Annotated in this window: 55 protein-coding genes and 1 pseudogene (2 of these 56 running past the window's edge); 30 read left to right on the top strand and 26 right to left on the bottom strand. The window is 70.4% G+C overall.

What is annotated here, in order from left to right; genetic code table 11:
- Window positions 1-1920, bottom strand: partial view of a DEAD/DEAH box helicase gene (locus ACFOYY_RS33015; RefSeq protein ID WP_386195018.1) — the 5' portion only. Its footprint begins 423 nt before the window's first position; 1920 of the gene's 2343 nt are visible here — the first part of the coding sequence; it begins with the start codon at window positions 1918-1920; its stop codon lies off the left edge, out of view.
- Between the two features lie 154 nt (window positions 1921-2074).
- Here ACFOYY_RS33015 and ACFOYY_RS33020 point away from each other — a divergent pair, with 154 nt between their 5' ends.
- From ACFOYY_RS33020 to ACFOYY_RS33040, 5 genes are all read left to right on the top strand, one after another.
- Window positions 2075-2425 carry an STAS domain-containing protein gene (locus ACFOYY_RS33020; RefSeq protein ID WP_184711921.1) on the top strand — a complete coding sequence of 117 codons (351 nt, stop codon included), beginning with the start codon at window positions 2075-2077 and terminating at the stop codon, window positions 2423-2425.
- Between the two features lie 2 nt (window positions 2426-2427).
- Window positions 2428-2874 carry an ATP-binding protein gene (locus ACFOYY_RS33025; protein ID WP_352010992.1) on the top strand — a complete coding sequence of 149 codons (447 nt, stop codon included), beginning with the start codon at window positions 2428-2430 and terminating at the stop codon, window positions 2872-2874.
- A gap of 514 nt (window positions 2875-3388) precedes the next feature.
- On the top strand, window positions 3389-5722 hold the full coding sequence (locus tag ACFOYY_RS33030; protein ID WP_352010991.1) for a sodium-translocating pyrophosphatase: 2334 nt from the start codon (window positions 3389-3391) through the stop codon (window positions 5720-5722).
- Window positions 5723-5928: 206 nt separating this feature from the next.
- Entirely contained in the window at window positions 5929-6423 is a 495-nt protein-coding gene (locus tag ACFOYY_RS33035) for a SixA phosphatase family protein (RefSeq protein ID WP_362777959.1), read from the top strand.
- Between the two features lie 16 nt (window positions 6424-6439).
- Window positions 6440-8527, top strand: a complete 2088-nt coding sequence (locus ACFOYY_RS33040; RefSeq protein WP_352010989.1) for an FUSC family protein — start codon at window positions 6440-6442, stop codon at window positions 8525-8527.
- A 9-nt stretch (window positions 8528-8536) separates the two neighbouring features.
- On the opposite strand, the gene serB is transcribed toward ACFOYY_RS33040, so the two are convergent.
- Window positions 8537-9754 (bottom strand): phosphoserine phosphatase SerB, encoded by a 1218-nt coding sequence (gene serB, locus ACFOYY_RS33045; RefSeq protein WP_352010988.1) that lies wholly within the window; start codon window positions 9752-9754, stop codon window positions 8537-8539.
- 115 nt (window positions 9755-9869) lie between these two features.
- Here serB and ACFOYY_RS33050 point away from each other — a divergent pair, with 115 nt between their 5' ends.
- Window positions 9870-10610: a GNAT family N-acetyltransferase gene (locus ACFOYY_RS33050; RefSeq protein WP_386195020.1), complete on the top strand. Its 741-nt coding sequence runs from the start codon at window positions 9870-9872 to the stop codon at window positions 10608-10610.
- Window positions 10607-11470: a lysophospholipid acyltransferase family protein gene (locus ACFOYY_RS33055; protein ID WP_362777966.1), complete on the top strand. Its 864-nt coding sequence runs from the start codon at window positions 10607-10609 to the stop codon at window positions 11468-11470. The genes ACFOYY_RS33050 and ACFOYY_RS33055 overlap by 4 nt, the downstream gene beginning before the upstream one ends.
- Here ACFOYY_RS33055 and ACFOYY_RS33060 read toward each other — a convergent pair.
- Window positions 11446-11757, bottom strand: coding sequence for a PASTA domain-containing protein (locus ACFOYY_RS33060; RefSeq protein WP_362777968.1), 312 nt, complete (start codon window positions 11755-11757; stop codon window positions 11446-11448). The two genes, ACFOYY_RS33055 and ACFOYY_RS33060, sit on opposite strands and share 25 nt — an antisense overlap.
- Window positions 11758-12143: 386 nt before the next feature.
- Here ACFOYY_RS33060 and ACFOYY_RS33065 point away from each other — a divergent pair, with 386 nt between their 5' ends.
- The 3 genes from ACFOYY_RS33065 to ACFOYY_RS33075 all read left to right on the top strand — a co-directional run bounded on the left by ACFOYY_RS33065 (window position 12144) and on the right by ACFOYY_RS33075 (window position 13824).
- Window positions 12144-12683 carry a hypothetical protein gene (locus ACFOYY_RS33065; RefSeq protein ID WP_362777970.1) on the top strand — a complete coding sequence of 180 codons (540 nt, stop codon included), beginning with the start codon at window positions 12144-12146 and terminating at the stop codon, window positions 12681-12683.
- Between the two features lie 86 nt (window positions 12684-12769).
- Window positions 12770-13201: a hypothetical protein gene (locus ACFOYY_RS33070; RefSeq protein WP_352010983.1), complete on the top strand. Its 432-nt coding sequence runs from the start codon at window positions 12770-12772 to the stop codon at window positions 13199-13201.
- On the top strand, window positions 13198-13824 hold the full coding sequence (locus tag ACFOYY_RS33075; RefSeq protein ID WP_352010982.1) for a TetR/AcrR family transcriptional regulator: 627 nt from the start codon (window positions 13198-13200) through the stop codon (window positions 13822-13824). The genes ACFOYY_RS33070 and ACFOYY_RS33075 overlap by 4 nt, the downstream gene beginning before the upstream one ends.
- Before the next feature lie 85 nt (window positions 13825-13909).
- Here the strand turns inward: ACFOYY_RS33075 and ACFOYY_RS33080 are convergent, their stop codons facing one another.
- The 4 genes from ACFOYY_RS33080 to ACFOYY_RS33095 all read right to left on the bottom strand — a co-directional run bounded on the left by ACFOYY_RS33080 (window position 13910) and on the right by ACFOYY_RS33095 (window position 17192).
- Window positions 13910-14590, bottom strand: coding sequence for a response regulator transcription factor (locus ACFOYY_RS33080; RefSeq protein ID WP_386195022.1), 681 nt, complete (start codon window positions 14588-14590; stop codon window positions 13910-13912).
- A gap of 178 nt (window positions 14591-14768) precedes the next feature.
- A complete protein-coding gene (locus tag ACFOYY_RS33085) occupies window positions 14769-15323 on the bottom strand; it encodes a hypothetical protein (RefSeq protein WP_352010980.1) in 555 nt (184 codons plus the stop codon).
- 91 nt (window positions 15324-15414) lie between these two features.
- Complete coding sequence (locus ACFOYY_RS33090) at window positions 15415-16530, bottom strand: S-adenosylmethionine:tRNA ribosyltransferase-isomerase (RefSeq protein ID WP_386195023.1); 1116 nt, start codon at window positions 16528-16530, stop codon at window positions 15415-15417.
- Complete coding sequence (locus ACFOYY_RS33095; RefSeq protein WP_386195024.1) at window positions 16527-17192, bottom strand: SDR family NAD(P)-dependent oxidoreductase; 666 nt, start codon at window positions 17190-17192, stop codon at window positions 16527-16529. Before ACFOYY_RS33095 ends, ACFOYY_RS33090 begins: the two co-directional genes overlap by 4 nt.
- A gap of 112 nt (window positions 17193-17304) precedes the next feature.
- Here ACFOYY_RS33095 and ACFOYY_RS33100 point away from each other — a divergent pair, with 112 nt between their 5' ends.
- The gene (locus ACFOYY_RS33100; protein WP_352010977.1) at window positions 17305-18435 is read left to right on the top strand and encodes a GAF domain-containing sensor histidine kinase; all 1131 of its coding nucleotides are present in this window, start codon (window positions 17305-17307) and stop codon (window positions 18433-18435) included.
- Window positions 18432-19070 (top strand): response regulator transcription factor, encoded by a 639-nt coding sequence (locus ACFOYY_RS33105; RefSeq protein ID WP_352010976.1) that lies wholly within the window; start codon window positions 18432-18434, stop codon window positions 19068-19070. Before ACFOYY_RS33100 ends, ACFOYY_RS33105 begins: the two co-directional genes overlap by 4 nt.
- A 19-nt stretch (window positions 19071-19089) precedes the next feature.
- Here the strand turns inward: ACFOYY_RS33105 and ACFOYY_RS33110 are convergent, their stop codons facing one another.
- Complete coding sequence (locus ACFOYY_RS33110; protein WP_352010975.1) at window positions 19090-19809, bottom strand: hypothetical protein; 720 nt, start codon at window positions 19807-19809, stop codon at window positions 19090-19092.
- Window positions 19810-19875: 66 nt separating this feature from the next.
- Here ACFOYY_RS33110 and ACFOYY_RS33115 point away from each other — a divergent pair, with 66 nt between their 5' ends.
- Window positions 19876-20670: an ABC transporter ATP-binding protein gene (locus ACFOYY_RS33115; protein ID WP_352010974.1), complete on the top strand. Its 795-nt coding sequence runs from the start codon at window positions 19876-19878 to the stop codon at window positions 20668-20670.
- A 94-nt stretch (window positions 20671-20764) separates the two neighbouring features.
- Window positions 20765-21685: an SPFH domain-containing protein gene (locus ACFOYY_RS33120; protein WP_362912461.1), complete on the top strand. Its 921-nt coding sequence runs from the start codon at window positions 20765-20767 to the stop codon at window positions 21683-21685.
- Window positions 21686-21700: 15 nt separating this feature from the next.
- Here the strand turns inward: ACFOYY_RS33120 and ACFOYY_RS33125 are convergent, their stop codons facing one another.
- A complete protein-coding gene (locus tag ACFOYY_RS33125; protein ID WP_386195028.1) occupies window positions 21701-23599 on the bottom strand; it encodes a serine hydrolase domain-containing protein in 1899 nt (632 codons plus the stop codon).
- A 95-nt stretch (window positions 23600-23694) separates the two neighbouring features.
- On the opposite strand from ACFOYY_RS33125, the gene ACFOYY_RS33130 reads away from it, so the two are divergent.
- Window positions 23695-25368 carry a sensor histidine kinase gene (locus ACFOYY_RS33130; protein WP_386195030.1) on the top strand — a complete coding sequence of 558 codons (1674 nt, stop codon included), beginning with the start codon at window positions 23695-23697 and terminating at the stop codon, window positions 25366-25368.
- Here ACFOYY_RS33130 and ACFOYY_RS33135 read toward each other — a convergent pair.
- Window positions 25309-25917, bottom strand: coding sequence for a response regulator transcription factor (locus tag ACFOYY_RS33135; protein WP_386195032.1), 609 nt, complete (start codon window positions 25915-25917; stop codon window positions 25309-25311). The two genes, ACFOYY_RS33130 and ACFOYY_RS33135, sit on opposite strands and share 60 nt — an antisense overlap.
- Before the next feature lie 154 nt (window positions 25918-26071).
- Here ACFOYY_RS33135 and ACFOYY_RS33140 point away from each other — a divergent pair, with 154 nt between their 5' ends.
- Both ACFOYY_RS33140 and ACFOYY_RS33145 read left to right on the top strand, forming a co-directional pair.
- Window positions 26072-26827 (top strand): sulfite exporter TauE/SafE family protein, encoded by a 756-nt coding sequence (locus ACFOYY_RS33140; protein WP_386195034.1) that lies wholly within the window; start codon window positions 26072-26074, stop codon window positions 26825-26827.
- 29 nt (window positions 26828-26856) lie between these two features.
- Complete coding sequence (locus ACFOYY_RS33145; RefSeq protein WP_352010968.1) at window positions 26857-27084, top strand: hypothetical protein; 228 nt, start codon at window positions 26857-26859, stop codon at window positions 27082-27084.
- A gap of 58 nt (window positions 27085-27142) precedes the next feature.
- On the opposite strand, the gene ACFOYY_RS33150 is transcribed toward ACFOYY_RS33145, so the two are convergent.
- The 4 genes from ACFOYY_RS33150 to ACFOYY_RS33165 all read right to left on the bottom strand — a co-directional run bounded on the left by ACFOYY_RS33150 (window position 27143) and on the right by ACFOYY_RS33165 (window position 30790).
- Window positions 27143-27964: a Rieske 2Fe-2S domain-containing protein gene (locus tag ACFOYY_RS33150; protein ID WP_386195036.1), complete on the bottom strand. Its 822-nt coding sequence runs from the start codon at window positions 27962-27964 to the stop codon at window positions 27143-27145.
- A 135-nt stretch (window positions 27965-28099) separates the two neighbouring features.
- Window positions 28100-28654: an HD domain-containing protein gene (locus ACFOYY_RS33155; RefSeq protein ID WP_352011281.1), complete on the bottom strand. Its 555-nt coding sequence runs from the start codon at window positions 28652-28654 to the stop codon at window positions 28100-28102.
- A 243-nt stretch (window positions 28655-28897) separates the two neighbouring features.
- A complete protein-coding gene (locus ACFOYY_RS33160) occupies window positions 28898-30349 on the bottom strand; it encodes a catalase (RefSeq protein ID WP_386195038.1) in 1452 nt (483 codons plus the stop codon).
- A 21-nt stretch (window positions 30350-30370) separates the two neighbouring features.
- Window positions 30371-30790: a Fur family transcriptional regulator gene (locus ACFOYY_RS33165; RefSeq protein WP_352010965.1), complete on the bottom strand. Its 420-nt coding sequence runs from the start codon at window positions 30788-30790 to the stop codon at window positions 30371-30373.
- Between the two features lie 147 nt (window positions 30791-30937).
- Between ACFOYY_RS33165 and ACFOYY_RS33170 the strand changes: the two genes are divergently transcribed.
- Window positions 30938-32047 (top strand): CapA family protein, encoded by a 1110-nt coding sequence (locus tag ACFOYY_RS33170; RefSeq protein ID WP_386195040.1) that lies wholly within the window; start codon window positions 30938-30940, stop codon window positions 32045-32047.
- A gap of 116 nt (window positions 32048-32163) precedes the next feature.
- Complete coding sequence (locus tag ACFOYY_RS33175) at window positions 32164-32802, top strand: TetR family transcriptional regulator (protein WP_352011280.1); 639 nt, start codon at window positions 32164-32166, stop codon at window positions 32800-32802.
- On the opposite strand, the gene ACFOYY_RS33180 is transcribed toward ACFOYY_RS33175, so the two are convergent.
- Window positions 32778-33377, bottom strand: a complete 600-nt coding sequence (locus ACFOYY_RS33180; RefSeq protein WP_386195042.1) for a hypothetical protein — start codon at window positions 33375-33377, stop codon at window positions 32778-32780. The genes ACFOYY_RS33175 and ACFOYY_RS33180 overlap by 25 nt on opposite strands.
- A 220-nt stretch (window positions 33378-33597) precedes the next feature.
- On the opposite strand from ACFOYY_RS33180, the gene ACFOYY_RS33185 reads away from it, so the two are divergent.
- Window positions 33598-34086 carry a hypothetical protein gene (locus ACFOYY_RS33185; RefSeq protein WP_352010962.1) on the top strand — a complete coding sequence of 163 codons (489 nt, stop codon included), beginning with the start codon at window positions 33598-33600 and terminating at the stop codon, window positions 34084-34086.
- 45 nt (window positions 34087-34131) lie between these two features.
- Here ACFOYY_RS33185 and ACFOYY_RS33190 read toward each other — a convergent pair whose 3' ends face one another.
- The 7 genes and pseudogenes from ACFOYY_RS33190 to ACFOYY_RS33220 all read right to left on the bottom strand — a co-directional run bounded on the left by ACFOYY_RS33190 (window position 34132) and on the right by ACFOYY_RS33220 (window position 42653).
- Entirely contained in the window at window positions 34132-34872 is a 741-nt protein-coding gene (locus tag ACFOYY_RS33190) for a hypothetical protein (protein WP_386195044.1), read from the bottom strand.
- Window positions 34873-34960: 88 nt separating this feature from the next.
- Window positions 34961-37546 (bottom strand): ATP-dependent chaperone ClpB, encoded by a 2586-nt coding sequence (gene clpB, locus ACFOYY_RS33195; RefSeq protein ID WP_386195046.1) that lies wholly within the window; start codon window positions 37544-37546, stop codon window positions 34961-34963.
- 178 nt (window positions 37547-37724) lie between these two features.
- Window positions 37725-37977: pseudogene (locus tag ACFOYY_RS33200) on the bottom strand (heat shock protein transcriptional repressor HspR); the annotation flags it as partial.
- 2 nt (window positions 37978-37979) lie between these two features.
- On the bottom strand, window positions 37980-39167 hold the full coding sequence (gene dnaJ, locus ACFOYY_RS33205; protein ID WP_352010959.1) for a molecular chaperone DnaJ: 1188 nt from the start codon (window positions 39165-39167) through the stop codon (window positions 37980-37982).
- 34 nt (window positions 39168-39201) lie between these two features.
- Window positions 39202-39798, bottom strand: coding sequence for a nucleotide exchange factor GrpE (gene grpE, locus ACFOYY_RS33210; RefSeq protein WP_352010958.1), 597 nt, complete (start codon window positions 39796-39798; stop codon window positions 39202-39204).
- 26 nt (window positions 39799-39824) lie between these two features.
- A complete protein-coding gene (gene dnaK, locus ACFOYY_RS33215) occupies window positions 39825-41696 on the bottom strand; it encodes a molecular chaperone DnaK (RefSeq protein ID WP_352010957.1) in 1872 nt (623 codons plus the stop codon).
- A gap of 459 nt (window positions 41697-42155) precedes the next feature.
- Window positions 42156-42653 carry a hypothetical protein gene (locus ACFOYY_RS33220; protein WP_352010954.1) on the bottom strand — a complete coding sequence of 166 codons (498 nt, stop codon included), beginning with the start codon at window positions 42651-42653 and terminating at the stop codon, window positions 42156-42158.
- 121 nt (window positions 42654-42774) lie between these two features.
- Here ACFOYY_RS33220 and proC point away from each other — a divergent pair, with 121 nt between their 5' ends.
- The 8 genes from proC to ACFOYY_RS33260 all read left to right on the top strand — a co-directional run bounded on the left by proC (window position 42775) and on the right by ACFOYY_RS33260 (window position 49879).
- Window positions 42775-43569, top strand: a complete 795-nt coding sequence (proC, locus tag ACFOYY_RS33225) for a pyrroline-5-carboxylate reductase (protein ID WP_352010953.1) — start codon at window positions 42775-42777, stop codon at window positions 43567-43569.
- A 79-nt stretch (window positions 43570-43648) separates the two neighbouring features.
- A complete protein-coding gene (locus tag ACFOYY_RS33230) occupies window positions 43649-44899 on the top strand; it encodes an MFS transporter (RefSeq protein ID WP_352010952.1) in 1251 nt (416 codons plus the stop codon).
- 166 nt (window positions 44900-45065) lie between these two features.
- On the top strand, window positions 45066-46229 hold the full coding sequence (locus ACFOYY_RS33235) for an acetoin utilization protein AcuC (protein WP_352010951.1): 1164 nt from the start codon (window positions 45066-45068) through the stop codon (window positions 46227-46229).
- A gap of 44 nt (window positions 46230-46273) precedes the next feature.
- On the top strand, window positions 46274-47071 hold the full coding sequence (locus ACFOYY_RS33240) for a phosphatase (protein WP_352010950.1): 798 nt from the start codon (window positions 46274-46276) through the stop codon (window positions 47069-47071).
- A 321-nt stretch (window positions 47072-47392) separates the two neighbouring features.
- The gene (locus ACFOYY_RS33245; RefSeq protein WP_012887307.1) at window positions 47393-47596 is read left to right on the top strand and encodes a helix-turn-helix domain-containing protein; all 204 of its coding nucleotides are present in this window, start codon (window positions 47393-47395) and stop codon (window positions 47594-47596) included.
- A gap of 296 nt (window positions 47597-47892) precedes the next feature.
- Window positions 47893-47991 (top strand): 30S ribosomal protein bS22, encoded by a 99-nt coding sequence (locus ACFOYY_RS33250; protein WP_018654693.1) that lies wholly within the window; start codon window positions 47893-47895, stop codon window positions 47989-47991.
- Window positions 47992-48014: 23 nt separating this feature from the next.
- A complete protein-coding gene (locus ACFOYY_RS33255) occupies window positions 48015-49031 on the top strand; it encodes an NAD-dependent epimerase/dehydratase family protein (protein WP_362912477.1) in 1017 nt (338 codons plus the stop codon).
- On the top strand, window positions 49028-49879 hold the full coding sequence (locus ACFOYY_RS33260) for a lysophospholipid acyltransferase family protein (RefSeq protein WP_352010948.1): 852 nt from the start codon (window positions 49028-49030) through the stop codon (window positions 49877-49879). Before ACFOYY_RS33255 ends, ACFOYY_RS33260 begins: the two co-directional genes overlap by 4 nt.
- A 38-nt stretch (window positions 49880-49917) precedes the next feature.
- On the opposite strand, the gene ACFOYY_RS33265 is transcribed toward ACFOYY_RS33260, so the two are convergent.
- The 3 genes from ACFOYY_RS33265 to ACFOYY_RS33275 form a co-directional block, all read right to left on the bottom strand.
- Window positions 49918-50784, bottom strand: a complete 867-nt coding sequence (locus ACFOYY_RS33265) for an HAD family hydrolase (protein WP_386195051.1) — start codon at window positions 50782-50784, stop codon at window positions 49918-49920.
- A gap of 97 nt (window positions 50785-50881) precedes the next feature.
- Window positions 50882-51577: a DUF5667 domain-containing protein gene (locus tag ACFOYY_RS33270; RefSeq protein ID WP_386195053.1), complete on the bottom strand. Its 696-nt coding sequence runs from the start codon at window positions 51575-51577 to the stop codon at window positions 50882-50884.
- Between the two features lie 97 nt (window positions 51578-51674).
- Entirely contained in the window at window positions 51675-52319 is a 645-nt protein-coding gene (locus ACFOYY_RS33275) for a sigma-70 family RNA polymerase sigma factor (RefSeq protein ID WP_362912481.1), read from the bottom strand.
- 203 nt (window positions 52320-52522) lie between these two features.
- On the opposite strand from ACFOYY_RS33275, the gene ACFOYY_RS33280 reads away from it, so the two are divergent.
- On the top strand, window positions 52523-54304 hold the full coding sequence (locus ACFOYY_RS33280; protein WP_352010944.1) for a putative quinol monooxygenase: 1782 nt from the start codon (window positions 52523-52525) through the stop codon (window positions 54302-54304).
- Here the strand turns inward: ACFOYY_RS33280 and ACFOYY_RS33285 are convergent.
- Entirely contained in the window at window positions 54301-54549 is a 249-nt protein-coding gene (locus tag ACFOYY_RS33285; RefSeq protein ID WP_184711971.1) for a glutaredoxin family protein, read from the bottom strand. The genes ACFOYY_RS33280 and ACFOYY_RS33285 overlap by 4 nt on opposite strands.
- 215 nt (window positions 54550-54764) lie before the next feature.
- On the opposite strand from ACFOYY_RS33285, the gene ACFOYY_RS33290 reads away from it, so the two are divergent.
- Window positions 54765-55446, top strand: partial view of a redox-sensing transcriptional repressor Rex gene (locus tag ACFOYY_RS33290; RefSeq protein WP_352010943.1) — the 5' portion only. It continues 26 nt past the right edge of the window; 682 of the gene's 708 nt are visible here — the first part of the coding sequence; it begins with the start codon at window positions 54765-54767; its stop codon lies off the right edge, out of view.

Here is a 55446-nt window from a genome sequence, read left to right on the forward strand (position 1 = left end):
GGTGCGCGCGGGAAGCTCAAGGGGTTCGTCGCCGAGCAGTTCGCCGCTCTGGGCGCGGCGTTTGACGTAGGAGACGACCTGGCGGGTCACCTCGACCGAGCCGAAGTGGAGTTCCCCCGGGCCGAGCGGGTGGGAGCGGAGCGACTCCAGGACGGAGATGTCGGTGACGTCCCTGGCGAAGGTCGTGTAGTCGGGGTCGCCCTCCTCCACGAGGGCGACCCCGGCGTCGAGGTCCAGCTCCTCCACCAGGAATGTCTCCCCCTGGTGGACGTAGACCGCGCCGGTGTGCACGGAGGTGTGCGCGGAGGCCTCGTCGACGGTGCCGAGCAGCCGCCCCGTCGACGCCTCGACGACCTGTACGGGGGGCCCGCCCGACCCCCTGATGTCGGCGAGGTCGGTCGCCCGTTCCCTTCTGGTCCAGAACCAGCCCGTCGGCCGCTCCCTGAGGAGGCCGTCCGTGACGAGGTCGGCCAGCACCTCCTTCGTGCCCTCCCCGAAGATCTCCAGGTCGTCCTGGGCCAGCGGGATCTCGGCGGCGGCGGCGCACAGGTGGGGCCCGAGCACGTAGGGGTTGCCGGGGTCGAGCACGATCGCCTCGACCGGGCGGCCGAAGAGGGCCTCGGGGTGGTGGACGAGATAGGTGTCCAGCGGGTCGTCCCTGGCGATCAGCACGGCCAGCGCGTCCCGCCCGGCACGGCCCGCCCGGCCGGCCTGCTGCCACAGAGAGGCCCTCGTCCCGGGCCAGCCCGCGATGAGCACGGCGTCCAGTCCGGACACGTCGACGCCGAGTTCCAGCGCGTTGGTCGTCGCGAGCCCGGCGAGCGTTCCCGAACGGAACGCCTTCTCCAGCGAGCGACGGTCGTCGGCGAGATATCCGGCCCGGTAGGCGGCCACCCTGTCGGGCAGGTCCGCCGGTGCCCCGGTGCCGAACACGAGATCCTGGAGCCTGGCCCTGGCGGTCAGGGCGACCGACTCCGCGGCCCTGCGCGAGCGGACGAAGGCGAGTGTGCGAACCTCGGCGGCGACCAGGTCCGCCAGGAGGTCGGCGCTCTCCAACGTGGCCGGGCGCCGCAGCGGGGCGCCCCTCTCGCCCCGCAGGTCGGTCAGGGGCGGTTCCCAGAGGGCGAAGGTGGTCGCGCCCCGGGGAGAGGCGTCCACGGTCACCTCGGCCGTCTGGAGGCCCGTCAGGCGCTCGGCGAAGGCTCCGGGCTCACTGGCGGTCGCGGAGGAGAGCAGGAACACGGGCCGGGCGCCGTGGCGCGCGCAGACCCGGCGCAGGCGCCGCAGGATCTGCGCGACGTGCGAGCCGAACACACCCCGGTAGCCGTGGCACTCGTCGATCACGACCATCCTCAGCCGCCGCCAGAAGGCCGCCCACTGGGCGTGGCGGGGCAGCAGCGAGCGGTGGAGCATGTCGGGGTTGGTCAGGACGTAGTTGGCGTGCTTGCGGACCCACAGCCGTTCCTCGTAGGGGGTGTCGCCGTCGTAGGTGGCCGCGCGCAGCTCGGGGAGGTCCAGCTCGTTCAACGCACGAAGCTGGTCGGCGGCCAGTGCCTTCGTCGGCGTCAGATACAGGACCGTGCCCCCGTCCAGTACGGAGGACAGGGCGGGGACGAGATAGGCCAGGGACTTGCCCGACGCGGTGCCGGTGGCGATGATCACGTTTTGGCCGCGACGTACCAGCTCGGCGGCCTCGACCTGATGCGGCCACAGGCCCGGTATCCCACGGTTCGCCCAGCGCGTAACCAGTCGTTCCTCGACCCAGTCCGGCCAGCCGACCTGGCCACTCTGACGTGCGGGAACGTGTTCGACGTGGGTCACGCGATCGTGACGTGCGGGAACACGGAGCAGGGCGTCGAGCGCGGAACCCGCTCCGAGGGAGGAGGATGAGGTCGGAGTCACTGGTTTCCAGTCTGGCATCTGTGGGCAGAGTCGCCGGGAATCGTGATTTCGTATAGACACTGAGCGTACGCATGGTTGAATGCCGCGCGTCGGGGCTTGTCGTCTGGGGGCCACCCGGTCCCGGGAGTCACGCCTGAATCGGTACTTTCGCAGGCAAGGCGCTGGAGGATCTGTGGATCTGAAGTTGGACCACCATTCCGAGGACCGTCTCACCATCGTTGAGGTCGAGGGTGAGATCGATGTCTACACCGCGCCCAGATTGCGTGAGCTCCTGATCGACCTGGTCAACAAGGGAAACTTCCACCTTCTCGTGAACATGGAGAAGGTCGACTTCCTCGACTCGACGGGCCTTGGTGTCCTGGTCGGCGGGCTCAAGCGCGTTCGGGCGCACGACGGCTCACTGGAGTTGGTCTGCACCCAGGAGCGCATCCTGAAGATCTTCCGGATCACCGGACTGACCAAGGTCTTCGGGATCTACGCCTCGGTTGAGGAGGCCAAGGAAGCTCACGGCTCAGACAAGTAATCATGGCTACCGTCGAGCTGACGTTCAGCGCCCTTCCGGCCCATGTGCGTACGGCACGCCTGGTCGCCACGGCGATCGCCAGGCGCACCGGGGTGGAGGAGTCGCTGCTGGACGAGGTACGGCTCGCAGTCGGTGAGGCGTGTTCCCGGGCTGTCGAGGCACATCGTCTCCATTGTCCGGGAGAGCCGATCCGCATCGAGCTACGTGATGATCTCGGGCGGTTCGAGGTCACCGTCACGGATGCGGCCCCGAGCGACGAGCTGGAGCAGGAGCAGGTCTCGTTAGGTTTCGAGGACCCGCTCGTGCAACTTCCCGACACCCTGATGTCCGGTTTCGGCATCGCGGTCATCGTGGGGCTGGCCGACGACGTCCAGGTCTATCCGAGCCAGAAGGGCATGTGCATCCGCATGAGCTGGCCCGCCACGGCCAACGGCCTGTCCGCGGTCTGACCGTCCGCACCCCCCACGACCCGCTCCCGGTCCGGACATGATCCGGACACGGGACCGGCGAGCGGCTCCACAGCGTGATCTGACAGCGTGAACACCCCGGCAGGCGGGCGCGTCCTCCAGGGCGCGTCCGGCTGTCTGTTTGGGGGGGTCGAAGCGGGGCAAACATAACTTTGATACGTGCAGACCGAAACAGGCGTGAAGGCTGGCGAAGAACCTCCTGCCCCGATTTGAGTCTCCTGTTAACCATGGGAGTCGGGAAGGATTACTGACCCTGTCATCAAATGGCCACGCGCGGAGGCTTCATATCGGCGTCCTCGCTGCGTAGACTCCCGGCACCGGCCAAGGTTTGTCCTTCGGAAACGGCTCGTAGGAGGGCTGAGTTCCGTGGGAGGTCTGCGGACGCAACCGGAAGCGGCATTGCCAACCACCCCGGATGCGCGCCGCTCCCACTGCCGATCATCTATCGCGGCGCAGTCCGGGCAGGACGTGTTCCCGTCTTGCCAAGGAGAGTCGGATGCCTGTGCTCGATCTCGCCGCTGCTGCAGAGCCAGCGGTTTCCCTGAGCGGTTCTCACTTCAACATCGTGATCGCTGTGGCCGTCGTGGCCCTGATAGCACTCGCCGTGGCGGCCGTGCTGGTCCGGGAGGTGCTCGCTGCCAGCCAAGGCACCGAGCGCATGCGGAACATCGCGCGCGCCGTACAGGAAGGGGCTTCCGCGTATTTGACGCGGCAGTTCAGGACCCTGGCGTTGTTCGTGGTCCTCATTCCCTTCCTGCTCTACCTGCTTCCCGCGGACTCGACCGGAGTGGCCGTCGGCCGTTCCGTTTTCTTCGTGGTCGGCGCGGTCTTCTCCGCGCTGACCGGCTTCGTCGGCATGTGGCTCGCGGTCCGGGGGAACGTCCGGGTCGCCGCGGCCGCCCGTGAGTCCGGCGAGAAGGTCGCCATGCGGATCGCCTTCCGCACCGGCGGCGTGGCCGGCATGATCACCGTCGGCCTCGGCCTGCTCGGCGCCGCCATCGTCGTGATCGTCTACGGAGGCGAGGCCCCGGCGGTCCTTGAGGGCTTCGGCTTCGGCGCCGCGCTGCTGGCCATGTTCATGAGGGTCGGCGGCGGCATCTTCACCAAGGCGGCCGACGTCGGCGCCGACCTGGTCGGCAAGGTCGAGCAGGGCATCCCCGAGGACGACCCGCGCAACGCCGCGACCATCGCCGACAACGTGGGCGACAACGTCGGTGACTGCGCGGGCATGGCGGCCGACCTGTTCGAGTCGTACGCGGTCATGCTGGTGGCCAGCCTTATCCTCGGCAAGGTGGCCTTCGGCACGGAGGGCCTGGTCTTCCCGCTGGTCGTGCCCATGATCGGTGTGCTCACCGCCATCATCGGCATCTTCACCACCGCCCCCCGCAAGGGCGACCGCAACGGGATGGCGGCGATCAACCGGGGCTTCTTCATCTCCGCGGCCATCTCCGCCGTCCTGGTCGCCGTCGCGGCCTACCTGTACCTGCCCAGCAGCTTCTCCGCGCTGAGCGGGGTCGACCCGCAGATCGCCGCGATCACCACCGACCCCCGTCTGATCGCCATCGGCGCGGTGCTCATCGGTCTGGTGCTGGCCAGCGCCATCCAGATCCTCACCGGCTACTTCACCGAGACCAACCGGCGTCCGGTCAAGGACATCGGGGAGAGCGCCCGCACCGGTCCCGCGACCGTCATCCTGTCCGGCATCAGCGTCGGCCTTGAGTCGGCGGTCTACTCGGCGCTGGTCATCGGCGCCGCCGTCTACGGGGCGTTCCTGCTCGGCTTCGGCAACGTCACCGTCGCCCTGTTCGCCGTCGCGCTCGCCGGAACCGGCCTGCTGACCACGGTCGGCGTGATCGTGTCGATGGACACCTTCGGCCCGGTCTCCGACAACGCCCAGGGCATCGCCGAGATGTCCGGCGACGTCGAGGGGGAGGGCGCCAGGGTGCTCACCTCGCTCGACGCGGTCGGCAACACCACCAAGGCCATCACCAAGGGCATCGCGATCGCGACCGCCGTACTCGCCGCGACGGCCCTGTTCGGCGCGTTCAGGACAGCGGTCGAGACCCAGCTCAGCTCGGCGAGTCAGGCGGTGAAGGACGCGCTCGGCTCGTTCAGCGTGTTCAACCTGAGTGTCGACTCGCCGAACGTGCTCGTCGGCCTGGTCGTCGGCGCGGCGGTGGTGTTCATGTTCTCCGGTCTGGCGATCATGGCGGTCGGCAGGGCCGCCGGACGGGTGGTCTTCGAGGTCCGCGAGCAGTTCCGCACCAAGCCGGGCATCATGGCGGGCACCGAGCTGCCCGACTACGGCAGGGTCGTGGACATCTGCACCCGTGACTCGCTGCGGGAGCTGGCCACGCCGGGTCTGCTGGCCGTACTCACCCCGATCGCCGTCGGTTTCGCCCTCGGCTACCCCTCGCTGGGCGCCTTCCTCGCCGGTGCCATCGCCTGTGGCACGCTGATGGCGGTGTTCCTGGCCAACTCGGGCGGCGCCTGGGACAACGCGAAGAAGCTGGTCGAGGACGGTCACCACGGAGGCAAGGGCTCCTCCGCCCACGAGGCGACCGTCATCGGCGACACCGTCGGAGACCCGTTCAAGGACACCGCGGGACCGGCGATCAACCCGCTGCTCAAGGTGATGAACCTGGTGGCGCTGCTGATCGCCCCGGCCGTGGTGATCTACGCCGACAACGTCGCGCTGCGGACCGGGATCGCCCTGGTCGCGGTGGCCATCGTCGTCGGCGCCGTCGTGGTCTCCAAGCGCCGGTCGGCGAGCATCTCCCCGACCGAGGACAACCACGTGGACCGTACGCGGGAGCCGGTCACCAGCTGACGGGCGAACCGATGTGAAGGGGTGCACGGTCCTCGTGCACCCCTTTTCCCGTACATGAGCCCATCGGTGTGTGCGGGACCCCACGGTGGAAGACTGATCCGTATGGAACAGCAGCCCTCCGGAGGAGGCAGAACGCTCGTGTTCATCCTGTTGGCGATGGTCGTGGTCTTCGCGGCGATCGCGGGCATGGCGATGTGGGCGTCGCGATGAGCGCCGGGACGAACGGGGCGAACGGGGCACGGACGCTGGTCGTCCTCAGGCACGCGAAGGCGGCGCACATCCCCGGGCTGGCCGACAGGGAGCGGCCTCTCACCGAGCGCGGGCGCCGCGACGCGGACCGGGTGGCGCGGGTGCTCGCCGACCTGGGCGTCCAGCCCGACCTGGTGCTCTGCTCGCCGTCCGTGCGCACCAGGCAGACCGCCGAGCTGGCGCTGCCGGGCACGGACGTCGTCTACGAGTCCGAGATCTACGAGGCCTACGCCGACGAGCTGCTCGCCCTCCTGAGGCGTGGCGACCCCGAGGTCCGCACGCTGGTCCTGGTCGGTCACAACCCCGGTGTCCACGAGCTGGTCCAGCTGCTCACCACAAGAGACGACGAGGGCTTCCCGCCTGGCGCGTTCGCGGTCATCGAGACCGACGACGAGTGGTCCGGCCTCGACGCCGGGCGTGCCGTCGCGCGCTGGAGCCCCAAGGAGCAGTAGGGGAACACGGGGTGGCATGCGCAGGATCGCCGGGGCGCTACGCGGTGACTTCGCGGTCGCCGCGCGTCCCGCGTGGGGGTACGGCCTGCTGTGCGCCGTGGCCATCTGCCTGCCGCTGGTCGCCGGGGTTCTGACCGGCCACGTCCGCGAGGGCGCGACGGCTGCCCTGGGCGGTTATCTCACCGTCTTCGGCGACGCCCCCGGCCTGCCGTACGGGGAGAGGGCGCGCAAGCTGTTGCGGACCGCGTTCATGGCCACGCTCGGGGTGGGACTCGGGCAGCTGATCCAGCCGTGGCCGTGGCTCGCGGCCGTCGTGATCGGCTTGGTCGCCGCGGCGGGGGCGGTCTGGCCGGTGATCAGCGTCCCGGCCGTGCTGGCGGTGGCCCTGACCTACTTCGCGCCCTCCGGGGCCGGTCTGCCTGCCCGTATGGCGATCACCGCGGCGGGCGGTCTGCTGATCACGGCGCTGGTCCTGGTGCTGTGGCCGGTGCGCCGTCTCCAACCGCTCCGCACGGCCTTCGAGGAGGCCGGTACGGCGCTGGCCGACCTTCTGGTCGCGGCGGGACGCGCCCCCCTGTCCGACGAGAGCTGGGAGTCGCTGCGGCGGCGGGCCGTCACGACCCACGACGCCGCGGCCAGGGCCTTCTCCCTCTACCGGGTGTCGCAGGAGGACGACCGGGCCCTCGAACGGCTGCTGACGACCCTGGACCGGATCTTCCGCGAGACCATCGCGCTGCGGGTGCTGCGGGCGGCCGCCGTACAGGAGGATCCGGACGGCCGGTGGGCCGAGGAGCTGGACGAGACGACCGAGGCGCTGGCCCACGCGCTGCGGGAGGCGGTCACCCTCGGTGGTCAGGCCGCGGCCCCGGAGGCCATGGACGCGGTCGGGCGCTTCGCCGACCTGAACGAGGAGGTCCGCAGAGCCGCCCACGCCAGGAGGACACCGCTGCCCGCGGCCGTGCTGCTCGGGCAGATCCGCCGCTGCCTTGACCGCGTCGGTACGGCGGTGCGGTCGATCTCCCAGCAGGCGGAGGAGGCGGTCGAGGTCGGGCCGCGCCTGCCCAGGTTCACCCGGCCCCGCCTGCCCGTCCTGTCGACCGGCCACCACCCCGTACGGCTCGGCCTGGCGGTGACCCTGGCGATGGCGTTGATGCTGCTGGCCCACGAGCACTACGCCAAGTGGTTCGTGGTGACCGTGCTGGTCAGCCTCCGTCCCGCCTACCGGGACACGGTCGACCGGGTGACGCTGCGGGTGGTCGGCACCGCGGTCGGGGCGGCCGGGGCGGCCGTCGTGCTCGCGGTCGCGCCGGGCCACACGTACCTGATCGTGTTCATCGGGGTGTGCGCCCTGCTGGGGTTCGCGTTCAGGGGGGTCAGCTACGGCTACTGGACGATGTTCGCCACACCCCTGTCGCTGATGCTGTCGGACTTCACGCTGCCGCTGGACTGGGGAGCGGCGGCGGCCAGGGTGACGCTCACGGTCGCGGGCGGGGCGCTGGCACTGGTCGTCGCGCGGCTGCTGTGGCCGAGGGGGCACCGGGCCAGCCTGACCGGCAGGATCGTGGACACCCTCGAACGGCACGCGGCGCTGGTGCGCTCGCTGGTCGACCGGGACCCGAAGGCGGTTCTGGAGCGGATCTCCGACGCCTCGGAGGCTGCCCGGCTGCTCGGCGACTCCCTCGACCGGCTGGACAAGGAGCCGGGCGGAAGCGCCCCGCAACGGCTCAGGGACGCCGTGACGGCCGCCAGACGGCTGCGGGACAACGCGCTGGCGCTGCTGGCCGTACCGGCGCCGGTCGAGGAGTCGGGGCCGACGGTCACCCTCCTGGACATGGTCGCCGACCGGCTTGAGGACGTCGCGGAGGCGGTCAGGACGGGTCGGCCGCTGACCAGGGCGGACGATCTCGACCGGGTGCTCGACGAGTTGGGCGCCCAGGTCGACCGGCTGACCGAGCGCCGTCTCGGCGAGGTGGACGAGGGGGCGGCGGACCGGATGACCGGTGTGCGGCGAGGCGTCATGCACGCCGTCGCCGCGCGGCCCGCCCTGAGGGGGCTCGGCGCCGAGGCGCTCGGACTGGCCTCGTTCACCGCCCCGCGCGCCTGAACGGCCGGCTCAGGCGGTCACGACGCCGTCCTCGGCGTCGGCGGCCTCGACCTCGGCGCGGGGGATGCCCAGCAGGTAGAGGATCGCGTCGAGGTAGGGCACGTTGACCGCGGTGTCGGCGGCCTGGCGGACCACCGGCTTGGCGTTGAACGCGATGCCGAGTCCGGCGGCCGCGATCATGTCCAGGTCGTTGGCGCCGTCGCCGATGGCCACGGTCTGACTGATCGGGATGCCCGCCTCACGCGCGAAGCGTTCGAGCGCCCGCGCCTTGCCGGGACGGTCGACGATCTCGCCGACGACCCGGCCGGTCAGCACGCCGTCCACGACCTCAAGGGTGTTGGCCGCCGAGTAGTCGATGCCGAGGTCCTCGACGAGGGCGTCGGTGAGCTGGGTGAAGCCGCCGCTGACGATCGCGAAGCGGTAGTCGAGCCGCTTGAGCGTACGCACCAGCGTGCGGGCGCCGGGGGTCAGCACGAGCTCCTTGCGGACCTTCTCGAAGGTCTCCTCGCGAAGACCGGCCAGCAGGGCGACCCGGCGGCGCAGCGACTCGGCGAAGTCGAGCTCCCCGCGCATCGCCTCCTCGGTGACCCTGGCGACCTCCTCAAGGCAGCCCGCGTGCGCGGCCAGCAGCTCGATCACCTCGGCCTGGATGAGCGTGGAGTCGACGTCCATCACGATCAGCCGCTTGGCCCTGCGGTGCAGGCCGCTGCGCTGTACGGCCACGTCGACCTGCTGGGCGGCGGCCTCGACGGCCAGTTCGGCGCGGAGGGTGTCGGGGTCGGCCCCGGAGACGGCCAGCTCGAAGCAGGTCACCGGGTAGTTCGACAGCCGCTCGATCCGGTCGATGTTGGCGCCCGCGGCCGCGATCCGGCCTGAGATGCCCGCCATCGCGGCCGGCTGCAGGGGTGAGCCGAGAACGGTCACGTGCAACCGTCCGCGCCTGCGCTTCTCCTGCAGGTCCGAGCCGGTGGACAGCTCGACCTCAAGGCCCAGGTCCCCGGCGGTCCGCTCGACGGCGGTCCACAGGGCACCGAGCGTTCCGCCGGTCCCGGTGGGGGTGTCGCCCGAGTAGGCGACGAGGACGCCGAGGGTGAGCCTGCCGCGGATGACGACCTGTTCGACGTCGGCGACGACTATGGGAAAGCCGGACAGGACGGAGAAGAGCCGCGAGGTTACCCCTGGGCGGTCCGGTCCGGACAACGTGATCAGAAGCGTGCGCTGGTTCATCGGTATCTACGCTACTTGGCCCCCAAAACGATCGTGAATGCGGTTCATCATCCGGACGCCTGACGTTCTCGGCGACCTCCCGTCACACGTCATCTGGCCCTGCCTTCATATGGTCATGACGACCACCCCCGCCCGGCAGCGGGCCACCCGTTACGCCGTCGGATACACCGTCGGACTGGCCGAGACCGCCGCCGACATGCGGGAGGCGCAACGCCTGCGTCACCAGGTGTTCGCCGAGGAGATGGGTGCTCGGCTGGACACCCCCATAACCGGTCTCGACGTCGACCCCCTCGACGCCTACGGCGACCACCTCCTCGTACGGCACGGCGAGAGCGGCGAGGTCGTGGGGACCCACCGGCTGCTGTCCCCGCGCAGGGCCGACCGGCTGTACGCGGACTCGACCTTCGACCTGCGCCCGCTGGCCGGGGTCAGGCCGGACATGGTCGAGGCCGCCAGGGCCTGCGTGCGGCCCGACCACCGCTGCGGCGCCGTGATCGGGCTGATGTGGGCGGCCATCGCGCGTTACGTGGTAGCCGGGGGCCACCGGTGGGTCGCGGGGTGCTGCTCGGTCCCGGTCTCCGGGGTCACCGGGGTCGCCGAGGTCATGCGGCGGCTCCCGCTGTGCCCTCCCGAGTACCGCGTCACCCCGCGCCTGCCCTGGCGCGGCACCAGGAGGCGGGGCACGGGGGCGGCGACGGTCCCCGCCTCGCTCAGGGGCTACGCGAGGCTGGGTGCCTGGGTCTGCGGGCCGCCCGCGCACAACCCCGACCTCGGCACGGCGGACTTCTTCGTGCTGCTGTCGATGGCGAACCTGAACCCGCGTTACCGGCGGCACTTCCTGGGAGCCCCGGCATGATCGTGTGGTCCCCCGAGGCGCCGTGCCGGTCGGGCACCTGCCTGACGCCCCAGGGCCCGAAGGTCGGCCCGCCACTGCGGGCGCTGCGCCTGGTCGCGGTCTCGCTGGTCGTCCTCACGGGCGCGCTGCTCGCCCTGCCGGTCAGGCTCCTCGGTACGGCGGGCCGCGCCCGGCTGGCGAGCGTGTGGTCCAGGCTCGCGCTGTGGGCCCTCGGCGTCCGGGTCGCGGCCAGGCCGGGCTTCGCCTTCCTCGCGGGTTCCGCGGCAGGGCCGCGCGCCCTGCCCGTCTCCGGGGTCGCGCCGCTGATCGTGTCCAACCACGTGTCGTGGCTCGACCCGCTCGTCATGATGGCCGTCGTGCCGTGCCGTGTGCTCGCCAGACGGGAGGTCCGTGGCTGGCCGCTGGTCGGGGAGATGGCCGTCGGCGCGGGGGCGGTGCTCATGGACGGGGAGAGGCCGTCCAGGCTGCCCGAGGCGGTCGCCGGGGTGGCCAGGGCACTGGGGGAGGGGGACCCGGTCGCGGCCTTCCCCGAGGGGACCAGGTGGTGCGGCAGGGAGATGGGTGTGTTCAGGCGCGCGGTGTTCCAGGCGGCACTGGACGCGGGGGCGCCGGTCAGGCCGGTCGCGATGAGGTATCTGGGACCCGGCGGGACCCCGGCCGTGGAGGCCGCCTACCTGGGCGACGACTCGCTCGCCGCCTCGGTCCTGCGGGTCGCCGGGCTGCGCGGGCTGACCGTCGAGGTGACGTTGCTGCCGCCGGTCCAGGCCCGCGACCGCAGGTCGCTGGCGTGGGCCGCGGAGTCGTCGATCGCCTCGGTGGTGATCGCGCCGACCGCTCACGGAGCCCGGGTGGCCGCCTGATCCTCCCCGGGAGGTTCGGCCGCCGGCGTGCCCAGGGGCGCGGACGGGCGCCGTGGTTCACGGACCCCGCCCTCACCGGGATCGTGGCGCGTCCACACGGTCACCGCGCCCCAGCGCTCGATCCGGCTGCCTGGCGGGGGCTTCTGGGCCACCACGACGCCGTCCATGACCGGTTGAGGGCTGTCGGGGTCCGGCCCCTGCAGAAGCACCCCGGCGTCGTGCCCGGCCAGCCAGGCGTTCAACGCCTGACTTCCGCAGAAGTCAGGAACCACCACGAAGTCAGCCAAGTCTCCTCACCCGTGCCGAGAGTACGCCGAGGAAATCGGATGCGCAGTCCCCGCAGGGTTTCGGCCGGCCGGCCTACGGCCGTAACCCGGGGTTTTCGCGGTGGCGAAGGGCGGGCATGCCCGGCGGACTTCCGGAGATTCGCGACTTCGAGGTTTTCCGGGGCCGGTGATCCATGCGGAGGCGGCGAGCGTGGGGTATCCGAAAGGTAAGAGCACCCTGGCTGATTGGGAGGTGTGGGGCTGAGGTGGCTCAGGGGACACTCGTTCCGTCACGCAGAGGAAGTGACTCGTTACACTCCGTTAATGTTCGGCCGGTGTGACCGGTGCCGTTTCCGGCGGCTGGGAGGCGGTCCGATCGGTCGCCGGCCGGGAAAGGTGATGCATCCGTGCGATCCATACGCCGGATCGGCGCCCTGGCCGCCGCGCTGCCCATCGCGCTGCCCGCCGTGGCCGCGCTGGCTCCCGCCGCCTGCGCCGACCCTCCGGTCTCCTACGTCGGTTCCCGGACCAGTTCGCAGTTCTCCTCCTCGCCCTGGGCGACCGACTCGACCGAGTGGGCCGTTCCGCCGAGTGGGGTCGTCCCCGACCTCGTCTCGGGCGGCCCCTCGGTGGTCCTGGTCACCTTCGCGGCGGAGGGCCGTTGTGTCGCGTCCTCCGGTGCGGGGGCCTGTGAGGTCGCGATCGAGGTCGGCGGGCAGCGAACCCGTCCGCGCACCGTGAAGGGCGCGCCCGACACCGTCTGGCGGAAGAGCGGGTGGGGGAAGCGCGTGCTCAGCCGTACCGTCTGTGTCCCCTACCAGGAGTCTCTCCGTGACCTCGGAGTAAGGGTCCTGGCCAGGAGTTCGGCGGAGGCCAGGTTCGAGCTGCGCAACCGGCAGCTGAAGGTCGAGCGCCGGGCTCCGGTGCGGGAGGACGGCTGTTCCTGAGGTTCCCGCGTTGCGCACAGGTTTGCGTACGTCGTAAGCTTACGACGTACGCAAACCTGTGCGCGTGAACCGAGGAGTGCCGCACCATGACCGCCGCCGCGATCGTCGTTCCGTTCGTCTGGCTCGCCTGGCTGATCCTGACCGAGTGGGTGCCGATGTTCCCGCTCAACGACCTGGCCCCGGGCAATCTCAGGAACCGGCTGATCGCGGCGTCGGTGAACTACCCGATCCCCCTGCTGATCGCCGGGGGAGTCGCCCTGCACCGGACCTGGTCACTGGTCGCGGCCACCGTCCTGTGCTGCCTGATCATCGTCGGCCACGTCCAGAGCTGGTGGCTGCCCTACTTCGGCGTCAGCTCCGCCGCCCAGCGAGAGCTCTACCGGACCGACTACGCCCGCACCCTGAAGGTCCTGCCGACCGAGGGACGTGACGTCGTCATCGACGTCCAGCACATGGTGGTCGGCGCGCTCTCCGTGGTGATGCTGGCCACCACGCTCACCGCTACCCTGACCGGGTGACCCAGACAGCCCGTCGCCGAAGCCAGGGAGGCGGCCGTGGAGGCAGGCCCGCCACGCTCACTCCCGAGCGCGTCGTCGCCGCGGCGGTCGAGATCCTGGACGCCGAGGGTCTTGAGGCCCTGACCATGCGCCGTCTCGGCGCGCACCTGGGCGTGGCCGCGATGTCCCTGTACCGCCACGTCCCCAACCGCGACGCCCTGCTCGCCGAGGTCGTCACCCACCTGTTCTCCGAGGCCGTGATCGAACTCGGCCCCGAGGAGCCCTGGCACGAGGCGCTGACCCGTTTGGCCGTGGCCTATCGCGGGACGCTGCTGGCCCACCCGCACGCCGTACCCCTGCTGGCCACCCACCCCGTCGACACCGACAGGGGGCTGGCACTGCTGGCCGGGCTGCTGGGGCGCTTCGAGGACTCGGGGATCGGCGAGCAGGACGCCCTGACCGCCGTGCAGTCCGTCGCGGTCTACGTCCTGGGTCACGCCCTGGCCCAGGTCGGCACCCCGTCCGGTACGGCCTCGACCACAGCCACCGACCCCGCCGCGGCCGTGTTCTACGACCGGTGGTTCGAGGCGGGGCTGGCGGCCATGGTCTCCGGGTTCGAGAGGCGGTTCGCCGGAGACCGGTGAGACGACCGGCCCGGCTCTGGGGTGCGGAAGGCACGGCGCGGCGGCAGGAGAGCGGTCCGCGCAGATCCGTGTGGACGTGTTCCGGCTACCGGGGTCCGAGATAGGCGATGACGGCCGCGACCCTGCGGTGGGTGTCGGGGCTGTTCTCCAGGGCCAGCTTCATGAAGATCGAGTTCACGTGCTTCTCGATGGCGGAGACCGACAGGTGCAGGGCGCGGGCGATGCCGCCGTTCGACAGGCCGTGCGCCATCTCCCTGAGCACGTCCAGCTCGCGGGGGGTCAGCTCGGCGGGTGGCGGACTGTCCCTGACGCCGCGTTTGGCCAGCAGGCCCTCGACCACCTTGGGGTCGATCACCGAACCGCCCGCGGCCACCGAGCGGATCGCGCCGAGCAGCTCGTCGATGTCGCCGACCCGGTCCTTGAGCAGGTAGGCGCGGCCCTCGGTGCCGTCCCTGAACAGGTCGAGCGCGAACAGCGCGTCGGAGAACTGGGAGAGCACCACGACCCCGATGTCCCGCGAGGTCGCCCTGATCCGGTGGGCGGCGTCGATGCCCTCCATGCCGGGCCGTACGAGGTCGGGGGAGCCGGGCATCCGGATGTCGGTCACCACCACGTCGGGGCGCAGCCGCCTAGCGGCGTCCAGCAGGTCGTCGGCGGTGCCCACGGCCGCGACCACGCCGATCTCACCCGAGGCCTCAAGCAGTCTGCGGGTGCCCTCGCGCACCAGGTAGTGGTCCTCGGCCAGGACGACCCTCAGCTCAGTCATAAGGAGATCCTGCCTGGTGAGGGGACATGCCGTACATGGGGCTGTCCGCACAACCGCCGGGAACGCGACGGACCCCCGTCCGGTGGGACGGGGGTCCGTGGGCGGGACGATCAGGAGGGGGTCCTCGTTGATCCCCGTGAGGGTCCCGGTGCTCGTCGTAGGGAGGTGCCGGGTACGGCTAGCGCAGGATGCGGGTCCTGACCTTGACGTACTTCAGGTCGACGCCGGCGTCGATGCCGTGGATGTTCAGGGTGTCGATGCCGCCCGCGGGGACGTCGATGGAGGCCGTGGCGAACTCGGCCGTCGCGGTGCCCCGGGCGCTTCCCCTGAGCCACACCTTCACCTTGATGGTCGCGGTCCTGCCGGGCCGCAGTCTGTCGAGCAGGCAGCCGACCTCGCGCCCGTCGGCCTCGCAGTAGGAACCGGAGGGGCCGGTGATCTGGACGCGACGCGCCTGCTTGGGGACGTAGCCCCCGACGTAGGCGATGTCGGTCGGCCAGCTGCCCACGTTCCTGGTCTTGAGCGTGTAGACGATCGTGTCACCCGCCCACGCCCTGCGCGGGTAGTAGGCGGTCAGCTTCAGCGGGGAGAGCGGGGGAGAGGCGAGGGCTCCCGCGGAGGCTCCCACGGAGGCCACGGTGGGTGGCGTCACGGCGGCGTTCGCGCTCTGCGGGACGAACAGCAGGCCCCCGGCCATGGCTGTGGCGGCGAAGGCGATAAGGTGCCGGCGCATTTCATACTCCAGTCGGAAATTTGGTTTCCCGTTTTGTTCGCTGGAGCAAGCATGCGGTGTCCCACTTGAGAACCTCTTGCGGATGACTGACTCACCCGAGAATGAGGTGAATGTCGCCGAACTCGTGCCAGAGATAACCCTCTTTGAGCGCCTCCGCGTACGACCGTACGAGCAAATCCTCCCCGGCGATCGCCGACAGCATCAGCAGATGGCTGGAGCGCGGTTCGTGCAGGCCGGTGATCAGCCCGTTCACCACCCGCGTCCCCGAGGAGGGGGTGACCAGGTGCGAGGTCCAGCCGCGTGCCGCCCGCACCCTGCCCTTTACAGGGCCCTCCCCGGCGCCTTCCATGGGGCCGTCCGCCAGGCCCGCCGTCTCCAGCGCCCTGACCACGGTGGTGCCGACCGCGATCACCCGTCTGCCCGAGGCCCTGGTGAACTCCACCTGGCGTGCCGTGGCCTCCGGCACCTCGAAGCGCTCGGGATAGGGCGGTTCGTCCCGTTCCGGGGAGGCCACACCGGTGTGCAGGGTGATCGGCGCCACCCCGATCCCGTGCGTCACCAGGCGGGTCACCAGTTCGGTGGTGAACGGCCGTCCCGCGCTGGGCATCTCCGCGCTGCCTGGCCGTACCCCGAAGACGGTCTGGTAGTGCGACAGCGGCCAGTCCCTGCCCACGTAGGAGTAGCGGATCGGCACGCCGTACCGGTGCAGGTAGGCGGGGACGTCACGGTCCAGCACGGCGCGCCACAGCCGGGGCGTGTGCCGTTCCAGCAGCCGCAGCGTCGCGCCCCCCGGCAGCGGCAGCCACTCCCCGGCGGCCCCACCCCGGTACGGCTCGCCCGCGGGCTCGTCCCCCGAAGCCCCCGAGCCCCCCGAAGTCCCCAGGACCCCTGGGATCTTCGGGTCGCGGGGCACGCCACGGCGGCGTAGTTCGACCAGCCACGTCCCGTCCTCGTGCTCCGTCGAGAAGTGCACCGCGAGCCGGTCGAGCCGTACCGCGGCGGGCAGCGTGGCCGAGTCGTTGACCACCAGCAGGTCCCCGGGGCGCAGCAGACCGGGCAGGTCGGTGAACCTGTGGTGGCCGATCTCCCCCGTACGGCCCCGCGAGACCAGCAGCCGCACCTCGTCACGAGCCAGCCCCCGTGCCTCCGGTGGCTCGTGCGCCTCAAGTTCGGGAGGAAGCGTGAAGTCCGCGGCCAGGGCGTTCACCGGACCCCGATCCGTCCGCTCGCCGGGCGCTCCTCGATCAGCCGTCGCAGGGCCGCCGCGCTCCTGTCCGGCCCGGGGGCCGTCCCCGCCTCCTCGGCGCCGACCGCCGCCGCGAGCATGGCCGTGTTCATCTCCCCCGGATCGACCCACCAGACCGTGACGTCCGGCTCCTCCACGGCCAGCACGTTGGACAGCTGTTCGAGCGCGGCCTTCGTCGCCCCGTAACCGCCCCAGCCCGCGTACGCCTCGACCGCGGCGTCGGAGGAGATGTTGACGACCGCGCCGCCGCTGCGCCTCAACGAGGGCAGCGTCGCCTGGATCAGCGCGAGCGGCGCCAGCGTGTTGACCAGGAACAGCTCCCTGAGCTCGTCGAGGGGGTAGTCGGCCAGCGAGGGCAGCGGGAGCGCCCCGAGCCCCGAGGCGTTGTTGACCAACAGGTCGAGTCCGTCCCGTACGGCCAGCGCCAGCCGTTCCTGGTGGGCCGGGTCGGCGACGTCCCCGGCGACGGCGAGGGCGCCCTCGCCGAGTTCTGCGGCGGCGGATTCGAGCGCGTCCGCGCCCCGCGCGGTGAGGACGAGCCGCCAGCCGTCGGCGGCCAGCGAACGGGCCAGCTCCAGGCCGAGACCACGGGAGGCGCCGGTGATGAGTGCCGTCTTCGTCATGCCTCGACGGTAGGAACCGGAAGGCGCCGTCCGCATCGGCCGAGGGACCGGGCTGAAGGTCCTAGGACCTGCGGCCCAGAGGCTCCGCCCGGTGAGCACCTAGAGTTTCACCGTGGAGAGTGTGGGAGACGACCGGGACGCGGTGCTGCACGCGGTCAGTTCCGCCGTCCTTGCGGTGACCAGGCACCTGTCCGTCAGGGAGGTGCTCCAGGTCATCGTGCGTTCGGCGAGGCGGCTGCTGGACGCCCGTTACGCCGCGCTCGGCGTACCCGACGACGAGGGCGCCTTCGCCGAGTTCGTCGCCGAGGGCATCTCGGACGAGGAGTGGGACGCGATCGGGCCGATGCCCCGTCAGCACGGCATGCTCGGCGCGATGTTGCGCGAGGGCGCGCCGGTCAGGCTGGCCGACATCCGCAGGGACCACCGCTTCGAGTACTGGCCGAGGGCGCATCCGGTGCTCAAGGACTTCCTCGGGGTGCCGATCCGCGACGGCGAGGCGGTGCTGGGCATCATCTTCCTGTCCAACAAACGTTCGCCGGGCGGCTTCACCGAGGCGGACCAGGACCTGCTCACCATGTTCGCCGCGCACGCCGCGATCGCCCTCACCAACGCGCGCCTCTACGAACGCGGCAGGGAGCTCGCGCTGGTCGAGGAGCGCACCCGGATGGCCAGGGAACTGCACGACGCCGTGACCCAGAAGCTCTTCTCCCTCAGGCTCACCGCCCAGGCGGCCTCCTCGCTGGTGCGCCGCGACCCCGACCGGGCACTCGGCGAGCTGGAGCGGGTCGAACGGCTCGCCGGGGAGGCGCTCGCCGAGCTGCGCGCGGTGATCGTCGAGCTGCGTCCCGCCGAACTCGACCGGCACGGCCTGGCCGAGACGCTCCGCAAGCACGTCCGCCTGCTCGACCGGCTGCACCCGGCGTCGTTCACGTTCGAGGAGAGGCCGGTGTGCGAGCTGGACCCGGCGACCGAGGCCGCCGTGCTGCGGGTGGCCCAGGAGGCCCTGCACAACGCCTCCCGGCACGCCGGGGCCGTCGCCGTCGCCGTACGGCTCGGCTGTGAGGCGGGCAGGGTGGTCCTTGAGGTGCGCGACGACGGGACGGGCTTCGACGTGGCCGCCGCGACGGGCCGCGGCCTGGGCATCGCCTCGATGGAGGACAGGGCGCACGCCCTGGGCGGGGACGTGCTCGTCAGGTCGGCCCCGGGAGAGGGGACGCTGGTGCGGATGGAGGTGCCGGTGTGATCCGGGTGCTCATCGCGGACGACCACCCCGTGGTCAGGCAGGGTCTGCGGACCTTCCTCGCGCTGCAGGACGACCTCGACGTGGTGGGGGAGGCCGCGGACGGCGCCGAGGCCGTCGCGTTGACGGAGTCGCTCAACCCGGATGTGCTGCTGCTCGACCTGAAGATGCCGGTCCTGGACGGCCACGGCACGCTGCTGCGGCTCAGGGAGCTTGGCCTGTCCCCCCGGGTGCTGGTGCTGACCTCGGTCGGCGACCGCCAGGACGTCGCCCCGGCCATCAGGGCGGGCGCGACCGGGTTCCTCTACAAGGACGTCGATCCCGCCGCGCTCGTCCAGGCCATCCGCGCGGTCAGCGGCGGGCAGGTGCTGCTGGCGGCCGAGGCGGCCGAGGCGATGCTGACGACCCCCGGTGCCGTGCCCCCGCGCACGGTCCCGGCCCCGACGCCCTCGCTCACCGAACGTGAGCGTGAGGTCCTGGCGCTGATCGCCTCGGGCCGCTCCAACCGCGAGATCGCCCGTGAGCTGACCGTGGCCGAGAAGACCGTCAAGACCCACGTCTCCAACGTGCTGATGAAGCTCGGCGTCCAGGACCGCACCCAGGCCGCCCTCTACGCGGTACGGCACGGCCTGGCCTGAGAGGCCCTGGGGGCCGGGATCAGACCAGTTCGGAGATGGCGTGGTGGGCGGCCACGCGGGCCCGCCGTACGGCACGGTCGAGGGCGCGCAGCGCCTGGGCCCTGACCGCGACCTGGCCGGAGGTGAGGCCCCGCTCGTCGGCGATCCTGAGCACCGCGGTGAGCCGGGCGGCCAGGGCGGCGACGCGGTGGGCACGGGCGGGGTAGCCCGGCGCCAGGCCGTCGTCGAGGGGCTGGGTGTTCCGGTGCCCCTGGGCGGGCCCGCCGACCCCCGTCAGGGCGTCCGTGGCCTCGCGCATCGCCATGGTCAGGGCGTGCTCGGCCTCCGCCAGGGAGGGAATGTCCGGAATGTTAATGCTGGCCTCAAGCACGCTCCAGCGCACCCCGGCGTACGATGAGCCGCGGCGGTCCCTTGCGGGGACCAGGCCCAGGCATCTACCGGGGAAAACGGCTGTCGCCGCCTGCCCGGCCTCGATCGCCGCGGAGTTGAAGGAGGGCGGTCCGGTGAGACCGAGCGGGTCGCCCGCGACGGGAAGCGCCAGGCGCAGCGAACGCATGCCCTCGACCCGCAGGTCGGCGAGGAATCCGCGCAGGGAGACGTCGCCCGTCTCCCCGGCGACGAGTTGGGGGCCGGCCTGTCGCTCCACCCGGTCGGCGGCCTCGTCGAGGCCGACCTGTCCGGTGAGCCAGGCGTTGCCCCAGCAGACCAAGGTGGCCGAGATCTGTGAATCAGGGTGCACCGATCCACGATATGCGCTTGCCCTGCAATAGGTTTTGTTCGAGCGATACTCAAGGAGGCGTGAGGGATGGGCGGTCAGGTGCTTCGGCTACAGGACGTCACCGTCCGCAGGGACGGGGCGGCCCTGCTGCGGGACATCGACTGGACCGTTCACGAGGACGAGCGGTGGGTCGTCATCGGTCCCAACGGCGCCGGGAAGACGACGCTGTTGCAGGTCGCCGGGACGATGCTGTTCCCGGCCGAGGGCGTCGTCGAGATCCTTGGAGAACGGCTCGGCCAGACGGACGTGTTCGACCTGCGGCCCCGGATCGGCCTGGCGAGCGCGGCGCTCGCCGAGAAGGTCCCGCCGGACGAGAAGGTCATCGACCTGGTGCTCACCGCGTCGTACGCGATCCTCGGGCGCTGGACGGAGGAGTACGACTCCAACGACGTCACCAGGGCCGTCGAGCTGATCGACCAGCTCGGCTGCGCCCATCTGATCAGGCGCAGGTTCAACACCCTGTCGGAGGGTGAGCGCAAGAGGGTGCAGATCGCCAGGGCGCTCATGCCCGACCCCGAGCTGCTGCTGCTGGACGAGCCCGCCGCGGGCCTGGACCTCGGCGGCAGGGAGGACCTGGTCCGCCGTCTCTCGGTGCTGGCCAACGACCCGAAGGCGCCGACCATGGTGCTGGTCACCCATCATGTCGAGGAGGTGCCCAGCGGTTTCACCCACGCGCTGCTGCTGCGGCACGGCTCGATCGTCGCGCAGGGGCCGATGGATCAGGTGATGACCGCGGAGAACCTCTCGCGCACCTTCGCCGTTCCGCTCACCCTGGAACGCGGCCAAGGCGACCGGTGGTACGCCCGCGCCTACCAGTTCTGAAAGCTGTTTACGCTGTTCAGAGGTCGGTAACGCGAAAACCAAATACCATTCCGAATGAGAGAGATCCACTTGACTCGACCGTCCGGAGTGGCTCATGGAAACGCTTCTTGTCACGCTCGCCGCGGTGGCCGTCGCAGGTTTCGTCCTTTTTAAGGCGATTCACATCATCCCTCAGGCCACCGCGGGGGTAGTGGAGCGCCTCGGGCGCTACCATCGGACGCTCTCCCCAGGCCTGAATCTCGTGCTCCCCTTCGTCGACCGCCTCAAGCGTACGGTCGACCTGCGCGAACAGGTCGTGTCCTTCCCTCCGCAACCCGTGGTGACCTCGGACAACCTCGTCGTCTCCGTCGACACGGTCGTGCACCTGCGGGTCGTCGACGCCAAGGCCGCCACCTACGAGGTCTCCGACTTCCTGACCGGGGTCGAGCAACTCACCGTGACCACTCTGCGTAACGTGATCGGCGACATGGAGCTCGAACGGGTGCTGACCTCCCGAGACGAGATCAACACCGAGCTGCGCGTGGCGCTCGACGGCGCGGGCAGCTGGGGGATCAAGGTCGGCAGGGTCAGGCTCAAGGCCATCCAGCCCTCCGCCGAGATCCAGGAGTCGATGGAGCGCCAGATCCGCGCCGACCGGGACAGGAAGGCGGCCCTGCTCGCGGCCGACGGACAGAAGCAGGCGGCCATCCTCAGCGCGGAGGGGCTCAAGCAGGCCGCGGTGCTCAAGGCACGTGGTGAGGCGGAGGCCGTGGTGCTCAGGGCCCAGGCCGACGCCGAGGCCAAGGCGGTGCGGGCGAAGGGCGAGGCGGACGCGATCGGCATGGTCTTCCGCGCGATCCACGACGGCAAGCCCGACCAGAGGCTCCTCGCCTACCAGTACCTCAGGACCCTTCCCGAGATCGCCAAGGGCGACGCGAACAAGGTTTGGATCGTTCCATCCGAAATGGCCAAGGCCGTGGAGAACCTCGGCGGCCTGTTCTCGACCAAGGAGAAGACCGCCGAGGAGACCGGCTGACGGCCGTCCGGAGGCTCACAGCAACAGCAGGCGAAAGTCGAGGGCGACCGCGAAGAAGGCGACCGTGCTCAGGGTGAGCAGGGTGTAGGCGATCCGGGCGGGTGGCCTCCACCAGCGGGCGCGCCAGGCCAGCGCCGCGGCCGGGACCATCGGTACGGCGAGGACCAACGCGAGGGTGCCCAGCACGGGCAGGACGGCCAGCCTCGGGGAGTACAGCGGGATATCGGCCATGAGGACGTTGGGGTCGGCCGTCAGCAGGCCGAACCCGGCGAGGAAGACGGCGACCAGGGCGGCGCAGGCCCAGGCGGTGAGGACGGCCAGGCGGGCGGGCAGCGGCGGCCGTGCTCCCTGTGGGCGCCGTGCTCCCCGCAGGCGGCGGACGGCGGCGGTCAGGGGCAGGACGAGCGCCGTCAGCGACAGGGCCAGGGCGCCGGTCACGAAGAGCGGCATGGCCAGGCTCTCGTACCCCGGGATCCGCTCGTAGGTCTCCGAGGGGAGCATCGAGGAGACGAGGACGCCGTCGCGGGGAAAGGAGACGCGGGCCGGGCCGCCGCGTTCGGCGAAGAGGCCGGGGGCGGTCTGGATCCAGTGCTGGAGCGGCCGTCCGGGGTCGGGGGAGAGACCGGTCGTGGTGAGGGTCCCGTCGGAGCCCGCGGTGACGACCGGGGTGGCGAACAGGGCGGAGACCTTCGTCAGCGCGGTGTGGCTGGTGCGGGCCGACCGGTAGGAGCCCGCGTACCGGGAGACGTCCGTGGTGAGCGGGGCGGGCGTGGCCGTACGGTCCGCGGGGTCGGGGAAGCGCAGGTCGACGATCCGGCCCGTGAGCCACTGCGCGTCCCAGGCTCCCACGCCCGAGACGCCGTCGCCGTTGAGGACGACGTAGACGCCGAACCCCTGGTCGGGCATGAGGGCCATGGCGTTGTGGTAGCCGGGGACGTCGCCGTCCTTGTAGAGGAGCCTTCTGCCGCCCCGGGGGCGTTCCTCAAGGACGTAGCCCATGCCGGGCATGCGGTCGTCCACGGTGAAGTGCCGTTCCCGCATCATCCGGGCGACGGGGTCGTCCCCAAGCTGGTCGATCATGTAGTTGGCCATGTCGGCCGGGGTGACGGCGGGGCCGGTTCCTGAGGGCGTCCAGGGGGAGTACTGGCCCCTCTGCTCGACGTAGCCCTCTCCGTCCGGCCGGTAGCCCCTGGCGAGCCGCGCCCCGATCGCGGCGGGGTGCGGCAGGGCGGCGGTCGAGCCGGTCATCCGGTGCGCGGCGAAGACCTGCTCGGCGACGTTGCGCGCGTACGGCTCGCCGGAGGCGATCTCCACGAGGTGCCCCGTGAGGGCGAGGGCGTAGTTGTCGTAGGCGACCAGGGTGCCCGGTGGCCGTACCCGGGGCGGCGTGCGGGCGCGCAGGCTCTCGGCGAGGGAGGGCGGCTTCGCCGGGCCGTCGCTCGCGAGGCCGACGATGTCGTCGTCGAAGCCCGCCGTGTAGGTGAGCAGGTTCTCCAGGGTCACCGGGCGGCCCGGCCAGGTGTCCTCGATCTTGAACGAGGTGAGGTAGCGGTTGACGTCGGCGCGCAGGTCGAGCCTGCCCTTCCGGACCAGACGCAGTGCGGCCTCGGCCGTGAAGATCTTGGCCAGCGACCCGGTGAGGAAGGGGGTGGTGAGATCGACGGGACGGTTCGAGGTCGTTTCGGCCAGTCCGTATCCCCTGCCGAACACCATCCGGCCGTTCTCCACGACGACGACGGCCGCGCCGGGGATCCTGTCCCTGGCGAGGAGTTCGGGGACGAGGCGGTCGAGGGCCGCGCCGAGGTCGCCCGCCCGGCCCTGGGACGCCTGGGACGTTTGGGACGTCGCTCCGGCGGTGTGCGGGGTGAGGAGGACCGCCAGAGACGCGAGGGCGGCGGTTAGCGCTCTCTTCATGCCCGTCAGCGTGCCGTTTCGCCGGGACCCGCCATCAGTGTCCTGCACCTGTGTTCGACGTGGAGAATGCACGATCAGGGCATATGGTGCATAAAGTGCTGATCGTTGTGGTGGTCCTCGTCGGTGCCGCGTTCGATCCGCTCCATCCGGTGCCGAGCGCGCCGTTCGCCCTCGTCGTCGCCCTGCAGGTGCTGCACTGCCTGACGCCGTGGCGAAGCCGCTGGTCACTGGCCGTTCAGGCACTGCTCCTGCCCTGGGCGGGCCCCGCGGCGGCGGGCATGGTCGCGGCGTCGGCGCTGCTGATCCTGCGCGGGACGGCCCGCTGGTGCGCGTTCGCCACAGTGGTCGTCACAGCCGCCGTCACAGCCGCGGTACTCGCGCCCGCGACGCCGTTCGGGATCACGCTCGCGGTGCTGAACGCCGCCTGCCAGGGGCTTGTCCTGTTCGGGGTGACCCGGCTCGGTGACACGCGTGCCGCCCTCCACGCGGCCCGTGCGGAACTGGCCGCCGGGTCGGTCTCCGACGAGCGCTCACGGGCCGCCCGGGAGCTGGACTCCGTCCTCGGGACCGCCCTGTCCACGATCGTCTCCCTCGCCGGACACGGTGAGGCGGCGAAGATCGCCGAGGTCTCCCGGGCGACGGCCGCGCGGGCCCGCGCCGTCCCGGCCCCGGCGGCAGCGGCGGCTCCCGAGCCGGACCTCATGCCCAGGCTCGCCTTGCCGATCCTGGTCGCGGTGCACGCCGGATATCTCGTGACGGCGTTGATCTATCTCGGTGGGCGTCCGGTCCTCTCCCTGCTCGCCGCCGGGATCCTCGGGCTGCACCTGCACCACGCGCTGCCCCGCCCGTACGGCGCCCGCCCCGGACACGGCGTCTGGACCGCCTGCCTGCTGCTCCTGCTCACGGCCGTCACACTTCTGCTCCCGGGACAGGCCCATCCACAGCTGGCCGGGTTCGCGGTGGCCGGGTTCCTGGCCCTCGGGCGGGCCTGGTGGCCCGTGGCCGGGGCGGTCGTGGCCGCGCTGGCGGTCGTGCTGGCCGTACGGGGGCAGGCTCCGGCGGAGAACCTGTACTGGACGTTCGACGCCGTGGCCGTCGCGGCCATGTTCCACGGGCTGGCCGTACAGACCTCGCTGGTCCTGCAGGCGAGGCGGGCCCAGCGGGCCCTGGCGGCGCTGGCGGCGGCCGACGAGCGCAGGCGCATCTCCAGGGACGTCCACGACCTGCTCGGATACGGGCTTTCCGCCATCACGGTCAAGGCCGAGCTGGCCGTACGGGCGGGGGAGGAGAACGCGAGGGAGCAGCTCGTGGAGATCGCCGCGATCGCCCGCCGCTCGCTGGCCGCGCTGCGGGACATCCCGGCCGAGCCCGACCCCCGGCTCTCGCTGGCCGCCGAGATCGACTCGGCCTGCTCCGTCCTGCGGGCGGCGGGCGTCGAGGTCACCGTCCGCAGGGAGTCGGACAGGGACGACGCGCTGCCGGCGATCGTCCTGCGGGAGGCCGTCACCAACGTGCTGCGGCACAGCGAGGCCGGTCACTGCCTCATCGAGATCACCGAGGACGGGCTGCTGGTCGTCAACGACGGCGTCCACGGCCCTCCCGGCGCCGGGGAGGGCGGGAGCGGGACGGCCAACCTCACCGCGCGGGTCACCGCGGCAGGAGGCACGCTGACCGCCGGGTACGCCGACGGCGAATACCGGCTTGTGGTGCTATATCCAGCCGTTCTCAGCGGCGATGCGGACGGCGTCGAGCCGGTTGCGCGCGTCTAGCTTCGTGACGACCGCCCTGAGGTAGTTGCGCACCGTCCCCTTGCTGAGGAACAGCTCGGCGGCGATCTCGGCCAGGTCGGCGCCCTCGCCCGCCCGGCGCAGCACCTCGGCCTCGCGCGGGCTCAGCGGGTTCGACCGGCCGGTGATGGCCGCGGCGGCCAGGCCGGGGTCGACGACGGTCTCCCCCGAGGCGACCCGCCGGATCGCCTCGGCCAGCCGGGCGGGCGGCGCGTCCTTCAGCATGAATCCACGCGCCCCGATCTCCAGCGCCCTGCGCAGGGTCTCGGTGCCACCCGCCGAGGTCAGCATGAGCAGCCCGCACTCCGGCGCCCCCGCCCGTAGCTCCCGTGCCGCGTCGAGCCCGTCGAGCTCCCCCGGTAACTGGATGTCCAGCACCACCACCTCGGGACGGAGTTCGAGCCCCAGCGTGACCGCCTCCCGCCCGGTCGACACCTCCCCGACGATCCGCATGTCGTCCTCAAGCCCGATCAGCGCGGCCAGTGCCCCTCTGATGAGGTGCATGTCCTCGACCAGCAGAACCCCGATCACGATCCCCCCTCAACACGTCCTCCGTGCCAATGATCCCGGTGTTCCTGACGGGGGCACCGCCCACCCCGCCGCCGGGCGGAGAGCGTTCTCCTCCTAGCATCCGGTAAGGCAGTGCACCGGTTCACGGGCGCGAGCCGTACAAGTGAGGAGAGGCATGACACCGTGGGAGGCGGTCGCGATCTTCGCGGCCGGAATCGGAGCCGGGGGCATCAACGCCGTCGTCGGCTCGGGGTCACTGATCACGTTCCCGACGATGGTCGCGGTGGGGATACCGCCGGTCGTCGCGAACGTCTCCAACAACATCGGACTGGTTCCCGGGTCGCTGACCAGCGTGCTCGGCTACCGGGCGGAGCTGAAGGGCCAGCGTGCCCGGCTCGTCAGGCTGGGGGTCGGCTCCGTCGTCGGGTCGCTCATCGGCGGCCTGCTGCTGCTCTCCCTGCCCGCCAGGACGTTCAACGTCGTGGTCCCGATCCTGATCGGCCTGTCGTGTGTGCTGGTGGTCGTCCAGCCAAGGCTCAACCGGTGGCTCGCCGCCCGGCGGGAGAACGCCCATCCGCACGGTGGCCCGTGGCTGTGGCTGGGGGTCCTGGGCGCCGGAGCCTACGGCGGCTACTTCGGCGCGGCCCAGGGGGTGCTGCTCATCGGGCTGCTCGGCAGCGTCCTCGACGAGGACCTGCAGCGGATCAACGCCGCGAAGAACGTGCTCGCGCTGCTGGTCAACGGGACCGCGGCCCTGCTGTTCGTCCTGGTCGCGGACGTGGACTGGCGGGCGGTCGCGCTGGTCGCGCTCGGTGCGACGATCGGCGGTTTCTTCGGTGCGAGGTTCGGCAGGAAGCTGCCCGCCCCGGTGCTGCGCGGGATCATCGTCGTCGTCGGCATCGTGGCGATGGTCAAGTTGATATACGCCTAGATTCTCCCGTTAATGGGCATGAATCAGGCATGAAAGGCGATCGGGTAGAGATCGTTATCGACGCGGGTGACAGCTCGCGTACCTACGAAGTCGTCGCCACCCGCGCGGGCCGCCGCGTCGAGGTGGCCAACAGCCGGGGCGGCGTGATCGAGGTCACCGAGGTCACCCGCAGTGGTACGGCGGTGCGCACCGCCCGCTTCATGTCCAGCAGGATTCTCGCCCTGGTCGAACACCCCGCCGACGGCGAGGCGGACTGACCGCCGGGCCGCCTCCCCACGAGGCGGCCCGGACACCGTACGGCCGGTGCGGGGGCGGTCAGATCGGAGCAGGACGGACCTGGAGCACGCCGTCACGGCGGATCCGGGTCTCGAAGTACGGCTGCGGCGCCGTGGCCGGACCGTGGGCGACCGTGCCGTCCGCCAGGCGGAAGGCGCTGCCGTGCCACGGGCACACCACGCAGACCATGCCGTCGTCGGAGATCAGCTGACCCTGGTGCAGCGGCCCGGCCAGGTGGGAACAGTGGTCGGCGAGCACGGTGACCCCCTCGCCGACCCTCAGCACGAACAGGTCGATGTAGCCGAGACGCCTGGCCACGGGACGCCCCTCCGGCAGGTCCTTGAGCTCACACAGGTCGTGCCAGCCCAGCGGGACGAGGTGGGCGACCGACTCGGCGTGGTTGGAGCCCGCGGCCTGCCGGTAGGCCAGGTGCCCCCCGAGGTAACCGCCCGCGCCCGCGGCGCCCAGGCCGATGAACGACAGCAGTTTGCCGCGCCTGTCGTGCCCGGCGAGCCGGAGGGCCAGGGAACCCACGTACAGTCCCAGCGCGGTGACGTTGGCGATCGCGTGCACGAACCCCACCCGCTGCTGCTCCCGGTGGAGCGCCGACCAGTCGGTGATCCCGGAGGCCGCGGTGGGAATCGCCCCCGCGATGCCCGTGGCGAGCACGGCGCGCGCCGCGCGGGGGTCGGCCCCGGCCAGGTCGAGCACCGCGGTCGCCAGCCAGCAGCCCAGGCTGAGGTCGGTGAGCGGTGGATGGAGCGGTTTCCCCGTCGGCACCCCGTGCAGCAGGTCGCGCAGCCACCCCGGGCCGATGCGCTGCCGTACGGCCTTGGCCAGGACCCGGATGGGCCTGTCCATCCTCTCCGACCGTTCGATACGGCCGGCGATGTCGACCGGGGGTACGAGATGCCGGAAACTGCGGCGGTTCGTTTTGACTGATTCCTTCACGATCGCCCCCTTCTCAACCCTTTAGGGACCTACCCGGGAACCGCATCACGCACGCGCCAGGTGCCCCCGGCTGACAGAGAGCTCGATGATCTCCTTGGCGTAGGAGCCGAGCGTCGGCGAACCCTCCTCGATGATCTTCACCTTCTCCAGGACCTGGTCGGCCGTCACCTTGTACAACGACCAGGTGCCACCCTCGTTGTGGTGGTTGGCCATGATCGGCGCGATCCTGTCGAGGGCCTTGGCGAACTTCGCCTCCGCGGTCTCGCGCTCCTCGAACTCGTCCCACAGCGCGCGCAGCCGCGTCGACTGGTCCTCGGGGAGCAGGCCGAAGATGCGGTCGGCCGCCTTGCGTTCGATGCCGAGCTGGGCCTCGACGGCCCCGGCGTCGTAGATGAAGGTGTCTCCCGCGTCGATCTCGACGATGTCGTGGACGAGCAGCATCGCGACGACCTTGTCCATGTCGGTGCCCGGCGGCGCGTGCTCGGCCAGGATCATGGCCAGCATCCCGACGTACCACGAGTGCTCGGCGTCGTTCTCCCGCCGGGACCCGTCCATGAGGGTGTTACGGCGAACGACGCGTCTGAGCTTGTCGATCTCCATGGCGAAGGTGAGCTGGGCGTGGAGGCGGTCCTGTTCTGGAGGGGTGGTCACGCGCGCAAGCCTAGTGCGCGCCGCTCGCCGGTCATCGGACGGTCAGGCGATGACACGGGACCCAGAGTGACCACGACCCCGCTGAACACGCCTTTCCCGCCGTACGGCGGGCACCCCGCGTGTCGCGTGCCGTACGGCACGGCATGACGGCGCACGGCCCGCGCCGGAGAGCCGGCGCGGGCCGTGACGTCGTCACTCGGTGACGCCGAGCCCCTGGGCGACGCCCTGGCCCAGGTCCTTGTGGATGTTGGTCCAGTACTCGACGACACGCTTCTTCATCTCGTCCGTCACCTCGGGGGCCGAGGCGTGGCCGACGACGTTGCTCACCAGGTGGGAGCGGTCGGTGTCGGACAGCACGTTCTCCCACAGCGCGCGCGGCTGGACGTAGTCGTCGTCCTCGCGGTGCAGGGTGTAGGCGGAGCGGATGATCTCACCGCTGACGTGGTAGTCCTCGCCCGCGTACAGCGCCGGGTCGGCCACGGGGCCGCCGACGGTGTTGGGGGCGTAGACCGGGTCCCCCGGGTTGTTGAAGGCCATCTGGCCGTCCTTGTTGTAGCTGTGGACGGGCGAGAGCGGCCGGTTGATCGGCAGCTGCAGATAGTTGGTGCCGATGCGGTAGCGGTGGGCGTCCGGGTAGGAGAACAGCCGTCCCTGGAGCATCTTGTCCGGGGAGGGGCCGATGCCGGGCACGAGGTTGGCGGGCTCGAAGCCCGACTGCTCGACCTCGGCGAAGTAGTTCTCCGGGTTCCGGTTCAGGACGAACTTGCCGATCGTGATCTCGGGGTAGTCGGAGTGCGGCCACACCTTGGTCAGGTCGAACGGGTTGAACCGGTAGTCGGCGGCGTCCTCGAACGGCATGACCTGGACGTTGACCGTCCAGGACGGATGGTCGCCGTTCTTGATCGCGGTGTGCAGGTCGCGGATGTGGTGGTCGGCGTCCTGCGCGACGAGCGCGCCCGCCTCGGCGTCGGTCAGGTTCTTGATGCCCTGGTCGGTCTTGAAGTGGTACTTGATCCAGAACTTCTCACCGGCCGCGTTGTACCACAGGAACGTGTGCGAGCCGAAGCCGTGCATATGCCGCCAGGAGGCCGGGGTGCCGCGGTCGGTCATCAGGAAGGTGACCTGGTGGGCGCTCTCCGGGGAGAGCGTCCAGAAGTCCCACTGGATGTTGTGGTCGCGGAGGTTGGTGTCCGCGCGGCGCTTCTGGCTGTGGATGAAGTCGGAGAACTTCTGCGGGTCGCGGATGAAGAAGATCGGCGTGTTGTTGCCGACGATGTCGTAGTTGCCCTCTTCGGTGTAGAACTTGATCGCGAACCCGCGCGGGTCACGCTGGGTGTCGGCGCTGCCGAGTTCCCCGGCGACCGAGGAGAAGCGCAGGAAGAGCGGGGTCTCCTTGCCCTTCTGGAACAGTCCGGCCCTGGTGAACTGGCTGACGTCCTCGGTGATCTGAAGGATGCCGTGGGCGCCACCACCCTTGGCGTGGACCACCCGCTCGGGAACCCGTTCCCGGTTGAAGTGGGCCATCTTCTGGATCAGGTAGTGGTCCTGCAGCAGCAGGGGCCCGTTCGGTCCGACCGACTGGGAGTGCTCGTCACTGGGGGCGGGGATTCCGGCATCGGTCGTGGTAGTGGGCCTGGTGCTCATGATCGGTCCTCCGGGTTCTCTTCATCGAGCATCTTCGGAACGACACTCGGGACACACGCCCCAGTAGATGACGTCCGCCTCGTCGACCAGATAGCCGGCGTCCGAGGCGGGGTCGAGGCATGGGGCGTGTCCGACGGCGCAGTCAACGTCGGCGACCCGCCCACACCGTCTGCAGACGAGGTGGTGATGGTTGTCACCGACCCGCGTCTCGTATCGGGCGGGGCTGCCCGCCGGTTCGACCCGGCGCAGCAACCCCTCACGATGCAGCGCGTGAAGGGAGTCGTAGACGGCTTGCAGGGAGACATGACCCACCCGCTCCCGTACGCCTCGGTGGACGGCGTCCACGTCAAGATGATCGCCCTCCCGTACGGTCTGCATGATCGCCAGGCGCGCCGCGGTCACCCGTAGGCCCGCCTGTCGGAGCCGGTCCTCGTCCTCCATGGGATCCACGTTATGCACCAAATCTGAACGATTCAACCAATTGACGTATTCCATTTTGTCTGGTTCAGGTAACCGCTTTGTCTGCTTAGGGTCATCACGGCCTGCCTGTTCCCCATCGCGAGGCCGGGATGGCATCCTCGGATAGCGATGAACACGTATATCCCCCGCCGCCTCACAGTGGCCGCGGTCGTCGCAGCCTCAGCCCTCCTCGGTACGGCCTGCTCAGCGGCCGAATCGGCCACCCCGGAAGCCTCGGGGAGCACGCCCGACGTCGTCGAGAAGCCGGTCTCCTCCTCCACCGAGCCGGAGACCAAACCGGAACGCAAGCCGTACACCATCTCCTTCGGAGGGGACGTGCACTTCGAGGGGGTGCTGCGCAGCAGGCTCAACGCCAACCCGAAGACCGCCCTCGGCCCCATCGCCAAGGTGCTCGGCGCCGCCGACATCGCGATGGTGAACCTGGAGACCGCGATCACCACCGGCGGGACCCCGGCGCCGGGCAAGCAGTACACCTTCCGCGCCCCGGCCAGCGCGCTGACCGCGCTGAAGGCGGCGGGGGTCGACGTGGCGTCCATGGCCAACAACCACGGCATGGACTACATGCAGAGCGGCCTGGCCGACTCGCTGGCCGCGATCAAACGTTCCAGGTTCCCGGTCGTCGGCATCGGCAGGAACGCCGCCGAGGCCTACAAGCCGTGGCGGACCACGGTGAACGGCAACCGGGTGGCCGTCATCGGCGCGACCCAGGTGCTCGACGCCGAGTTCATCCAGGCGTGGACCGCCACCGACCAGCAGGGCGGTCTGGCCTCCGCCAAGAACGAGGCACGGCTGCTGCAGGAGGTGCGCAAGGCGCGCAAGAACTCCGACACGGTGATCGTCCATCTGCACTGGGGCACCGAGCTGCAGAAGTGCCCGAACGAGGCCCAGCGCTCACTGGCCCCCAAGCTGGTCGCGGCGGGCGCCGACGTCGTGGTCGGCGGGCACGCGCACATCCTGCTCGGCAGCGGCTACCTCGGCAGGGGCTACGTCAACTACGGCATGGGCAACTTCGTCTTCTACAACTGGGGGCCGGAGACCGGCAGGACCGGTGTCCTCACCCTGACGATCAACGGGCGCCGGGTGATCAAGGATCGCTGGACCCCGGCGACCATCCAGGGCGGCGTCCCCGTCCCGGTCACCGGTACGAACGGACAGCGGGCGACGGCGAACTGGAAGGCGCTGCGCGGCTGCACGGGCCTGACGCCGACCCCGAGCTGACCCCCGGACGGGCCGGAAATTGACAGGGCTCATACGGGATGTACGGGGAAAATCATGCGATTGACAGAGAGAACCTGACCGGAAGGGGGACGGGCGGGCAAGATGGGTGGGTGACCATGCCTGCCGAGGAGACATGTGAGGCCCCGCTGCGGCGCCAGCCGACCCAGCGACGCAGCGCACGCCGTGTCGAGAAGATGCTCGACGCCTGTGCCGAACTGCTGGACGAGATCGGATACGAGGCGCTTTCGACCACCAGGATCGCCGAACGCGCGGGTGTCGCGATCGGTTCGATCTACCAGTTCTTTCCCGACAAGCGGGCCATCACCCAGGCGGTGACCAGGCGCCATGTCGAACGGTTCGTCTCCCGAGTCGGCAGGCGCTTCCTGTCGGAGGACTACGGCGGCTGGTGGGACGCGGTCGACGCGATCATCGACGAGTACGTCGACATGCACAGGACCGTTCCAGGTTTCGGCGTCCTGCACTTCGGCGACGTCGTCGGCCTCAACCTGCTCGACGGGGTCTCCGACAGCAACACGGTGATCGCGGGCAGGCTGCGCGGCCTCCTGCTCCAGGAATACGGCCTGACCGACAGCGAGGAGCTGGACCTGGCCATCCTCGTCGCGGTCGAGGCCGCCGACGCGGTGCTGAAACTGGCCTTCCGGCGTGACTCCGAGGGCGACCCCCAGATCGTCGCCGAGGCGAAACGCCTGATCAGGGGCTATCTGAACCGTCAGTTCGCCGGAGCCTCCGCCTGAGAGGAGCCGCTCACGGGGTCGGCCGGGGCCCCGTCAGAGGCCCTGTCATAGGTCCCGCCGGAGGTGCCGGCGGGGGCGTCGGCCGCGTGCTCTTCCTGAGCCGCCGCGCACAGCCGTTCCTGCCGGTGCCTGCGCCGCTGCTCGCGCTCCGCGGCCCGCGCCTGCGCGGCCTCGGTGACCGAGGCCCCCGCAGAGGCCCCTGCCGAGGCGGAAACCCGTGCCCCGGAGACGATCCCCGGGCGGCCGTCGGAGGTGGCGTCGGGCGTCCGGGCGCCGCCGGCGAGGGTTCCGGCCCCTCGCTCCCTGCGGTTGTCCGCCCGCGCGCGCTCTCCGGGGCCGCACAACGTCACGCCCGGTACGGCGACCGTCTCGTTGCGGAACCGTGCCGGGGAGTCCTCCGCCTCGGCCACCGGCGAGATGAGCTGTTCCTGACGTATCCGGCTCTCCAGGGAGACGAGCTCGCGATGCGCCCGTTCGACGGCGTCCATCCTCGCCGAGAGGTATCCGGCACACCCCGGGACGATCACCGAGAGTCCCGCGAGGAAGGTCAGAGTGAAGGTTGTCTGCTTGGACATGCCCATCGCAGCCCCTCCGAACATAACGCTCCACGAGCAGGAGACGCCTGCCATATGCCCGCTTTCCTGGCGAAACACGCGCTTGGTAGTCAATCGTTTACAACTGGTGGATGAAGGAATACCTGCCGTTGTGCGGACGAAACCAAGCGCCGCTCGCTACTCTCGCGATGTGGCGCATGTGACACGTGGGCAACTTGATCGGTTGCTTGAGCAGGCACTTTTGGCCGACGATCACGGAGACCTCGCCCGGCGGTTGGAAGGGCTGGTCGAGGAGTACGTGTCCGGAGACATCTCGCGGGCCGCGATCCTGGTGCTCGCCGCCGAGGAGTGGCGGCAGGCCGGGCAGCCGGCCCATGCCCTCGTCTGCTTCCAGCGGGCCGTGGACGACGGTGGGGAGGTGGGCGTCGATCCGAGGGCGGGCATCGCCGACACCCTCTTCGAGCTCGAACGGCCGGACGAGGCACGGCAGGTCATCGAGACGATCAGACATGAGGGGGAGGTGACAGCCGCGACCGCTCTCACGGTCGCCGAGACCCTCGTCGCCTACGGCGATCTGCGGCAGGCGCATCTGTGGGCCACTGAGGGGGCGCACAGGGCGGTGCGGGACAGCGGGGAGCACACGGCTCTACTGCGCACCCGTTACCGGATCAGGGTCGATCTGGGGCTTCCCGAGGACGAGCTGGACGCGCTGCTCGACCTCTCGCGCTGAGGGTCGGGCCGTGGTCCCCGCGCAGAGAGAGCCACGGCCCACAGGTCATCCCAGGCCGCCCAGGCCCAGGAGCGGAAGCAGCGTTCCCAGCGGGGACAGCAGCTGAGGCTTCGGCGCCGGCTTCGGAGCCGCGGGCCGGGTGACGGGCGGCTGGACGTACTGCTCCGGCTCGGCCGAGGGGCGCTCGTCGCCGATCTCCCTGGCCGAGGCGGGGCGGGGCAGCGGCGTCAGCTCGTAGGGGTTGTCCGACCGGCCGTGGGTCTCCGGTGGCACGGGGGCCGACTGCGGACGGCCGGCGTTGACGTTCTTGCGCGTCTCGCCGACGCTCACACCGTAGGCGGGTGGGTCGGACAGGTTGCCCTCGGCGACGCTGACCGACTGGGTCCTGGCGGACTCAGTGGCGTTCTTGGCGAAGTTGCTGTACTTGGGGTCCATGATGCCCTCGGCGGCGACGACCTCGTTCACCAGACCGAAGAGGTTCTTGGCGAACGAGAGCGCGTTCGCCGCCTGAGGGGCTATCACCTTGTCGGTGACCCGCAGTGGAGCCTTCCCGGCCGCGAGCCCGTTGGCGACCGTCGTCCGCTGCGCGTCCAGGAAATCGTTGGTTCCCTCACAGACCGTCGGTGCGGTCCCGGGCGCCTGCAGCAGGCATGGCACCAGCGAGTCCACGACGGAGGCCGAAGCAGCCGCCGGAAGTCCGAACCCGGCCGCGAGTCCACCGACGAGGGCGGTGCTGAGCACCGCCCCCGCGAGGATCCCGCGGGTCTTGCGTGACCCGTTCGACATGCGCGTCTCCCTGTTACTTTCGGTTGTCGGAAGAATGCTGAAAGTAACAGGAAGAGCCCTGCGCCGGGAGCGTTTGGACCGATGCTGGTCAAACTCTTGCCGACGGTCCCACGACCAGGGTGTCCCCCTTCTCGTCGAGATCGACCAGAACCTCGTCACCGTCCTGGATCTCCCCGGCCAGCACCTTCTTGGCCAGCGTGTCGCCGATCGCCGACTGCACCAGACGGCGTAGCGGACGCGCGCCGTACAGGGGGTCGTAGCCGGTCAGCGCCAGCCAGTCACGCGCGGCCGGGGTGACCGTCAGCGTCAGCCTCCGGTCGGCAAGGCGCCTGGCCAGGTGGGCCACCTGCAGGTCGACGATCCTGGACAGCTCCTCGGTGCCGAGCGCGTCGAACAGGATGACCTCGTCGAGCCGGTTGAGGAACTCCGGCTTGAAGGAACTCCTGACCGTGTCCAGCACCGCCTTGCGCTGGGTCTCCTTGTCGAGGCCCGGGTCCACCAGGAACTGCGAGCCGATGTTGGAGGTGAGGATCAGGATCACGTTGCGGAAGTCGACGGTCCTGCCCTGCCCGTCGGTCAGCCGCCCGTCGTCGAGCACTTGGAGCAGGATGTCGAAGACCTCGGGGTGGGCCTTCTCCACCTCGTCGAGCAGCACCACGCCGTACGGCCTGCGCCGGACCGCCTCGGTGAGCTGGCCGCCCTCCTCGTAGCCGACGTAGCCGGGAGGGGCGCCCACGAGACGCGCCACACTGTGCTTCTCGCCGTACTCGCTCATGTCGATGCGGACCATCGCCCGCTCGTCGTCGAACAGGAAGTCGGCCAGCGACTTGGCGAGCTCGGTCTTGCCGACGCCGGTCGGGCCGAGGAACAGGAAGCTTCCGGTCGGCCGGTCGGGGTCGGCGATGCCCGCGCGGGCGCGCCGTACGGCGTCGGAGACCGCCTGCACGGCCTGACGCTGGCCGATCAGGCGCCTGCCGAGCTCGTCCTCCATGCGCAGCAGCTTGGAGCTCTCGCCTTCGAGCAGACGGCCTGCGGGGATGCCCGTCCACGAGGAGATGACCTGGGCGATGTCGTCCGGGCCGACCTCCTCCTTGACCATCGGGTCCTCGGGCTGGGAGGCGGCGGTCGCCTCGGCCAGTTCCTCCTCCAGCCTGGGCACCTCGGCGTACATCAGCCGGGAGGCGGCCTCGAAGTCGCCGTCGCGCTGGGCGCGTTCGGCGGCGCCGCGCACCTCGTCGAGCTTCTTCTTCAGGTCGCCGACCCGGTTCAGGCCCGCCTTCTCCCGCTCCCAGCGGCCGACCAGGCCGTTGAGCTCCTCCTGCCGGTCGGCGAGCTCCCTGCGCAGCCGTTCGAGGCGCTGCAGGCTGCTCTCGTCGGTCTCCTTGGCGAGCGCCAGCTCCTCCATCTTCATCCGGTCCACGTTCCGCTGGAGCTGGTCGATCTCCACGGGACGGGAGTCGATCTCCATGCGCAGCCGGGAGGCGGCCTCGTCGACGAGGTCGATCGCCTTGTCCGGCAGGAACCGGGAGGTGATGTAGCGGTCGGACAGCGCCGCGGCGGCCACCAGCGCGCCGTCGGCGATCTGCACCTGGTGGTGGGCCTCGTAGCGGCCCTTGAGGCCGCGCAGGATCGCGATGGTGTCCTCGACGGTCGGCTCGCCGACGTAGACCTGCTGGAAACGCCGTTCGAGGGCGGGGTCCTTCTCGATCCGCTCACGGTACTCGTCGAGCGTCGTCGCGCCGATCATCCGCAGCTCGCCGCGGGCCAGCATGGGCTTGAGCATGTTGCCCGCGTCCATGGCGCCCTCGGCCGCGCCCGCGCCGACCATGGTGTGCAGCTCGTCGATGAAGGTGATGACCTGCCCGTCGCTCTCCTTGATCTCGCCGAGCACGGCCTTGAGGCGCTCCTCGAACTCACCGCGGTACTTCGCCCCGGCGACCATCGCGCCCAGGTCGAGCGCGACCAGGCGCTTGTCGCGCAGGCTTGAGGGCACGTCGCCCGCGACGATCCGCTGGGCCAGCCCCTCGACGACGGCGGTCTTGCCGACGCCGGGCTCACCGATCAGCACCGGGTTGTTCTTGGTCCTGCGGCTGAGCACCTGGATCACCCTGCGGATCTCCGAGTCACGGCCGATCACCGGGTCCAGCTTGCCCGCCCTGGCCCGCTCGGTCAGGTCGACGCCGTACTTCTCCAGCGCCTGGTAGGTGTCCTCGGGTGTCTCGCTGGTCACCCTGGCGTGCCCGCGAACCTTCTCGAAGGCGTCGAGCAGGGCGTTCGGGGTCGCCCCGTTGCGCCTGAGCAGCTCGGCGACCGGGCCGCTGTCCGCGGCGAGGCCGACCAGGAGGTGCTCGGTCGAGACGTACAGGTCCTCAAGCTGGGTCGCCCGCTGGGCGGCGGTGTTCAGCACCGTCAGCAGCTGCCGCGAGCTGGACGGGGCGCTGACCGTCGAACCCTGCGCCTTCGGCAGGGCCGCCAGCTGCGTCTCCGCCTCGGTGCGCAGCTTCTTCCAGTCGGCGCCGACGGCCTCAAGCAGGGGTACGGCGGTGCCGCCGGTCTGGGCGAGCAGCGAGGTGAACAGGTGGGCGGGGGCGACCTCGGGGTTGCCCTCGGCGGCCGCTCGCCTGATCGCTGAGGAGAGAGCCTCCTGGCTCTTCTGGGTGAGCTTGTAGTCCATGCTTGTCTGCCTTGCTCCGTTCGGCGGCTACGGCGCCGGGCGGGCCGGCGCGATGATGTCCCCCCGGCCTTCGAGTTGGAGTGTCAGGCGGGCGGCAGTTGGTACTGGATCAGGGCGCGGATCATGGCCATCTCCGCGCGCAGGCGATGGTTCTCGTCACGAAGGCGCAGTGCCTCGGTCTCCAGCGCCAGGATGCGTTTGATGCCCGCGAGGTTGATGCCCTCCTCCTGGGAGAGCCGCTGCACCTCGCGGAGCATGACGATGTCGCGTGTCGAGTACAGGCGTCCGCGCCCCGCCGTACGGCCCGGACTGACCAGGCCGAGACGGTCGTACTGGCGCAGGGTCTGGGGATGGAGGCCGGACAGCTGGGCCGCCACCGAGATCACATATACGGGGGTGTCGTCCGACAGGTCGAAGTAGTTGGCGTCCATGGCTACTCGCTTCTGGCCAGTTCGATGAGCTCGGCTCTGGGGTCACCACCAGCCGTCGCGTCGCGGAAGTCCTCAAGGGCCCCCCTGGCCTTGTCCTCCAGCTGTTGAGGCACCAGGACCTCGACCGTGACGAGCAGGTCGCCCTTCGTGCCGTCCTTGCGGGCCACACCCCTGCCCCGCACCCGGAAGGTGCGGCCGTTGGGCGTGCCCTCGGGGATGCGCAGTGTGACCGGCAGCCCCTTCAGGATCGGCACCTTGATCTCGGCCCCGAGCGCCGCCTCGGTGAAGGTGACGGGCACGGTGATCGTCAGATTCTCGCCGGTCCTGCCGAAGACAGGGTGCGGCTTGACGTGGATCTGGACGTACAGGTCACCGGCGGGACCGCCGTTCTCGCCCGGTGCGCCCTTGGCCTTGATCTTGATGCGCTGACCGTCTCCGACCCCCGCCGGGATGCGCGCCTGGATCGTCCGGGTGCTCTTGCCCCGTCCGCTGCCCTCGCAGACCTCGCACGGGTTGTCGACCAGCAGCCCCCTGCCCTTGCAGTCACGGCACGGCTCGGAGAAGGCGAAGTTGCCGAGGTTCCTGCTGGCCGCCCCGGTGCCCTCGCAGGTCGGGCAGACCCTCGGGGTCGTCCCGGCCTTCGCCCCCGTGCCCGCGCAGGCCGTACAGGCCGAGGAACTGGTCAGGCGGAGCGAGACCGTGGTCCCCTCGACCGCCTGGCCGAAGGAGAGCGTGACCTCGGACTCGATGTCCTGGCCACGCCGCGCCCTCGTGGTCGTCCCCCCGGAGCGCTGGGCGCCACCCCGGTTGAAGATGCCTCCGAAGATGTCGCCGATGCCACCCCCGCCGCCCGTGCCGCCCTGCTGGGTGCCTCCGAACAGGTCTCCCAGGTCGAAGGGGAACCCACCCCCACGCGAGGCCCCCCCGGCCCCCGCGTAGCCGCCGAGTCCTGATCCGAACAGCGTCCGCGCCTCGTCGTACTCCTTGCGGCGCTTGGTGTCGGACAGGATGTCGTAGGCCTCGGAGACCTCCTTGAACTTCGACTCGGTCTCCGTGCTGCCTTGGTTGGCGTCCGGGTGGTACTGCCTGGCCAGCTTCCGGTACGCCTTCTTGATCTCTTCGGCGGTGGCGGTCTTGGGCACACCAAGGACGGCGTAGTAGTCCTTCTCCAGGTAGTCCTTGGTGCTCATCTCAGTTCCTTTTCAGATCTCAGATACGGGGGGTTCAGCTGTCGCTCGCGACAGGCTCTTCTTCGGGCTCGGCGACCGAGACCCGCGCGGGGCGGAGCACGCGGTCGCCGATTCGGTAGCCGGGCTGCAGGATCTCCACGCAGGTCGGCTCGGTGACATCGGGGGAGTAGCTGTGCATGAGGGCCTCGTGCACCGTCGGGTCGAAGGGCTCGCCCTTGGTCCCGAAGGCGCTCAGCCCCAGCTTGCCCGTCGCGACCTCCAGCGACTCGCTCACCTTGGCGAAACCGCCGGTGAGCTCGCCGTGGTCGCGGGCCCTGCCGATGTCGTCGAGAACCGGGAGCAGCTCGGTCAGCACACCGGCCACCGCCTGTTCCTTGATCAGGGTCCTGTCTCGATCGACCCGCTTGCGGTAGTTGGAGTACTCCGCCTGGAGACGCTGCAGGTCCGCGGTGCGCTCGGCGAGCTGGATCGCCAGCTCGGCCGAGGCCAGGTCGGCGGCCGGAGCGGGCTGTTCGGCCTGCTCCTTGACCTGCTCACCGTCCGCCGCGCGCGCCTGCCCCGTCTCGGGGTCGATCTTGCGGTTGTCGCGGATCACCGGCTCCTGCTCGGAACCGTTCTCACGCGTGTTCACGCTCGTGCTCCCCTCGGCCTGCGACGTCACTTCGCGCCGTTGTCGCGCTTCGGCTCGTCGTCCACGATCTCAGCCTCGACCACGTCGTCGTCGGCCTTCTGGCCGTCGGCGCCCGCGGCGCCCGCCGCACCGGCCTGGCCCTCGGAGGCCTGGGACTGGGCGTAGATGGCGGAACCCATCTTCTGGCTGACCGTGGCGAGCTTCTCCGCGGAGGCGCGGATCGTCGCCGAGTCGGTGCCCTCAAGGGACTTCTTCAGCTCGGTGAGGGCCTCGTTGACCTCGTTCTTGATGTCGTCGGGGACCTTCTCCGCGTTCTCGCCGAGGAACTTCTCGGTCTGGTAGACCAGCGACTCGGCGTTGTTGCGGGTCTCGGCCTCCTCGCGGCGGCGCTTGTCCTCCTCGGCGTAGGACTCGGCCTCGCGCATCATGCGCTCGATGTCGTCCTTCGGCAGCGCGGAGCCGCCGGTGATGGTCATCGTCTGCTCCTTGCCGGTGCCGAGGTCCTTGGCGGAGACGTTGACGATGCCGTTGGCGTCGATGTCGAAGGTGACCTCGATCTGCGGGATGCCGCGCGGCGCCGGGGCGATGCCGGTCAGCTCGAAGGTGGCCAGCTTCTTGTTGTAGGCCGCGATCTCACGCTCGCCCTGGTAGACCTGGATCTGCACCGACGGCTGGTTGTCCTCGGCCGTGGTGAAGACCTCCGAGCGCTTGGTGGGGATCGTGGTGTTGCGCTCGATGATCTTGGTGAAGATGCCGCCCTTGGTCTCGATGCCCAGCGACAGCGGGGTCACGTCGAGCAGCAGGACGTCCTTGACCTCACCCTTGAGCACACCGGCCTGCAGGGCGGCGCCGATGGCCACGACCTCGTCCGGGTTGACGCCCTTGTTGGGGTCCTTGCCGCCGGTCAGCTCCTTGACGAGCTCGGCGACCGCGGGCATACGGGTCGAGCCGCCGACGAGGACCACGTGGGCGATGTCGGAGACCTTGATGCCGGCGTCCTTGACGACCTGGTTGAACGGGCCCTTGCACCGCTCAAGCAGGTCGGCGGTCAGCCGCTGGAACTCGGCCCGGGTGAGCTTCTCGTCCAGGTGCAGCGGACCCTCGGCGGAGGCCGTGATGTAGGGAAGGTTGATCGAGGTCTCGGACTGGCTGGACAGCTCGATCTTGGCCTTCTCGGCGGCCTCGCGCAGACGCTGCAGGGCCATCTTGTCCTTGGTCAGGTCGACGCCGTGCGCGTTCTTGAAGCGGTTGGCCAGCTCGTCGACGACGCGCTGGTCCCAGTCGTCACCACCGAGGTGGTTGTCGCCGCTGGTGGCCTTGACCTCGACGAAGCCGTGGCCGTCCTCCTGGCCGACGTCGAGCAGGGACACGTCGAAGGTGCCGCCACCGAGGTCGAAGACGAGGATGGTCTCGTCCTTCTCCTTGTCGAGACCGTAGGCGAGCGCGGCCGCCGTCGGCTCGTTGATGATGCGCAGCACGTTGAGGCCGGCGATGGTGCCCGCCTCCTGGGTGGCCTGACGCTGGGCGTCGTTGAAGTAGGCCGGGACGGTGATCACCGCGTCGGTGATCTTCTCGCCCAGGTAGGCCTCGGCGTCCTGCTTGAGCTTCTGCAGGACGAAGGCGCTGATCTGCTGCGGGGAGAACTTCTTGCCGTCGATCTCCTGAGCCCAGGTGGTGCCCATCTCGCGCTTGACCGAGCGGATGGTCCGGTCGACGTTGGTGACGGCCTGCCGCTTGGCGACCTCACCAACGAGGACTTCACCGTTCTTCGCGAAGGCGACCACGGACGGGGTGGTCCGCGAGCCCTGAGCGTTGGCGATGACCGTGGGCTCACCGCCTTCGAGAATCGAGACGACGGAGTTGGTCGTCCCCAGGTCGATACCTACCGCACGTGCCATGAGTACGTCCTTGTAGTCAAAGTTGAGTGGGTCAGACTCATAGTGGAGCTTCGAGTGGTGTTTGTCAAACGACTTGAGTCTATGCCGCTCAACCCTTGGGCGCGTGAAAGGGTTCCCGGAATCCGGGAAACAACGGGCGATCCACATCCCCCAACGAAGGAACACGCATGATCGCTCCCGGGACGGCCCCGACATGATCGACCCCTCCGGCGGAGACCTGCCGGAGGGGATCGGGGAGGGCTTCACTTGGGGTTCCGGCCCTGGCTTCACCCATGGCTTCGATGTCGGCCTCGCGGAGGCCCACCGCTGCGCCGCGGCCGTACGGCCGCGCCGCCGGCCTGATCGCGCCTGCGCGGACGCTCGGCCGTACCGGATCCCGGTGGGGCGGGCCGGCCGCACCGCCCGCTCCGGGCGGGGTCGGACCGGCGCGGCGGGTGGCGAACGTTCCCTGACGCAGGGTCAGTTCTTGGGCTTGGGGGCGGGCTTGGCGCCGTCCACGACCTTGCGGTGCCCGAGGGGGGCCTTGAGCTTGACGGTCGTCACCTTCTTGATGGCGATGTCGATGCAGACCGGGTTCTGGATCTTGCCGCTCTGGCCCTCCCAGAGGGTGACGGTCACCCGCTTGGAGGTCTGTTTGACGGTCACCCGGTCGAGTACCTGGCAGGGCTCGACCCCGGACCACCAGACGACCCGCAGGCTCCGGCCGTCCTTCGACGGCTTGGCGGACAGCCAGGCCACCTTGCGCGGGCCGATGGCGTGGCCCTCCGGCTTGACCGGCTTGGGGGCGCCCTTTTCTGTCGGTTCGACCCTGGGGGCGACGGTGTGGCCCACCGAGAGGGAGGGGACGGCGCCGCCCGCGGCGCCCGCGGGAGCCTCGGGGACGACGGCGCCGCTCTGGACGCTCTGGGTACCGCAGGCCGCCGTCAGCAGCAGGCCTCCGGCCAGGACGGGAATCACGATCCTACGCATAACCCTGTCAACGGATCACGGCGCCGTACGGTTCAACCACCCGCGTCGTGGCTCGTCAGGGCTGCCCTTAGGCTGGTCATCCGCTTCTCCTCATGCAAGGTGCGTTGACGTGATCGCGATTCTGGGAACCGGGAAGATGGGCGAGGCCCTGCTGTCGGGCCTGCTGCGGGCCGGGTTCGAGCCGGACGATGTGCTGGCGACGGCGCGGCGCCCGGAGCGGGCCGCCGACCTCGGCAAGCGGTACGGCGTGCGCATCGTGACCAACGCCGAGGCCGCGGAGAGCGCCGAGACGATCATCCTCGCGGTCAAGCCGCAGGACATGGGCTCCCTGCTGACCGAGATCGCCCCGCACGTCTCCGCCGACCGGCTGGTGATCTCGGCGGCGGCGGGCATCACGACCTCGTTCGTGGAGTCGAGGCTGGCCGGCGACGTCCCGGTCGTGCGGGTCATGTCGAACACCCCGGTGCTGGTCGACGAGGCGATGAGCGTGATCTCCGCGGGCGCCCACGCCGCCGAGGAGCACCTGCGGCTGACCGAGGACCTGCTGCGGCCGGTCGGCAAGGTGCTGCGCATCCCCGAGTCCCAGCAGGACGCCGCGACCGCGCTGTCCGGCAGCGGCCCGGCCTACTTCTTCTATCTCGTCGAGGCCATGGTCGACGCGGGCATCCTGCTCGGCATGCCCCGCTCCGCCGCCCTCGACATGGTCACCCAGTCGATCGTCGGCGCGGCCATCATGCTCCGTGACTCCGGCGAGCACCCGGTGATCCTCCGCGAGGCGGTCACCTCGCCGGGCGGCACGACCATCGCGGCCATCGCCGAGCTGGAGCGTCACAGCGTCCGCGCCGCCTTCCTGGCCGCCATCGAGGCCGCCAGGGACCGAAGCCGTCAGCTCGCCGGTGGGTGATATCCCCTATTAGTCAGTAAAGTTTCCTTTTCTTGCGATAAACGGCATCATCTCCACGGAAGCCTCGGGGAGTGATGTGATGGGCGGGCAAGCCGTACGAGCCGTCGGCCAGGGGGAACGGGAGAGACCCGCGGTCTGGTCGCGGGGTTTCGGCCTCTTCTTCACCGCCCGTTCGGTCTCCATGCTCGGCAGCGCGATGGTGCCGATCGCGACCGCGCTCGGCGTCGGCGGCCTGGGGTACGGCCCGACCGGCGTCGGGCTGGCACTGGCCGCCTGGATGGCACCGGTCGCGCTGCTGATCCTGTTCGGCGGGGTGTTCGCCGACAGGTTCACCCCGCGCCGCATGATGATCGGCGCGGACGTCGTCAGGGTCGTGACCCAGGCGCTGCTGGCCTCGCTGTTCGTCTTCGGCACCCCCACGCTGTGGCAGGTGCTGGTCATCTCGGCGATCAACGGCGCCGCGGCCGCCATGTACCAGCCGGGCGTCGCCAGCACGATCCCCAGGGTGGCCAGGGACGTGCAGCGGGCCAACGCCACCCTGCGCGTCTCCGAGTCGATCATGATGCTGGTCGGGCCGGGGGTCGCCGGGGCCGTCGCGGGCTTCGTCAACGTCGGGGTGGTCTTCGCGCTCGACGCCGTGGGGTTCGCGATCAGCGCCACCTGCCTGCTCCTGATGCGTCTGCCCCCGGGCTCCCCTGTCGTCGCCGAGGAGTCGATGTGGCGCAACCTGCGCGGAGGCTGGCTGGAGTTCCGGTCCAGGACCTGGATGTGGTCGGTGATCCTGGTCTGGATCATCTTCGGCGCCACCCTGTTCGGCCCGCTGATCCCGCTGGGCTCTGTGCTGATCGGCGGCAGGCTGGGGGACCAGGCGTACGGACTGGTCATGTCGGCCTCGGGCGCGGGCACGATCCTGGGCGGCCTGCTCGCGATGCGGGTGCGTCCCGCCCGCCCGCTGATGGCCGGGGCGATCGGCATGTTCGGCTTCGCGCTCGAACCGCTGACGATCGCGATCGGGGCGCCGCTGGGGGTCCTGATGGCCGGGCACGTGGTCGGCGGTGTCGGCTGGGCGTTCTGGTCGGTCATGTGGGCCACGAGCATCCAGACGCAGGTGCCTCCGGAGGCGCTCAACCGGGTCACCGCCTACGAGGTCGGCGGTTCGACGCTCGCCGTACCGGTCGGGCAGGTGCTCGCCGGGCCTCTCGCCGGGGTGTTCGGCGCGCGGGAGACGCTGGCCGTCTCCGCGGTGGTCGCGGTGTGCGGCTGCGTCTGCCTGCTGCTGGTGCCCGCGGTCAGGAGACTGCGCAGGGTCGCCGAGGTCGTGCCCGCCTGAGGGTCCGAGGCGGGGTGCCTGTCCGAGGGGCCGCCTGGGGGCCGTCAGAGGCCGGATGGGTCTGTGCGTCTGCACGTGCGGTAACGTCGGCCGGGGTGGGGAGATCCGGGGGCGGGGCCGTACCGGAGCGCCCGTTTCTCGCGTCGCGGTCGAACAGGGAGGGCGCATGAGCCGGTCCGTGAGGGTCGTCTGGGACGACGCGCTCACCGGATACGACTTCGGGCCGGGGCATCCGCTCGCGCCCGTGCGGGTCGAGCTGACCATGGCGCTGGCCAGGGAGCTGGGCGTGCTCGACGCCGTCGAGGTGGCCGGTTGTGTGGCCGCGACCGACGACGAGCTGGCGATGGTCCACGGGCGCGGCTACATCGAGGCCGTCAGGCGGGCCTCCGCGGAGGGGCGCCCCGACCGGGCCCACGGGATCGGCACCGAGGACACCCCGGCCTTCGCCGGGATGCACGAGGCCTCCGCGCTGATCACCGGTGCCACCCTCGCCGCGGCCCGCGCCGTGTGGCACGGCGAGGCCGAGCACGCGGTCAACGTCGCCGGCGGGCTGCACCACGCGATGCCCGACGCGGCGAGCGGGTTCTGCGTCTACAACGACCCGGCGGTGGCGATCGCCTGGCTGCTGGCCCAGGGCGCGACCCGGGTGGCCTACGTCGATGTGGACGTGCACCACGGCGACGGGGTCCAGGCCGCCTTCTACGACGACCCCAGGGTGCTGACGATCAGCCTGCACGAGAGCCCCCGCACGCTCTTCCCCGGGACGGGCTTCCCCGACGAGCGCGGGGCGGAGGGGACGGCGGTCAACGTCGCGCTGCCCGCCGGATGCGGGGACATCGGCTGGCTGAGGGCCTTCGGCGCGGTCGTGCCGCCGCTGCTGCGGGAGTTCGCCCCCGAGGTCCTGGTCACCCAGCACGGCTGCGACAGCCACGCGCTGGACCCACTGGCCCACCTCATGCTCAGCCTGGACGGCCAGCGCGCCGCCTACGCGGCCCTGCACGAGCTGGCGCACGAGACCGCGGGAGGGCGCTGGGTCGTCACCGGCGGCGGGGGATACGAGCTGGTCCGGGTGGTGCCCAGGGCCTGGACCCACCTGATCGCCGAGGTCTCCGGTCACCCGCTCGACCCGGAGACCGAGACGCCTCCCGGCTGGCGGCGGTTCGTCGCCGAGCGCACGGGGGAGACGGCGCCGCTCACGCTGACCGACGGCAGGAACCCGGAATTTCGGGATTTTTCTGCTGGTTATGATCCAGCAGACCCGATCGACAGAGCCATCATGGCGACAAGGAAGGCCATCTTCCCCTTCCACGGACTGGACCCCCTCCCATGACCGTGACGGTGGGAGAGCACGCCGAGACAGGAGGGGAAGGACGGATGAGCGACCGGCGGCCGATGACGCGTGAGAGCCTCCGCGCGCACCTGGTCCGCACCCGCATCGCCGGGGACGTGGCCACCAGCAGGGAGAACAACCTCGACCACTACCGGGCACTGGCCGAGCGGGAGCCGCGCCACCTGTTCGGGCTGAGGCCGGAGGGCCGCTGGGACGAGCGGGACGTCCTCGAACTGATGGCCAAGTCCGCCGGGGTCGTGGCCGACCCCGACCACCGCGACGGCCAGGACACCATCGACCCCGACCTGACGATCGACGCCGTCGAGGCGATGGGAGACACGATCGCCGGGGCGCTGCGCGTCGGCTCGCCGAGGGTGTTGATCGCCACCGGCCACCCGACCGGGCTGCTGGCCGTGCACCTGGTGCTGGCCGGGCTGCTCAGCAGGCATGGCGCGACGCTGCTCGACCCGGCTGAGGGCTGGTCCCACCGCAGCCCCGCCTCGGGCCGCAAGCACGAGATCCGCTACCTGGGCGGTGTCGCCATGGTCGCGGACCGTGGCAACTTCGCGCACACCCACGACGCGGCCCCCATGGAGGCCATGCTCGCCGAACTCGGCGACGGGCGGCCGGACCTGGTGATCGCCGACCACGGCTGGGCCGGGGCGGCAGGGGAGGCGGGCGTCCTCACGGTCGGTTTCGCCGACAGCAACGACCCCGCGCTCTTCGTCGGCGAGGCCGAGGGGAAGATCGCGGTCACCGTGCCCCTTGACGACAACGTGCTACCGAGGTATTACGCTCCGCTGACGGATCATCTGATCGAGAGAGTCGTACGGGCTCTCTGAGACGGGCGTTGCACGAATCGGCCCGACCCTTACGTGCTTTTCGCGCCTGCATTCCATCTGCCTCGCCACCCGTTTGCCAAATTTTTGGCCGTTGTGGGCGACTCTGAGAAGAGGCAGTTGGTCCGTTCCAAGACCAGGGGGAGAGGTGGGTTCCGGCTGCTGGCCAGCGTTTTCTTCCGTTTCGCTGACGTGGGACTGCGAAGACTGAGACAGTGGGGGGTTTGCACACTCGGAGTCCCGTCTTACGCTGACGGCAGTACACGTGCGTGAGCAATGGCACCAGTGGGGATAACCCGGAAACACGTGCGGAAGAGGCGTCCGATGGGTGCAGGCGAAAGACCTCTCAGTGAGGTGAAGTTCCTGACCGTGGCCGAAGTGGCCACTGTCATGAGGGTGTCCAAGATGACGGTGTACCGACTCGTGCATTCGGGCGAGCTGCCGGCCATCCGGGTCGGCCGATCCTTCAGAGTGCCGGAGCAGGCGGTCCACGACTATCTCAGGGACGCCTACATCGAGGCTGGTTGAAGCGGTGCGAGCCCGACGGGTGAGCCCGGCGGCCGGGGTCCTGGGTGACCCGGCCACCGGGTGAGCGAAGACGGGCGAACGGCCGACGGGTTCCGGTCCCCGGGTGAGATCCGGTGACGGGAACCCGGCCTTCGACAAGACGACGGTGGGGTAGCGGCGTGCGCGTCACGCCGTGAGTTCCGGTACCCGGGCTCCCCCCAGGGGGCGATCTACCACGGATCGCCGGTAGTCTGTTGAGCCGGTGTGCTCGCGCGCACCGGTCTGACAAACTCGGCTACCAGCTACCTGGGGGTCCCGTGGGCTCTGTGATCAAGAAGCGCCGTAAGCGCATGGCGAAGAAGAAGCACCGTAAGCTGCTCAAGAAGACCCGCATCCAGCGGCGTAACAAGAAGTAGCGACGCGGATCTGCGAGGCGCCGATGACCCATACCGTGCTTGTCACCGGGGTCTCGCGCCACATCGGCGCCCGAGTGGCGAGCGTTCTCGCGGCTGACCCGGCCATCGACCGGGTCATCGGAGTGGACACGGTGCCGCCGCCCTCGCTCTCACGTGATGGCGGCGTACCTCCCGGCCGGACGGAGTTCGTCCGTGTCGATCTGCGCAGCCCCGACATCGCCCAGGTGATCGCGGCCGCCGACATCGACACTGTGGTCCACATGAGCCTGGTCAGCGCTCCCTCGCGGAGCGGTGGCAGGGCCCTCATGAAAGAGCACAACGTCATCGGCACCATGCAACTGCTCGGTGCCTGTCAGCGGTCCGCGACGGTCCGCCGTGTCGTGATCCGCTCGACCACGGCGGTGTACGGTTCCTCCCCGCACGACCCGGCGGTCTTCGCCGAGGACAGCGATCCCGGCGAGCACCCGGGCCATGGCTACGCCAAGGACGCCTCAGAGGTCGAGGGCTACGTCCGTGGCTTCGCCAGGCGACGCGCGGACGTGGTCGTCTCGACACTCAGGTTCGCCAACTTCATGGGACCGGGCATCGACTCGCCCCTGACGCGTTACCTCACCCAGCCGGTCCTGCCGACCGTGCTCGGTTTCGACCCCCGGCTGCAGTTCGTCCACGAGGACGACGCCGTCGAGGTGCTCAGGCGGATGGCCACCGAGGACCACCCCGGAACGTTCAACGTGGCCGGGGACGGTGTGCTGCTGCTGTCCCAGTGCGCCCGCAGGGCGGGCCTGCCGACGATCCCGCTGCCCTCACCGGCCTTCCGGCTCATGGGCGACCTCATGGGCGACCTGGTCAAGGGCACGGGGCTGACCGGCTACTCCGCCGAGCAGGTGCGCCTGATGCGTTACGGACGCGTGGTCGACACCACCAGGCTCGCCGCGGAGCTCGGCTGGCGGCCCAAGTTCTCCACCGCCGCCGCGTTCGAGGACTTCGTCCGTTCGCGGGGCCTGCCCTCCCGTCTCCTCCCGACGGCGGCCGGACGGTGAGCGAGAAGGACGACCGCGTCGCGGGACTGCTGGACTTCCTGCGGCGCCGGGTCTCCGGACAGTACGACGTGGACGAGTTCGGCTTCGACCCCGAGCTCACCGACAGGGTGCTGCTCGAACTCATCCGCCCGCTGTACCGGCACTGGTTCCGCGTCCAGACCGTCGGGATGGACAACGTCCCCGACGACTCCGGCGCCCTGGTCGTGGCCAACCACTCGGGCACCGTCCCGCTCGACGCGCTCATGCTCCAGGTGGCGTTGCACGACGAGCACCCGAGCCACCGCGCCGTACGGCTGCTCGGCGCCGACCTGGTCTACCAGCTCCCCGTGCTCGGGCACCTGTCCCGCAAGACCGGGCACACCCTGGCCTGCCCGGAGGACGCCGACCGCCTGCTGCGCAAGGGCGAACTCGTCGGGGTCTTCCCCGAGGGGTTCAAGGGTGTGGGCAAGCCGTTCTCCGAGCGCTACCGGCTGCAGCGCTTCGGCCGTGGCGGGTTCGTCGCCTCGGCCATCAGGGCGGGGGTGCCGATCATCCCCTGCGCGATCGTGGGGGCCGAGGAGATCTACCCCAAGATCGGCGACCTGCGCTTCCTGGCCAGGGCGTTCGGCCTGCCGTACCTGCCGGTCACGCCGTTCTTCCCCTGGCTCGGCCCGCTCGGGCTGGTGCCGCTGCCGTCCAAATGGGTGATCGGCTTCGGCGAGCCCATCAGGACCGACGAGTTCGCCCCCTCGGACGCCGACGACCCCATGCTGGTCCTCAACCTCACCGACCAGGTCCGTGAGGTCATCCAGCAGCAGCTGAACGAGCTGCGCCTGCGGCGGGGACACGCCTTCCCGCCGTTCCTCTGACCCTCTCGGGTCACCTGGAACGGGTCATCCGGAGCGGGTCACCTGGAGCGGTAGAAGCGGCGCAGGGCGACGGCCGCGGCGACTCCGCCCGCGACCGCCCCGGCGCCCGCGGCGATGGGCAGCCCGATCATGGTCGCCTTACGGCCGGTACGGAAGTCCCTGATGTCCCAGCCGTTCTCCCTGGCGTAATCGCGCAGCTCGGCGTCCGGGTTGACCGCGGTCGCGTGACCGACGAGCGAGAGCAGCGGCAGGTCGTTGGCCGAGTCGCTGTAGGCGGAGCAACGGTCCAGGTCGAGCCCCTCCCGGCGGGCCAGCGCCCGTACGGCCGCCGCCTTGGCGGGGCCGTGGAGCAGGTCGCCGACCAGACGCCCGGTGTAGACGCCGTCCCTGGTCTCGGCGACCGTGCCCAGGGCGCCGGTCAGGCCGAGGCGCTGGGCGATGACCCGGGCCAGCTCGACCGGCGTCGCGGTGACCAGCCAGACCCGTCTGCCGGCGTCCAGGTGGCCCTGGGCGAGGGCGCGGGTGCCCGCCCAGATGCGGTCGGCCATCACCTCGTCGTAGATCTCCTCGCCGAGCCTGACGATCTCCTCGACCTTGCTGCCCGCGACGAACGCCAGCGCGGTCTCCCTGGCCTTGGCGATGTGGTCGGGGTTCTCGTCGCCGCGGACGCGGAAGATGACCTGGCCGAGGGCGAACCTGAGCAGGTCCTTGGTGGTGAACAGGCCGCGCGAGGCCAGCCCCCTGGCGAAGTGGTAGATGGAGGCGCCGCGCATCATCGTGTTGTCGACGTCGAAGAAGGCGGCCGAGGACGGGTCGGGCTCGGCCATCGGCATGGCCACCGCCGCCGCGGCCGCCACCTCTCCGGCCGTCCGAGGTTCGTCCCGCCGTCGTAGTAGCCGCCTCATAGCCCCTCAGCTTAACCGCGCCCGTGCACCGCGCCCGTGCGCCGCTCTCTAGACCCCGTGACAGTCGTCGTGACGCCCTGTGACGTCCTGGTGTGGATCAGTCCCTGGTGACGGGCCGCGAGTCGGGCTGGGTCAGGCCGTCGATGTAGTCGAGGTAGCCGTTGGCCCTGCGGCGGTCCTCCTCGTCCATCTTGGGGAGCATGATCTCGATCTGGTTGCGCTGTTTCTGGACGAAACGCTTGAGCTGCCCGGTGCTCCTGCCGCTGCGGCGCTCGACCCGGGTGAGGGAGGTGACCGCGGAGCGGGTGGTGTCCTCCATGTCCTTGAGGGTCTCGTCGATCAGGCCGCTCTCCCGCTTGGTCGCGCCGAGAAGCTCCTCGACCTCGTGGGCGCGCGTCTCGGCGTAGCCGAAGGAGCGGTCGGCCCGCTCGGCGTCGTCGGTGCTCAGGTGGAACAACGTGCTCTCCGCCGCCCGCTTGAGGGGGTAGAGCGCGTCGCCGGGCATCGATCGGTAGGTCCCCACGCCTCCCGCGACCAGCGCGCCCGCCAACGCCAGGCTCACCAGCTGGGGCACCAGCGCCGTACGGCGTCGCGCCCGCCGGGGGACGTCCGGGACGTCGGCGGCGACGGGCTCGGGGGGCAGGTCCTCCTCGGCGGCGTTCATCAGGCGTTCACGCAGTTCGGCGCGGAACTCGGGCCGGGGGTCGCCGCTCATGTCGGCACCGAGCCGGGACACGCGATCCTGGATGCGTGTCCGCGATCTGTGTGAGATGCCGGGCAGCCACTTACCCATGAACGCTCCCTGCCGCCCCCAGGTCATGATCCGTCTGTGCACTTGCCTAACGACAGCCCCGCGTGCCAGGTTACGCGATCCCCTGCCATCGGTACGGTCAGCCGAGATCCGAGGGCAGCGCACGAGCCAGCGCCCGGATGGCACGGAACTGCAGGGCCTTGATCGCCCCGCTCTTCTTGCCCATGACGAGAGCGGTCTCCGCCAGGGACATGCCGTGCAGGAACCGCAGGACCACGCACTCCTGCTGCTCGGGGCCGAGCGCGCGCACCGCGCTGAGCACCCGATCGTTGATCATCGCGGTGACGACGGCGTTCTCCGGGATGTGCGGGCCGTCGAGGGGGACGTCGAACACCTGGGCGGTCGAGACCTCAAGGCGGTATCTGCCCGACTTGAAGTGGTCGGCGACCAGGTTCCTGGCGATGGTCACCAGCCAGGCCCCGAAGTCGCGGCCCTGCCAGGTGAAGTCGGCGATCCGGCGCAGGGCCCTCAGGAAGGTCTCGCTGGTGAGGTCCTCGGCCAGTGGATGGGAGCCGACCCGGAAGTAGACGTACCGGTAGACCAGGTCCAGGTAGCGGTCGTAGAGCGTGCCAAAGGCGTCCGTGTCCCCTGTCTTGGCACGCAGAACAAGCCTCCGGAGTTCCTCCGAGGCGTCCTCGCGCGCGGCGAGCTCATTACTGCGGGCAGGCTGGGTCACCCCGGTGGTCGTGGGGAGGGGCCCGGCGAACGGCCACGTGTCTGGCATCCGGTATCCCTTGGGGGAGGGGGCACGGCGTGCTCGAACACTCTAGGAAAACAACCTGAAATTCCACAATCCACTGGGCAATGTCGTGACTGCCGGTAATCGGTCGGTACGGTAGGGCGCCGGTGGTTTTACGTGGGTCCGAGCAGCCCGTCATCAGTTCGGCTACCGGTTAGTGGGTAATGTCCGGCAGCATTGGAGGCACCATGAATCTCCTCGTCGCTGTCATCGCGTTCGCCGGGGCGCTGCTCGCGATCATCGCCACAGTCGCTCTCATCAGCCGTATCCGGGATGAACGCAAGGGATGGCTGATCGCCTGGAGCCTCACGACGGCGACGCTGGGCGTGTCACTCGCAGTAATCGGAACCGGCTGTCTCATTGGATTTGGGGCGACCACATTCCGCGTTTTCCAGCTTTCCGGATCATTGCTCGCCCCGCTCTGGCTGGCCGTCGGAGTGGTCCAGCTCATCGGACGCGGGTCCGCGGGAAGGTTCGCCTCCTGGCTCCTCGGCGTGGCGTTCACCATTGTCGGAACGGTCATCATGATCTCCGACCGGGTGGACCTCGAACAGGAGTTCACCACCAGCCTGCCGCTGGGCAGCCGCCACTGGGACGTCTTCCCGGCCTACCTGCTCTGGGCGGTTCACGCGGGCGCCGCGCTCGTCCTGCTGGGCGCCCTGATCCTCGCGGTGCTGCGCCGCAACGGCGACGACTACGACGCCGACAACCTGCACGCCATGCTCGTGCTCGGCCCCGTGGGCCTGGCCACGATCGGGGCGGTCAGCTTCGCGGTCCCCGGGATGCTCACCATCGTCCTGCTCGCCGTCGCCGGGGCCGCCGTGTGGTACGTCGTGCTGCGCCCGCTGGCGCCGTACGAGGACGAGGACGAGGAGGAACCGGTGGAGGACGCACGACGCGAGACACGGCCCGCGGGCCGCAGGGCCGCGCCGGAGCAGCCGCCCTTCCAGGACGTCCAGGTCGCCGGGCGCCGGGCCGTACCCGAGGACTCCGCGCGCCATTCCGGTCTCGGTGACCTGGTGGCCGAATATCGGGCCGGGGAGCGGGAGGCCGACTACGCGGCGCACACACGGCAGGCACCGATTCCGCCGAACGCGCCGCCCGTGGGGAACGAGATGTTCGGCGGGCCCGCGACGGGCATGTTCATGGCGGGCGACTACGCCGCGCCGCCCACCGCGCAGCCCTCTGCACCCCCCGCCGCACCGCCCCCGGCAGGCGCGTACGGCCCGCAGCCGCAGGGGAACGGCCAGTTCGGCATGACCTCCGGCGGCCCGGCCACCGGTGAGTACGACATCCAGACCAACGAGTACGGCAGGCGCGGCGGCGGCAGGCGCGCCAAACCCGTCGATCCCGCCGTCGGTCCCGGCACGGGCGAGTTCGCCGCCGACCCCCTGTACGGCGGCAGGCACAACAACGGCCTCGCCCCCATGCCCGCCGACCAGGCCTTCGGCGCCCCGCCCGTCCCGCCCGGCGGCCCCGACCTCTCACGGGGCGCGAGGCACGGCCAGGCGCCCGAACAGTCCCAGCCCGGGGTGCCCGCCTTCGGCGCCTACGGCCAGCCGCCCATGGCCGCCCCGGAGACCGGCGTCATGTATCCCGGCGCCGGGCCCGAGCAGGCGGGTGGCGCGGGCCGTCCCTCCCCGGCCATCTTCGGGCTGCTGACCGTGTTCACCCTCCTCGACGGCACCGGGGAGAGGTTCGACCGGCTGGCCGAGGAGACACTTGAGGCCGTCCGCCGCGCCGAGCCGGACACGCTGATCTACGCCTGCCACTCGGTGAAGTCGGCCCCGTTGCAGCGCATCGTCTACGAGCTGTACCGCGACGAGGTGGCCTACGCCGAGCACCAGCGGCAGCCCCACGTCGAGCGCTTCGTCGCCGAGCGGCAGAGCATGGTGCTGGCGACCAACGTGATCGAACTCACGGTCAACGCCGCCAAGGTGATGCCGCTGCCCACGGCGTTCAGGATCTAGCGAGCCAGCGCGGCGCGCAGCCGACCCTCGTCGACCCGCCAGAAGTCGTGCTGGACGCCGTCGATCAGCGTGACCGGGATCATCTCCCAGTACTTCGCCTGGTCCTCCTCGGAGAGCGTGATGTCACGCTCCTCCCACGGAACGCCCAGCTCCGCCGCCACGCGGCCTATCACCGCCCGCGCGTCGTCACACAGGTGACAGCCGGGCTTGCCGTACAGCGTGATGCGGTGGTCCTGCGGTGCCATGTCCGTCACGCTAGCCCAGGGCACGGCCGGTCCGGGAACGTGGGGGACAGGAGAGCAACCTGGGAGTTCTCGTCGTCCCGTTCCGTACCCGACACTGGGAAGACCCACTTTGTGCACCGGTTCACAAAGGGACTAACCTGAAAGACAGTGGCCTCACCTCGTCATCCGTCGCGTCCGGGCCGCGCCGGCCGCCTGTCCCCCTGGAGCTCCGGCACGTGATTCGCCGTCTTTCCCAAGCTCGTGAACGTGGCATTCCCGAGGCGACCGTCGCCCGGTTGCCGCTCTATCTGCGAGCGCTCAACGGCATGGCCGAGCGGGGCCTGGCGACCGTGAGCTCGGAGGACCTGGCCGTCGCCGCCGGAGTGAACTCGGCCAAGCTTCGCAAGGACCTCTCGCATCTGGGCTCGTACGGCACCCGCGGGGTAGGCTACGAGGTCGAGTACCTCATCTACCAGATCTCCCGTGAACTGGGTCTGACCCAGGACTGGGCGGTCGCGATCGTCGGGGTGGGTAACCTCGGGCGCGCGCTCGCCAACTACGGAGGGTTCGTCTCCAGGGGGTTCCGGGTCGCGGCGCTCCTGGACGCCGACCCGGAGGTGGTTGGTGACCACATCGCGGGACTGACCGTCGAGCACGTCGACGAGCTTGAGGCCGTCATCAGGCGGCGGGCCGTGTCGATCGTCGTGCTCGCGACCCCGGGCGCGGCGGCGCAGGAACTGGCCGACCGGGTCATAGCCGCCGGTGTGACGAGCATTCTGAACTTCGCCCCGGTCGTACTCGCTGTACCCGAAGGCGTCGATATCCGTAAAGTCGACCTATCCATTGAACTGCAGATCCTCGCGTTCCACGAACAACGTAAGACGGATCGGATGACTGGGGGGCCCGCGATGGCCGAGG

It is taken from the genome of Streptosporangium jomthongense (assembly GCF_042650425.1).
Lineage (GTDB): Bacteria > Actinomycetota > Actinomycetes > Streptosporangiales > Streptosporangiaceae > Streptosporangium.

Bases quoted from the DNA above. Each gene is read 5' to 3' on its own strand.
- ACFOYY_RS33255 (WP_362912477.1), top strand. From the start codon at position 48,015: ATGACCCATACCGTGCTTGTCACCGGGGTCTCGCGCCACATCGGCGCC.
- ACFOYY_RS33240 (WP_352010950.1), top strand. From the start codon at position 46,274: ATGAGCGACCGGCGGCCGATGACGCGTGAGAGCCTCCGCGCGCACCTG.
- ACFOYY_RS33275 (WP_362912481.1), bottom strand. From the start codon at position 52,319: ATGCCAGACACGTGGCCGTTCGCCGGGCCCCTCCCCACGACCACCGGG.
- ACFOYY_RS33085 (WP_352010980.1), bottom strand. From the start codon at position 15,323: ATGCGCCGGCACCTTATCGCCTTCGCCGCCACAGCCATGGCCGGGGGC.
- ACFOYY_RS33050 (WP_386195020.1), top strand. From the start codon at position 9,870: ATGACGACCACCCCCGCCCGGCAGCGGGCCACCCGTTACGCCGTCGGA.
- ACFOYY_RS33145 (WP_352010968.1), top strand. From the start codon at position 26,857: ATGAAAGGCGATCGGGTAGAGATCGTTATCGACGCGGGTGACAGCTCG.
- ACFOYY_RS33160 (WP_386195038.1), bottom strand. From the start codon at position 30,349: ATGAGCACCAGGCCCACTACCACGACCGATGCCGGAATCCCCGCCCCC.
- ACFOYY_RS33140 (WP_386195034.1), top strand. From the start codon at position 26,072: ATGACACCGTGGGAGGCGGTCGCGATCTTCGCGGCCGGAATCGGAGCC.
- ACFOYY_RS33270 (WP_386195053.1), bottom strand. From the start codon at position 51,577: ATGGGTAAGTGGCTGCCCGGCATCTCACACAGATCGCGGACACGCATC.
- ACFOYY_RS33285 (WP_184711971.1), bottom strand. From the start codon at position 54,549: ATGGCACCGCAGGACCACCGCATCACGCTGTACGGCAAGCCCGGCTGT.
- ACFOYY_RS33115 (WP_352010974.1), top strand. From the start codon at position 19,876: ATGGGCGGTCAGGTGCTTCGGCTACAGGACGTCACCGTCCGCAGGGAC.
- ACFOYY_RS33095 (WP_386195024.1), bottom strand. From the start codon at position 17,192: ATGACGAAGACGGCACTCATCACCGGCGCCTCCCGTGGTCTCGGCCTG.
- ACFOYY_RS33265 (WP_386195051.1), bottom strand. From the start codon at position 50,784: ATGAGGCGGCTACTACGACGGCGGGACGAACCTCGGACGGCCGGAGAG.
- ACFOYY_RS33120 (WP_362912461.1), top strand. From the start codon at position 20,765: ATGGAAACGCTTCTTGTCACGCTCGCCGCGGTGGCCGTCGCAGGTTTC.
- ACFOYY_RS33040 (WP_352010989.1), top strand. From the start codon at position 6,440: ATGCGCAGGATCGCCGGGGCGCTACGCGGTGACTTCGCGGTCGCCGCG.
- ACFOYY_RS33165 (WP_352010965.1), bottom strand. From the start codon at position 30,790: ATGGAGGACGAGGACCGGCTCCGACAGGCGGGCCTACGGGTGACCGCG.
- ACFOYY_RS33155 (WP_352011281.1), bottom strand. From the start codon at position 28,654: ATGGAGATCGACAAGCTCAGACGCGTCGTTCGCCGTAACACCCTCATG.
- ACFOYY_RS33150 (WP_386195036.1), bottom strand. From the start codon at position 27,964: ATGGACAGGCCCATCCGGGTCCTGGCCAAGGCCGTACGGCAGCGCATC.
- clpB (WP_386195046.1), bottom strand. From the start codon at position 37,546: ATGGACTACAAGCTCACCCAGAAGAGCCAGGAGGCTCTCTCCTCAGCG.
- ACFOYY_RS33025 (WP_352010992.1), top strand. From the start codon at position 2,428: ATGGCTACCGTCGAGCTGACGTTCAGCGCCCTTCCGGCCCATGTGCGT.
- ACFOYY_RS33080 (WP_386195022.1), bottom strand. From the start codon at position 14,590: ATGACTGAGCTGAGGGTCGTCCTGGCCGAGGACCACTACCTGGTGCGC.
- ACFOYY_RS33245 (WP_012887307.1), top strand. From the start codon at position 47,393: ATGGGTGCAGGCGAAAGACCTCTCAGTGAGGTGAAGTTCCTGACCGTG.
- ACFOYY_RS33030 (WP_352010991.1), top strand. From the start codon at position 3,389: ATGCCTGTGCTCGATCTCGCCGCTGCTGCAGAGCCAGCGGTTTCCCTG.
- ACFOYY_RS33190 (WP_386195044.1), bottom strand. From the start codon at position 34,872: ATGTCGAACGGGTCACGCAAGACCCGCGGGATCCTCGCGGGGGCGGTG.
- dnaJ (WP_352010959.1), bottom strand. From the start codon at position 39,167: ATGAGCACCAAGGACTACCTGGAGAAGGACTACTACGCCGTCCTTGGT.
- ACFOYY_RS33235 (WP_352010951.1), top strand. From the start codon at position 45,066: ATGAGCCGGTCCGTGAGGGTCGTCTGGGACGACGCGCTCACCGGATAC.
- ACFOYY_RS33055 (WP_362777966.1), top strand. From the start codon at position 10,607: ATGATCGTGTGGTCCCCCGAGGCGCCGTGCCGGTCGGGCACCTGCCTG.
- dnaK (WP_352010957.1), bottom strand. From the start codon at position 41,696: ATGGCACGTGCGGTAGGTATCGACCTGGGGACGACCAACTCCGTCGTC.
- ACFOYY_RS33180 (WP_386195042.1), bottom strand. From the start codon at position 33,377: ATGTCCAAGCAGACAACCTTCACTCTGACCTTCCTCGCGGGACTCTCG.
- ACFOYY_RS33125 (WP_386195028.1), bottom strand. From the start codon at position 23,599: ATGAAGAGAGCGCTAACCGCCGCCCTCGCGTCTCTGGCGGTCCTCCTC.
- ACFOYY_RS33230 (WP_352010952.1), top strand. From the start codon at position 43,649: ATGGGCGGGCAAGCCGTACGAGCCGTCGGCCAGGGGGAACGGGAGAGA.
- ACFOYY_RS33070 (WP_352010983.1), top strand. From the start codon at position 12,770: ATGACCGCCGCCGCGATCGTCGTTCCGTTCGTCTGGCTCGCCTGGCTG.
- ACFOYY_RS33035 (WP_362777959.1), top strand. From the start codon at position 5,929: ATGAGCGCCGGGACGAACGGGGCGAACGGGGCACGGACGCTGGTCGTC.
- ACFOYY_RS33170 (WP_386195040.1), top strand. From the start codon at position 30,938: ATGAACACGTATATCCCCCGCCGCCTCACAGTGGCCGCGGTCGTCGCA.
- serB (WP_352010988.1), bottom strand. From the start codon at position 9,754: ATGAACCAGCGCACGCTTCTGATCACGTTGTCCGGACCGGACCGCCCA.
- ACFOYY_RS33175 (WP_352011280.1), top strand. From the start codon at position 32,164: ATGCCTGCCGAGGAGACATGTGAGGCCCCGCTGCGGCGCCAGCCGACC.
- ACFOYY_RS33280 (WP_352010944.1), top strand. From the start codon at position 52,523: ATGAATCTCCTCGTCGCTGTCATCGCGTTCGCCGGGGCGCTGCTCGCG.